The sequence below is a fragment of the Neobacillus cucumis genome, assembly GCF_002860255.1.
GTDB lineage: Bacteria > Bacillota > Bacilli > Bacillales > Cytobacillaceae > Neobacillus > Neobacillus cucumis_A.
This window is the reverse complement of the sequence record NZ_PGVE01000072.1, coordinates 57672-115342: the sequence shown is the minus strand read 5'-3', so window position 1 is coordinate 115342 and position 57671 is coordinate 57672. Positions and strand designations below refer to the sequence as shown.

55 protein-coding genes, 2 pseudogenes and 3 riboswitches (1 of these 60 only partly in view) are annotated in these 57671 nt (G+C 38.3%); of the genes and pseudogenes, 16 read left to right on the top strand and 41 right to left on the bottom strand.

From position 1 onward, the window contains the following. The 3 genes from CVD27_RS20030 to CVD27_RS20020 form a co-directional block, all read right to left on the bottom strand. A protein-coding gene (locus CVD27_RS20030) for a DUF2399 domain-containing protein (protein ID WP_101649794.1) crosses the window boundary here: on the bottom strand, positions 1-968 show its 5' portion. Its footprint begins 358 nt before the window's first position; only the first 968 of its 1326 coding nucleotides appear in the window; its start codon is at positions 966-968; its stop codon lies beyond the left edge, outside the window. Positions 969-1208: 240 nt separating this feature from the next. Continuing rightward, positions 1209-1388, bottom strand: a complete 180-nt coding sequence (locus CVD27_RS20025) for a hypothetical protein (protein ID WP_101649792.1) — start codon at positions 1386-1388, stop codon at positions 1209-1211. Positions 1389-1494: 106 nt separating this feature from the next. Next, positions 1495-1929 carry a MarR family winged helix-turn-helix transcriptional regulator gene (locus CVD27_RS20020; protein WP_101649790.1) on the bottom strand — a complete coding sequence of 145 codons (435 nt, stop codon included), beginning with the start codon at positions 1927-1929 and terminating at the stop codon, positions 1495-1497. Between the two features lie 162 nt (positions 1930-2091). Here CVD27_RS20020 and CVD27_RS20015 point away from each other — a divergent pair, with 162 nt between their 5' ends. Then, entirely contained in the window at positions 2092-3603 is a 1512-nt protein-coding gene (locus CVD27_RS20015; protein ID WP_257984438.1) for an MDR family MFS transporter, read from the top strand. A gap of 47 nt (positions 3604-3650) precedes the next feature. Here the strand turns inward: CVD27_RS20015 and CVD27_RS20010 are convergent, their stop codons facing one another. The 4 genes from CVD27_RS20010 to CVD27_RS19995 all read right to left on the bottom strand — a co-directional run bounded on the left by CVD27_RS20010 (position 3651) and on the right by CVD27_RS19995 (position 6876). Continuing rightward, the gene (locus tag CVD27_RS20010) at positions 3651-4019 is read right to left on the bottom strand and encodes a gamma-glutamylcyclotransferase family protein (RefSeq protein WP_257984437.1); all 369 of its coding nucleotides are present in this window, start codon (positions 4017-4019) and stop codon (positions 3651-3653) included. A 229-nt stretch (positions 4020-4248) separates the two neighbouring features. Next, positions 4249-5616 carry a dipeptidase gene (locus CVD27_RS20005; RefSeq protein ID WP_101649786.1) on the bottom strand — a complete coding sequence of 456 codons (1368 nt, stop codon included), beginning with the start codon at positions 5614-5616 and terminating at the stop codon, positions 4249-4251. A 148-nt stretch (positions 5617-5764) separates the two neighbouring features. Next, entirely contained in the window at positions 5765-6046 is a 282-nt protein-coding gene (locus CVD27_RS20000) for a hypothetical protein (protein WP_101649784.1), read from the bottom strand. Positions 6047-6174: 128 nt separating this feature from the next. After that, positions 6175-6876, bottom strand: a complete 702-nt coding sequence (locus tag CVD27_RS19995) for a YoaK family protein (RefSeq protein ID WP_101649782.1) — start codon at positions 6874-6876, stop codon at positions 6175-6177. Positions 6877-7387: 511 nt separating this feature from the next. Between CVD27_RS19995 and CVD27_RS19990 the strand changes: the two genes are divergently transcribed. Then, the gene (locus tag CVD27_RS19990) at positions 7388-9214 is read left to right on the top strand and encodes an APC family permease (protein WP_101649781.1); all 1827 of its coding nucleotides are present in this window, start codon (positions 7388-7390) and stop codon (positions 9212-9214) included. 119 nt (positions 9215-9333) lie between these two features. Here CVD27_RS19990 and CVD27_RS19985 read toward each other — a convergent pair whose 3' ends face one another. Both CVD27_RS19985 and CVD27_RS19980 read right to left on the bottom strand, forming a co-directional pair. After that, positions 9334-10092, bottom strand: coding sequence for a hypothetical protein (locus tag CVD27_RS19985; protein ID WP_180960371.1), 759 nt, complete (start codon positions 10090-10092; stop codon positions 9334-9336). A gap of 150 nt (positions 10093-10242) precedes the next feature. Further along, positions 10243-10833: a thermonuclease family protein gene (locus tag CVD27_RS19980; protein ID WP_101649862.1), complete on the bottom strand. Its 591-nt coding sequence runs from the start codon at positions 10831-10833 to the stop codon at positions 10243-10245. Positions 10834-11213: 380 nt separating this feature from the next. On the opposite strand from CVD27_RS19980, the gene CVD27_RS19975 reads away from it, so the two are divergent. Together CVD27_RS19975 and CVD27_RS19970 are read left to right on the top strand one after the other, a co-directional pair. Beyond that, positions 11214-11654, top strand: a complete 441-nt coding sequence (locus tag CVD27_RS19975) for a cell wall hydrolase (protein WP_101649779.1) — start codon at positions 11214-11216, stop codon at positions 11652-11654. Between the two features lie 463 nt (positions 11655-12117). Further along, on the top strand, positions 12118-12834 hold the full coding sequence (locus CVD27_RS19970; protein WP_101649778.1) for a CAP domain-containing protein: 717 nt from the start codon (positions 12118-12120) through the stop codon (positions 12832-12834). A gap of 88 nt (positions 12835-12922) precedes the next feature. Here the strand turns inward: CVD27_RS19970 and CVD27_RS19965 are convergent, their stop codons facing one another. From CVD27_RS19965 to CVD27_RS19865, 22 genes are all read right to left on the bottom strand, one after another. Continuing rightward, the gene (locus CVD27_RS19965) at positions 12923-13840 is read right to left on the bottom strand and encodes a VOC family protein (RefSeq protein ID WP_101649777.1); all 918 of its coding nucleotides are present in this window, start codon (positions 13838-13840) and stop codon (positions 12923-12925) included. Positions 13841-13958: 118 nt separating this feature from the next. Next, entirely contained in the window at positions 13959-14483 is a 525-nt protein-coding gene (locus CVD27_RS19960) for a hypothetical protein (RefSeq protein WP_101649776.1), read from the bottom strand. 17 nt (positions 14484-14500) lie between these two features. Next, on the bottom strand, positions 14501-14956 hold the full coding sequence (locus CVD27_RS19955; protein WP_101649775.1) for a hypothetical protein: 456 nt from the start codon (positions 14954-14956) through the stop codon (positions 14501-14503). A 9-nt stretch (positions 14957-14965) separates the two neighbouring features. Further along, the gene (locus CVD27_RS19950; protein WP_101649774.1) at positions 14966-15487 is read right to left on the bottom strand and encodes a CBO0543 family protein; all 522 of its coding nucleotides are present in this window, start codon (positions 15485-15487) and stop codon (positions 14966-14968) included. Between the two features lie 267 nt (positions 15488-15754). Next, positions 15755-16921: a formate-dependent phosphoribosylglycinamide formyltransferase gene (gene purT, locus CVD27_RS19945; protein ID WP_101649769.1), complete on the bottom strand. Its 1167-nt coding sequence runs from the start codon at positions 16919-16921 to the stop codon at positions 15755-15757. Between the two features lie 375 nt (positions 16922-17296). Continuing rightward, the gene (gene helD / locus CVD27_RS19940) at positions 17297-19603 is read right to left on the bottom strand and encodes an RNA polymerase recycling motor HelD (protein WP_101649767.1); all 2307 of its coding nucleotides are present in this window, start codon (positions 19601-19603) and stop codon (positions 17297-17299) included. Positions 19604-19790: 187 nt separating this feature from the next. Next, positions 19791-19964 (bottom strand): hypothetical protein, encoded by a 174-nt coding sequence (locus tag CVD27_RS28295; protein WP_180960370.1) that lies wholly within the window; start codon positions 19962-19964, stop codon positions 19791-19793. Positions 19965-19996: 32 nt separating this feature from the next. After that, positions 19997-20866, bottom strand: coding sequence for a formyltetrahydrofolate deformylase (purU, locus tag CVD27_RS19935; protein WP_101649764.1), 870 nt, complete (start codon positions 20864-20866; stop codon positions 19997-19999). Positions 20867-20933: 67 nt separating this feature from the next. After that, positions 20934-22334, bottom strand: coding sequence for a dihydrolipoyl dehydrogenase (gene lpdA / locus CVD27_RS19930; RefSeq protein WP_101649762.1), 1401 nt, complete (start codon positions 22332-22334; stop codon positions 20934-20936). A gap of 106 nt (positions 22335-22440) precedes the next feature. Continuing rightward, on the bottom strand, positions 22441-22746 hold the full coding sequence (locus CVD27_RS19925; protein ID WP_101649760.1) for an iron-sulfur cluster biosynthesis family protein: 306 nt from the start codon (positions 22744-22746) through the stop codon (positions 22441-22443). 35 nt (positions 22747-22781) lie between these two features. Then, positions 22782-23660, bottom strand: a complete 879-nt coding sequence (gene lipA, locus CVD27_RS19920) for a lipoyl synthase (protein WP_101649758.1) — start codon at positions 23658-23660, stop codon at positions 22782-22784. A gap of 84 nt (positions 23661-23744) precedes the next feature. Further along, on the bottom strand, positions 23745-25235 hold the full coding sequence (gene gcvPB / locus CVD27_RS19915; protein ID WP_101649756.1) for an aminomethyl-transferring glycine dehydrogenase subunit GcvPB: 1491 nt from the start codon (positions 25233-25235) through the stop codon (positions 23745-23747). Next, positions 25222-26580 carry an aminomethyl-transferring glycine dehydrogenase subunit GcvPA gene (gene gcvPA / locus CVD27_RS19910; protein WP_101649754.1) on the bottom strand — a complete coding sequence of 453 codons (1359 nt, stop codon included), beginning with the start codon at positions 26578-26580 and terminating at the stop codon, positions 25222-25224. Before gcvPA ends, gcvPB begins: the two co-directional genes overlap by 14 nt. A 1-nt stretch (position 26581) precedes the next feature. After that, on the bottom strand, positions 26582-26977 hold the full coding sequence (gene gcvH, locus CVD27_RS19905) for a glycine cleavage system protein GcvH (RefSeq protein WP_101649752.1): 396 nt from the start codon (positions 26975-26977) through the stop codon (positions 26582-26584). A 62-nt stretch (positions 26978-27039) separates the two neighbouring features. Then, complete coding sequence (gene gcvT / locus CVD27_RS19900) at positions 27040-28152, bottom strand: glycine cleavage system aminomethyltransferase GcvT (protein WP_101649750.1); 1113 nt, start codon at positions 28150-28152, stop codon at positions 27040-27042. 11 nt (positions 28153-28163) lie between these two features. Next, positions 28164-29045, bottom strand: a complete 882-nt coding sequence (gene sdaAA / locus CVD27_RS19895; RefSeq protein WP_101649748.1) for an L-serine ammonia-lyase, iron-sulfur-dependent, subunit alpha — start codon at positions 29043-29045, stop codon at positions 28164-28166. Continuing rightward, the gene (locus CVD27_RS19890; RefSeq protein WP_101649746.1) at positions 29045-29557 is read right to left on the bottom strand and encodes a serine dehydratase beta chain; all 513 of its coding nucleotides are present in this window, start codon (positions 29555-29557) and stop codon (positions 29045-29047) included. The genes sdaAA and CVD27_RS19890 overlap by 1 nt, the downstream gene beginning before the upstream one ends. A gap of 15 nt (positions 29558-29572) precedes the next feature. Then, complete coding sequence (gene glyA / locus CVD27_RS19885; RefSeq protein WP_101649744.1) at positions 29573-30823, bottom strand: serine hydroxymethyltransferase; 1251 nt, start codon at positions 30821-30823, stop codon at positions 29573-29575. 237 nt (positions 30824-31060) lie between these two features. Continuing rightward, positions 31061-31164: riboswitch (glycine riboswitch) on the bottom strand. A 120-nt stretch (positions 31165-31284) separates the two neighbouring features. Continuing rightward, the gene (locus tag CVD27_RS19880; protein WP_101649742.1) at positions 31285-32673 is read right to left on the bottom strand and encodes an amino acid permease; all 1389 of its coding nucleotides are present in this window, start codon (positions 32671-32673) and stop codon (positions 31285-31287) included. 481 nt (positions 32674-33154) lie between these two features. Further along, positions 33155-33211, bottom strand: a riboswitch (glycine riboswitch). Between the two features lie 3 nt (positions 33212-33214). After that, positions 33215-33317, bottom strand: a riboswitch (glycine riboswitch). A gap of 205 nt (positions 33318-33522) precedes the next feature. Next, on the bottom strand, positions 33523-35454 hold the full coding sequence (locus tag CVD27_RS19875) for a fructose-1,6-bisphosphatase (RefSeq protein ID WP_101649740.1): 1932 nt from the start codon (positions 35452-35454) through the stop codon (positions 33523-33525). Positions 35455-35770: 316 nt separating this feature from the next. Then, positions 35771-36274: a CBO0543 family protein gene (locus CVD27_RS19870; protein ID WP_101649738.1), complete on the bottom strand. Its 504-nt coding sequence runs from the start codon at positions 36272-36274 to the stop codon at positions 35771-35773. A 691-nt stretch (positions 36275-36965) separates the two neighbouring features. Continuing rightward, positions 36966-37841 carry a LysR family transcriptional regulator gene (locus CVD27_RS19865; RefSeq protein WP_101649735.1) on the bottom strand — a complete coding sequence of 292 codons (876 nt, stop codon included), beginning with the start codon at positions 37839-37841 and terminating at the stop codon, positions 36966-36968. 157 nt (positions 37842-37998) lie between these two features. Between CVD27_RS19865 and CVD27_RS19860 the strand changes: the two genes are divergently transcribed. Then, the gene (locus tag CVD27_RS19860; protein WP_101649734.1) at positions 37999-39024 is read left to right on the top strand and encodes a YeiH family protein; all 1026 of its coding nucleotides are present in this window, start codon (positions 37999-38001) and stop codon (positions 39022-39024) included. Between the two features lie 146 nt (positions 39025-39170). Here the strand turns inward: CVD27_RS19860 and CVD27_RS28850 are convergent, their stop codons facing one another. Further along, the gene (locus CVD27_RS28850) at positions 39171-39299 is read right to left on the bottom strand and encodes a hypothetical protein (RefSeq protein ID WP_257984436.1); all 129 of its coding nucleotides are present in this window, start codon (positions 39297-39299) and stop codon (positions 39171-39173) included. A gap of 223 nt (positions 39300-39522) precedes the next feature. Between CVD27_RS28850 and CVD27_RS19855 the strand changes: the two genes are divergently transcribed. After that, entirely contained in the window at positions 39523-39825 is a 303-nt protein-coding gene (locus tag CVD27_RS19855) for a hypothetical protein (RefSeq protein WP_101649732.1), read from the top strand. A 55-nt stretch (positions 39826-39880) separates the two neighbouring features. On the opposite strand, the gene CVD27_RS28290 is transcribed toward CVD27_RS19855, so the two are convergent. From CVD27_RS28290 to CVD27_RS19840, 4 genes are all read right to left on the bottom strand, one after another. Next, complete coding sequence (locus CVD27_RS28290; RefSeq protein ID WP_180960369.1) at positions 39881-40042, bottom strand: hypothetical protein; 162 nt, start codon at positions 40040-40042, stop codon at positions 39881-39883. Positions 40043-40072: 30 nt separating this feature from the next. Then, positions 40073-41221: a Ger(x)C family spore germination protein gene (locus CVD27_RS19850; RefSeq protein WP_180960368.1), complete on the bottom strand. Its 1149-nt coding sequence runs from the start codon at positions 41219-41221 to the stop codon at positions 40073-40075. A 198-nt stretch (positions 41222-41419) separates the two neighbouring features. Beyond that, positions 41420-42973, bottom strand: coding sequence for a spore germination protein (locus CVD27_RS19845; protein ID WP_257984444.1), 1554 nt, complete (start codon positions 42971-42973; stop codon positions 41420-41422). Positions 42974-43009: 36 nt separating this feature from the next. Beyond that, a complete protein-coding gene (locus tag CVD27_RS19840; RefSeq protein ID WP_101649726.1) occupies positions 43010-44101 on the bottom strand; it encodes a GerAB/ArcD/ProY family transporter in 1092 nt (363 codons plus the stop codon). Between the two features lie 231 nt (positions 44102-44332). On the opposite strand from CVD27_RS19840, the pseudogene CVD27_RS19835 reads away from it, so the two are divergent. The 3 genes and pseudogenes from CVD27_RS19835 to CVD27_RS19825 all read left to right on the top strand — a co-directional run. Next, positions 44333-44479 (top strand): annotated as a pseudogene (locus CVD27_RS19835) (EamA family transporter); the annotation flags it as partial. Between the two features lie 61 nt (positions 44480-44540). After that, entirely contained in the window at positions 44541-44969 is a 429-nt protein-coding gene (locus CVD27_RS19830; RefSeq protein ID WP_101649860.1) for a hypothetical protein, read from the top strand. Between the two features lie 217 nt (positions 44970-45186). Further along, positions 45187-45984: an HAD family hydrolase gene (locus CVD27_RS19825; protein WP_101649724.1), complete on the top strand. Its 798-nt coding sequence runs from the start codon at positions 45187-45189 to the stop codon at positions 45982-45984. Positions 45985-46083: 99 nt separating this feature from the next. Here CVD27_RS19825 and CVD27_RS19820 read toward each other — a convergent pair. Then, positions 46084-46845: pseudogene (locus CVD27_RS19820) on the bottom strand (putative protein N(5)-glutamine methyltransferase); the annotation flags it as partial. Between the two features lie 250 nt (positions 46846-47095). On the opposite strand from CVD27_RS19820, the gene CVD27_RS19815 reads away from it, so the two are divergent. From CVD27_RS19815 to CVD27_RS19800, 5 genes are all read left to right on the top strand, one after another. Beyond that, a complete protein-coding gene (locus CVD27_RS19815; RefSeq protein ID WP_101649721.1) occupies positions 47096-48166 on the top strand; it encodes an AI-2E family transporter in 1071 nt (356 codons plus the stop codon). 164 nt (positions 48167-48330) lie between these two features. Then, the gene (locus CVD27_RS28285) at positions 48331-48483 is read left to right on the top strand and encodes a hypothetical protein (protein ID WP_180960367.1); all 153 of its coding nucleotides are present in this window, start codon (positions 48331-48333) and stop codon (positions 48481-48483) included. 366 nt (positions 48484-48849) lie between these two features. After that, positions 48850-49911, top strand: a complete 1062-nt coding sequence (locus CVD27_RS19810) for a glycosyltransferase (protein WP_101649719.1) — start codon at positions 48850-48852, stop codon at positions 49909-49911. After that, entirely contained in the window at positions 49911-51191 is a 1281-nt protein-coding gene (locus tag CVD27_RS19805) for a hypothetical protein (RefSeq protein ID WP_101649717.1), read from the top strand. Before CVD27_RS19810 ends, CVD27_RS19805 begins: the two co-directional genes overlap by 1 nt. Continuing rightward, positions 51188-52201 (top strand): NAD-dependent epimerase, encoded by a 1014-nt coding sequence (locus CVD27_RS19800; protein WP_101649715.1) that lies wholly within the window; start codon positions 51188-51190, stop codon positions 52199-52201. Before CVD27_RS19805 ends, CVD27_RS19800 begins: the two co-directional genes overlap by 4 nt. Positions 52202-52256: 55 nt before the next feature. Here CVD27_RS19800 and CVD27_RS19795 read toward each other — a convergent pair whose 3' ends face one another. Continuing rightward, positions 52257-52655: a hypothetical protein gene (locus tag CVD27_RS19795; RefSeq protein WP_101649714.1), complete on the bottom strand. Its 399-nt coding sequence runs from the start codon at positions 52653-52655 to the stop codon at positions 52257-52259. A 126-nt stretch (positions 52656-52781) separates the two neighbouring features. Further along, positions 52782-53627, bottom strand: coding sequence for an STAS domain-containing protein (locus CVD27_RS19790; RefSeq protein WP_101649712.1), 846 nt, complete (start codon positions 53625-53627; stop codon positions 52782-52784). Between the two features lie 589 nt (positions 53628-54216). Between CVD27_RS19790 and CVD27_RS19785 the strand changes: the two genes are divergently transcribed. Continuing rightward, positions 54217-54972 carry a TraR/DksA C4-type zinc finger protein gene (locus tag CVD27_RS19785; RefSeq protein WP_101649710.1) on the top strand — a complete coding sequence of 252 codons (756 nt, stop codon included), beginning with the start codon at positions 54217-54219 and terminating at the stop codon, positions 54970-54972. 36 nt (positions 54973-55008) lie between these two features. Here CVD27_RS19785 and CVD27_RS19780 read toward each other — a convergent pair whose 3' ends face one another. Together CVD27_RS19780 and CVD27_RS19775 are read right to left on the bottom strand one after the other, a co-directional pair. Beyond that, on the bottom strand, positions 55009-55770 hold the full coding sequence (locus CVD27_RS19780; RefSeq protein ID WP_101649709.1) for an SDR family NAD(P)-dependent oxidoreductase: 762 nt from the start codon (positions 55768-55770) through the stop codon (positions 55009-55011). Positions 55771-55866: 96 nt separating this feature from the next. After that, positions 55867-56634: a YhfC family intramembrane metalloprotease gene (locus tag CVD27_RS19775; protein WP_101649706.1), complete on the bottom strand. Its 768-nt coding sequence runs from the start codon at positions 56632-56634 to the stop codon at positions 55867-55869. 201 nt (positions 56635-56835) lie between these two features. Between CVD27_RS19775 and CVD27_RS19770 the strand changes: the two genes are divergently transcribed. Further along, complete coding sequence (locus CVD27_RS19770) at positions 56836-57462, top strand: metal-dependent hydrolase (protein ID WP_101649704.1); 627 nt, start codon at positions 56836-56838, stop codon at positions 57460-57462. The last annotated feature ends 209 nt before the right edge of the window (positions 57463-57671 follow it).

Below are 57671 nucleotides of genomic sequence, written 5' to 3'. Positions count from 1 at the left end.
AATCTAGTTAAAATAGCTCTATTCTCCACTAGCCATAAAATCTTAGCAGAGGATGTATAATCTTCCTGCGCAATCGCTAAATCCGTTAGAGCATGGACTGGCCCATACTTATATTCTGAGTAGCTTCCCGAAATGAGTCCTGAAAAAAATAATGGTGTAATTTTCCCTAAGCTAACCAAGCCAATATTTGATGCAGGACATTCAATGATTTCTTCCAATTGTGTTAAAAAGTCATCCTTGTAAGAATCGAATTTTTTAGAACCACCAATTTCCTGATAATAATGTGCACCAATTTCTTTCCAATCAAATTCCGATTTTTTCAATGACAATTGCAGCAGAGCTGCCAAGAAATGAAGAAACATTAATTTCTTATTTAACACCCATTTTTCTGTCAAAAAGGTAGACTCCAATAGAACTGCATTTTCTTTACTCAATTGGATAGAAATAAACTCATATAACTTTAATAAAGGTTTGCTATTGATTGAAAAATCTGAGACCGAAGAAGTTTCAACTATTGATACAAGTCGATTTTTCCAATCGTCAATCTCATTCTCCAGATTTTTCTGTGTCTGAATTTGTAAGGCTTGTTGTAAACGATACAACCGGTAACCCATTCGGTAATGAATTGTATCGACCGATCTCCCATCTTTCATAAACCTTATTTCTTTGACAATCCATCCTTCGCTTAACCACTCTAAAATATCTGATTCAGAATAATCACTTTGGTCAATTTTTTTCCGAGGGGTAATAGGAAAGTGCTGTAGGTGGTCCACTCGTTCAGGGGCACCATCTGAAAATGAATCCAGGGAACAAGTAAGTACACCTACCTGCTTAATTCGTGTAGACAAACGTTTTATAATTGGAATATCTTTAATGGAGTTAGTCTCTGTATCTAAGTGCGTTAGCTCTAATACTTCCCCTTTTTTTAAAAAGTAGGTTTGAAGAAATGATAATAAATTGTGATTCAAGCGATTCAGTCCTCTATTAATTACTCTTTTATCATTATTGTAACAAATATCATCTATAAGAGTTATGGAAAAAGATAGGTTTGTAATGATTTGGCAATGAGGAAAAAATGCCTAATCTCGATTGGTAAGGGCTATTAAGCATATGAGAATTACATGAGAAACAAAAGGGACCAATCTGATAACAGATTGGACCCTTTTGTTCATATTTTAACTATCAATGCATTTATCCACCATCATTAACTACCCTTTATAATATAATAAAGCAATTAGGAAAATAATTAATCCAATTAAGAAAATTGGACCAAGACTTGTACTGTATACAAAGTAGATTTTAATATGAAGAATGGCATGAACAATAAGAATGATTAATAAGATACAAAGCAGAAAAATGGTTAACTGTACATTTTTATTTCGCTTCAAATCACATGCTCCCTTCTAGACACTTGCAGGGACACTAGATGTACCAACTTCCATTTATTTCTTATATACATATTTTAGGTTAAATTGAATTATTCCTGCATTGATATCATGTCTCCTCTTTCAAATGCTCAACCATTCGCCCAAGTAAATCGCTTAGAACCAATATTTCCTGATCATTATAAATATGATACGTCTGGGCATTAAAATCATTTCGTAACGATTTTAATTGCTCATAAACACGAATTCCTTCCTCAGTTATTTTCACACGAGTTCGTCTTTTATCTTCAGGATCTTGAAAAATAGTAACTAAATTTGATTGCTGCAGACGATGAATCATTCCGGTCATATTTTGTTTCGTCACCAGCATTTCTTCTTTTAGTTCACCAATGGAAATTTCACCTCTATTAATAATTGTTCTAAGAATAACCCACTGCTGGATGCTATTAAGTCCAACATCGGTAACCATCTTGGCTCCATATCTGCTTAAGAGATTGGATAGTCTAAAAATATCTAACGTAATGTTTGTTTTTACTTCTTCCATACAAACCTCCGCCTTCGTCAATTATTGACTATCTTAAAGAAGTAGATACAATTAGTCAAGTTGTTGACTAATTTGGAAGGATAACTTAAACTAATTTAGTCAACATCTTGACAAATAAAAGGAATTTTTTTCATTATTTTTAAAAAATGAAGGAGACAAAACATGCCAAACACAACTACTAATCGTAAAATGGTAACTGTTGCAATGCTGGTTGCAATTCTATTAGTCGCCATTGATGTCACGGTTGTCAGTACGGCCATGCCGCGGATTGTCAGTGATCTCAGCGGGTTAAAATTAATCAGCTGGGTATTTGCGATCTATACTCTGACCACTTCTGTAACAACACCCATTTACGGTAAATTAGCTGACTTATTCGGCCGAAAAAAAATCTTTATCATTGGAGTCATTTTGTTTGTGGCGGGCTCCATGTTGTCAGGTGCAGCTCACACAATGACTCAATTAATCTGGTTTCGCGCCTTTCAAGGAATTGGTGCAGGTGCGGTTATGCCGCTAACCTTTACCATTATTGGTGATCTCTACCCTGGTGAACAACGTGCCAAAATGCAGGGAGTATTTAGTGCGGTTTGGGGAATCGCCGGTCTCCTTGGTCCATTAGTAGGAGGATTCTTTGTCGACCAAATCAGCTGGCGTTGGATTTTCTATATTAATTTGCCGGTCGGTTTAGTCTCACTAGTGTTAATCACTGTCTTCTTCAAAGAAACCGTTGAATTGAAAAAGGACCGTAAAATTGATTATTTTGGAGCCATTACGTTTACCATTGGAATTTCAACTCTATTATATGCGCTACTAAATGCTGGTCCTGGGCAGAAATATGCATGGAATTCGACAGCCATTTATATTCTTTTTGCTGTTTCGGTGATCTTTATTGTGCTGTTTGGCTATATTGAAACCAAAGTGAAGGAACCAATGCTTCCGCCATCATTATTTAAGATTCCAGTTATCCTCGTTTCCAATCTCATCGGTTTCCTAGCAAGCTCAGTCCTAATAGGAGTTAATGTTTATTTACCTATGTGGATTCAGACGATTCTTGGACACAGTGCGACGAGCTCAGGACTTACACTGATGCCAATGTCGATCGCCTGGCCTTTGGGTGCCACTTTTGCCGGTCGGTATATGTATAAAATTGGCTCTAAATTAACCGCTATCCTTGGTGCGGTTTTGATTGCCCTCGGTGGAACATGGCTGCTGGCTGTGGAACTTGACTCACCGTATTGGTATTTTGTCGGGGTTATGATTGTCATTGGTCTTGGCATGGGTTACGCTACCACTCCAACAACCGTTCTCGTTCAATCGGCGGTTGGCTGGCAAATGCGTGGTGCGGCAACCGCATCAAACACCTTTACTAGATCCATTGGCCAAACGGTCGGGGTTGCTGTCTTTGGAACGATTTTTAACAACTCCCTGATTACTTATGGAAAAGAACATACGGGTGGAGGATGGAGCGGAGGAAGCAATATTAGTAATGTCTTAAGCTCTGATACCATTAATAAGCTGCCTGCTAACGTCATTACGATGATTCATGAGGCGCTCGCCCATGGTATGCACTTAGTGTTCATTCTCGTGTTCTTTATCGTGGTCGCTAATCTCATCGCTACTTTCTTCCTTCCTTCACACAAGAAGGTCATGGAGCATCAAAAGCAAGTTCAACATTAAACGTAAAGCCGCCCTTCTTGGCGGCTTTCTTTGTACGCTTACTAGGATCAGGATCTGTAAAGCTTCCAATCACCTGATTCGATAGGATTTTTCAACAGTGTTTCCTGATGTTCGGCAATAAAATAAAGATAGGTTTCTATTTTACCAGTATCATAAAAAACAACTTGCTTTTTTCGGTTGTATAAATTGTTTCTATCATTCGGACGGTAATCTTCTAATTCATCCAGTCTATGAAGCTGCTCTTCAGATATAAGGTAGATTTCACCATAGACTTTATCGTTTATTGATTCCTTTAGTGCAGGGTATCCGAGACCTGTGTCAAAAAGGCGGCCATTCGTCCATGCTTGAGGGGCGATTAGTGTGGCTTCCTTCAGTAAAAAATGATTAGTTTCATTCTTTCTTAAGGTTCCGTACACGAAAACATAAATATCGTTCAGAGGATTTCACTCCTTTTGATCAATTCCTTCTCCATCCTAGGATTATATTAAGCTCCAACACTTTTATCGGCGCTTTTTATTGATTTATCAGCACTTTTCAGTGACTTATCAGCGGAAAATAAAATTTATCAGCATAATCCCATTTATCAACGGATTTCATCTCATTAAAACGCCTGTCATCACCCCACAGGTGGTGACAGGCACCATTTTACTTATTAAGACGTTCGAAAAAGGAACAAATGGTTAGAATGCCTTTATCAAAGTTTTCTAAGTTAAAATGTTCATTCGGTGCATGAAGGTTTTCATCTGGCAAACCAAAGCCCATTAAAACAACCGGCGCATTTAGGGATTGGTTGAAATCCGATACAATTGGAATCGAACCACCTTCTCTTTTGTAAACAGGTGCTTTCCCATAGACGTTTTCATACGCTTCGGCCGCTTTTTGGATCATTGGACTGTCGATCGGTGTTAAAAAAGGATTGCCTGTATCTTGTAGCGACACATTCACCGTGCATCCTTTTGGTGTATGCTCTTCCAGATGCTTTTTGATCAATCCTTGAATCGTTTCAGGATTTTGATTGTGGACTAAGCGGCAGGTGATTTTGGCATGTGCTTCGTTCGGAATGACCGTTTTTGTCCCTTCGCCCTGAAATCCTCCCCAAAGACCGTTTATTTCTAATGTAGGCCGGGAACTGATTCTCTCCGGGTAAGGGAAACTGTGTTCTCCACCCGTAAAATCTGTTAATCCTAACGATTTTTTTAGTTTTTCTTCATCAAAGCCCAAGGCTTTTATTTGTTCCTTTTCAAATTCCGTCAATTCCACGACATCATCATAAAAATGGTCCACATTTACTTTACCGTTTTCATCATGAAGAGTAGAAAGCAGCTGTACTAATAGATGGTTGGCGTTTTGAACTCCTCCGCCAAACATGCCTGAATGCAAATCAGAATTAGCGGTTTTAAGGGAAAATTCCAGTGCACATAGACCTCTTAGAGAATAGGTGATGGCTGGAACACCTCTGTCCCACATATCCGAATCAGAAATAATAACCACATCACAGGATAATTTCTCTTTGTTTTCGGATAAAAATGGCGGAAGATGTGGACTTCCGATTTCTTCTTCTCCTTCGATGCAGAATTTAACGTTGACCGGTAATTTATCTTCTAATTTCAATAATGTTTCAACTGCTTTGATATGTAAGAATGTCTGCCCTTTGTCGTCGGTTGCGCCTCTGGCAAAGATCTTTTCATCACGGATCGTTGGTTCAAACGGAGGCGTTTCCCATAAATGAACTGGATCAACGGGCTGTACGTCATAATGACCGTATACTAAAACTGTTGGGGCGTTTTCTTGATGAAGCCAGTCCGCATAGATAATTGGATGACCTTTTGTCTGGATGATTTCCACATGTTCCATTCCAATGTTTTTTAATTTATTGGCAATCCAGGAGGCTGCTTGTTGAATGTCCTCTTTATGCTCAGATAAGGAACTGATGCTTGGAATGCGGAGCAGTTCTTTTAATTCCTCAACATTCTCATTGTGATTAGTTGATAATACTTCGGATAAATTACTCATGTTATCACCTTTTCAAATTTATTTCCTATTGTTATTTTATACAAAAATTGAACGGTACCACAACCAATGTACCGTTCAAATTGACATATATTATTACTATTGCATATTTCGATTTATTTATAAAAAATAATCCAACCATAGCATTGGATTATTTTCTTAGTAGTTTTTCAATTTCCGTTTCTACATTAAAAAGCCGTTTGTTTAAGGCATCTGTTTTATCATCTGTATATTGAATCATTTTTTCTGTGTGATCACCGATACTTTGGATCAAATTCTTTTGTAGTTTTTCTTGTCCGTTTTTTACTTCCTTTACGTATAGGTGCAATTTCAATTGACCTGATTCTAACTTTTGTTGACCAGTTTCTAAATTTTCCAGACGAGTGTTCATTTTTTGTAATTCATTGAGGATTAGTTTAAAGCTCTCTTCCATTTGAACTTCCCCCAGTTTAGTGATTATATTTATATTATTTACCTTATTTCCGAACATACTTTCTTATATCTATTATAACAAACGTTCCAAAACCTGTCATGCCCAATCAAAAATTTTCCATTTATCTTTTATCTTATTTTTGACCTAAGGTTTTCACTCAAATAACCTCTATCCCGGTGATAAAGAATAATAGCAATCACTAAAATTCCTCCAGCTATATAAATAGATGGATTTCCAAAATAAGTGGTAGAAAAGGTTCCTGTCAGCGCACCAAATATAAAAGAAAGAATAATCACAAAAAATTCTTTAAATTGTTTCCTTGCTTCAAGATCATTTTCCTTTATTGCCATGTAGGCGGCTTGTGTCGCCGTTCGAAGGTTACCTGTTGTCATCGTTGAATTGTAGGCCCACTTGTCCAGCTTATTGAACGTAGAAATTTGTAAAGAGGAGACAAAGGCAATACATACGGTAACCACTATGTTAGGTACACTTTTAGGCAACAGACCTACAGTTATCAATACCAGACATTCCAAAATCAGAATGGACCTTCGATAGCTATGCAATACTTCTCTTATTTGAGGAATTTTCACCATTTCTGAAACCAACACGCCCATTATGAATGCCAAGATAGGCGGAATAAAATGCAAAACGCCTCTCCATTCCTTATTTGCTGCTTTTACAGAGAGCAGTACCATATTTCCCGTTTGTGCATTAGCAAACACCCCATCACGACTGATAAAGGTGTAAGCATCTAAAAAACCGCCTACGATGGCTAACAAAACACCCAAATAGATGGAGTTGGACGATAACGAAGGAATTCTATATTTCATTAATTTCACCTTATTCTTTTACAAAAGTGCTTTGTTAATCTTTCAAAGAAAGCAGGATTAAACCCCATTTTTTTAAGATAGGGTTATCTACTTGGGAAATTTCTATTCAATCCTCTTAAGCAAAAACCACACACTTATTTTTACAATTGCGCATTCTTATGTAAGATAACAGAAGGAAACTTATTTAAATAATATAAATCATTCTTTCTAGGTTATATTGGTAAATAAATTTCATATTAATTAAAAATCAAACCTAAAATCGTTTATTCATCCAGAAGTGGGTGAATCCTTCGTTCAAAGGAATCTCTATAGTTCGAACCGATACCAACCTCATAAGCGTTCAGGGAGGCGTTTATTTGCTCTGTGTCGTAATTTTAGGAACAGTAAGTAAAAGCTTAGTGTTCTTTTTTGCGTTTGCTTTTGATCAATGATTTTCAAAAAGTCTTTGCGGGTATGATAATCCTATACTTAATAGATAGCAGTTCCATTGCTTAAATTATGGGGGTACTTTATGCGTTATTCAATATTTAAACGGGCCTTAATTGGGAAACCGCTAAAAACAAGTGAATTAGGCGAACAACGATTAGGAAAATTAAAAGCACTTGCCATACTGTCATCAGATGCTCTATCTTCCGTGGCATACGGTCCGGAGCAAGTTATCATTGTGTTATCCACCTTAGGTCTAATTGCTCTCTGGTATTCCATACCGATTGGTGTAGGTGTCCTCATCCTTTTAGCTGCACTAATTTTATCCTATCGTCAAATTATCTACGCTTATCCTCATGGCGGGGGTGCTTATGTTGTTTCGAAGAGTAACTTGGGGAAAAATGCAGGACTTGTAGCAGGCGGTTCGTTATTAGTCGATTATATCTTAACAGTAGCCGTAAGTGTTTCAGCCGGAACCGATGCGATTACATCCGCTTTTCCTCTCTTACATCCCTATAATGTCGTAATCGCTTCCTTTTTAGTTATTGTGATTACGATTTTGAATCTCAGAGGGATTACGGAATCAGCTAATGTCCTTGCCTATCCGGTTTACTTATTTGTCTTGGCTTTACTTCTTCTGATTGGAGTGGGTCTATGGCAAATGGTTAGCGGACAGATTCCTTTCCATCTACATACACCAATAGGAACAGCTGTTCCCGGTATAAGTCTATTTTTTCTATTGCGCGCCTTTTCATCAGGCTGCTCGGCTCTAACAGGAGTGGAAGCTGTTTCAAATGCTGTTCCGAATTTCAAGGAACCTGAAGCTAAAAATGCAGTCCATACTTTAATGATCATGGGATTCATTTTAGCGGTTCTATTTTCGGGAACGATGTTTCTAGCTTATTGGCTTGGAATTTCTCCTAAAGCAGAGGAAACGGTTGTTTCCCAAATGGCCTCTCATATTTTTGGGAGAAACTTTCTTTATTATTTTATCCAGGGAACAACAGCTCTGATTTTGGTACTTGCTGCGAACACAGGATTCTCTGCTTTTCCGATGTTAGCGGTTAACTTTGCCACAGACAAGTATATACCGCGAATGTTCCTAAACCGCGGCGATCGACTTGGCTATTCAAATGGAATTCTTACTCTAAGTGTGGCATCCATTTTATTGATTATCATCTTTAGAGGGGCAACCGAACAACTGATTCCTCTTTACGCAGTAGGTGTGTTTATCCCTTTCACACTGTCGCAAACAGGTATGATTGTGAAATGGATTAGAGAGAAACCTTCTGGTTGGCTGCCGAAAATGACCATTAATCTAATTGGCGCACTGATTACTTTAACGGTTGTAATTATTTTCTTTGTCACAAAATTTTCTCAAGTCTGGTATATTCTCATCTTCTTACCGCTGATCGTCTTTATTTGCCATCGAATTAAAAGGCATTATGATGCCGTTGGTGAACAACTGAGGATTACAACGGGTGATGGGGCTCTTCCGTTAGAGGGTAACATTGTCATTGTCCCGGTTGCTGGGATTTCTAAGGTTGTAGAAAACTCATTAAACTATGCGAAGTTAATTGGTGACTCCGTCATTGCTGTTTATGTGGCTTTTGACCGTGAGAGTGAAAAACAAATGGAGGATCAATGGAAGGAATGGCAGCCAGATATTCGTCTTGTGACTTTGTATACCTCCTACAGAAGTTTATTACGACCGATTGCACGATTTATCGAAATCGTGGAGGAAAAGGCAAATGAACAAAAGTACACACTTACAGTATTGATTCCTCAATTTATTACAAAAAAAAGATGGCACGATTTCTTGCATAATCAATCAAGCTTATTATTACGACTCTACCTCATTTATCAAAAAAATGTGATTGTTTCAACTGTACCATTCCGATTAAAAAAATAGTTAAAAAAATACTAGGGATTCCAAAAGTTATTTTTGGAATCCCCTTTAATTAGGTTCAAAATTACTTTACTAGCGTATAGGATGGGATTAGTAATATTGATTTTACTTGTTCCTCCCTGTTATAGGATTTCTCTATTTTCTGTTAAACATTCTTCTTCAGGGTGCATGGTAAACTGTTTCCATATTTCATTCCGCGCTTTGCGGAATTGGGCAATTTCGACGTCCGTTCCATTGGTTAATGTAAAAAATATCATACAATAATCAACCCCGTCATTTCCGCGAAAACAAATTTTTTTAACATATGAATAGGCTATTGTTGGATTTTTTTTGTGAATTAATTTGCACCAATTTCCATATTTCACCTCTACCACTGCTTCCGCATCATGACTCCATCCATGGTAAGGTGCACAAAGAAAGTCTTCTTCCATCCTGCTTAAATCTGATATTCGATAACCTTCATTTTCTTGAGCAAGCATAATGAATCCGTAAGAATAGCCAAAATACTCCGCCTTTTTGCTCTCTGACCCTTCAATCGTTTCCACTTCATAAAAAAACTTGATTCCTCTTTTTTCGTCTGGGACTCTACAAAGCTTGATTAAACTTGTATGGCGTATTCCAGTAAATAACTGAAGATAATCCTCATAGCTTAGTTTTTTTTGATATTCTTTAGACAAAAAATTATAGGCAAGTGGAAATGGTAAACTTCCCTGACCGATTGAACCGCAGCCTCGATCACCAATAAAGACTGCTTCACGTAAAATGCTAAAATAGTGGAGAAGGGTGTCTTCAGGGGTGGTTGTCAATTCTGGAGATAATTGGATTTGTTCATGGGTTTTATCATAATAAGGTGTGAAGGACTCCCATGTGTCAAATCTCAAATTTAATGCAGGTAAGCATGATGGTCTAAAATATTTTTGATGGTAAGAAGTTATGTCCATTTGATTTCGTAAAAACACATTCATCACCCATATTTAGTTTATGGGTGACCGTATTTAATGTGAAAGGCCGCCATTTTGTTATTAAATCATTTATGAAGGCGCACACCCATTAAATCCCCATTCTCTTACAAAATTCGGTTTGCTCCAGATGTTTAATTGGCCCCTTTGGGCAAGACGCTCATCCTCCCGATATAAAGAAAGATATTTATAGGGTGGGTTCATGATATATGCCACTCGTGCGAATCCTTCTCTTAACAGTGTTTCTTGAACCGATTGGCCATCGACATATACATAGGCTAATAGCCGGCCATAGGAATCCCTAATGTTCCCCTTCTCATATTCTATTGTTAACGAGCCGCTCATCACCAGTTCTTCATTTCTAAAAAAAGCTTCCTTTGCATAGGGCTGGACACACATCTTCGGCTTTTTTGATTCCGGGGTATCCATTAGTAAATAGCGCACCGTTTCGATTTTCCGCTGTACTCTTACTTTTATGGTATCTCCATCAATGGTATCCACTAATGTGACAGGGATTTGTAAGGATTCGTCTGTAAGTGAGGTGCTATGTAAATCCTGCTGAAGATTGACCCTTGGTGTTAGTTCTTCTTGCTTACTAGGCGAAGGATTTAGAGCTATAAGCGTTGTGGCTGTTACTAGTGTTACTCCTGTTATTTTTTTCACCAAAACAATACCTCCCTATTTATGATTCATCATCCTTGATATATTGGTTAGATGATAAATAGGACAGGTTGTGAATAAGAAAAAATAAGGGTTTTGTGATCAATAATTTTAAATAAGTCTAGTCTTTTCCTATGTAAGAACTTATTCGCCTTTGTTCTGACTGATAAAAGTGGGTCTCAACCCCTAAAGGAGATCTTCCCCCCCGTGGTTCCGACTAATAAAAGTGGCCGAACTTCAGTTTCATTTGTCTTAATCCCAGTAATGAAGGACACCTGTTCACTTTCATGTACTCTTAAGAAGTAAATGAAAAGTAATTTTATTTGAAATACGTCAACATCAATGTTGGCTTTTTTTCATACAATTATTTTGGAGGTGAAATCATGCCACGAGCAAATTACCGAACTTCAGACGTAAGTTTAATGGCAAGGATGATGCGAGCAGAAGCCGAAGGTGAAGGAAAGCTTGGAATGTTATATGTTGGAAATGTCATTGTTAATCGACTTGTAGCAAATTGTTTAGACTTTAAAGGATTAAGAAGCATTAACTCAGTAATTTTTCAAGTACAAGGTGGAAATTTTTCCTTTGAAGCTGTTCAAAAAGGAAATGTTTTTTATCAGAGAGCGAGAACATCAGAAAGAAGATTAGCCAAACAGAATTTGGATTATTGGAGACAACACCCAGGGAAATATGCCCTTTGGTATTTTAATCCACATGCTCCATGCCCTCCCACATGGTACGGTCAACCACAATCCGGCCAATTTAAAAATCATTGTTATTATGAACCAAAAGCTGGAACATGTGACAGTGTTTACCGCGGTTAGAGAAGCAACAAACAGCCTCTAAAATAATCCAATCAATATATATCGATAAGAAAGCAAAAAAGAAGCTGAAAAAAATATACTTCAGCTTCTTCTTTTTGCCCGGCCTCTTATTTGACCACATGCACCGAAATCCCAATTGACCTCAAATATTTCTGGTACTTGTTTACTCCTCTGTAAGCTTTGATACCCTTCTGAAATATATGTAAAAAAACTCTGGTTTTCTAAACTTTGTCAACCCCTAATTTAACTGGAAATTTTCCCATTTTTTCAAAATAGTAGGTTTACCTATTAATCTAATGAAAAAGAAACGAAAGTAGCAACAGATAAGGTTTCTAACGTAGTTTTATATAATAGGAATCTCCTGTGTTGCTTTGACTGTAAAATCATCCCAGAAATATGACAAAAATTATATGTTAGGATAAGCATGTGTTCGCTAGTCATATTTAAGACAGGAGGATCTTACATGTTATTAAGTAAAACCATTCTTACTTTAGCCGCTTCGGGTGCCTTATTCGGAGCAAATCCAACACTAAACCAAGCTCATTCATCTACTGCGCCTGTACAGCAGAAAACCTATACGACCCAAGGAACCAATGTAAATTCCGATGAGATTAACAGAATGGTAGAAGCATATTTAAGTAAAATGGAATCGAATTCTCAATCTAACGTTAACCAAACACAGCCTGCTCAACCAACCCAGGAGCCAACAAAAGCTGTTACTCAGCCTGAGCAATCCGTAAACACAAAGCCAGTACAGCAGTCAACCGCTGGTACAACCAATACCACACAAACAAGCAGCACATTAAGTGCTTTTGAACAAAAAGTGGTTGATTTAACGAATCAAGAACGAGCTAAAAATGGCCTGCCAGCCCTTAAAGCAGATACAACACTGAGTAAAATGGCACACGAAAAAGCCCGTGATATGTCGGCAAACAACTATTTTAGCCACACAAGTCCGACTTACGGATCACCTTTTGATATGATGAAAAAATTTGGCATCACCTATAGCTATGCTGGTGAAAATATCGCCATGGGACAGCAAACGCCGCAGGAAGTGGTCAATGCATGGATGAATAGTGAGGGGCACCGCAAAAACATTCTCAGCCCGAACTTCAACTATATAGGCGTTGGCTATGTCGCTCAAGGAAATTATTGGGTACAGGATTTTATTGGTAAATAAAATAGTCCTTAAGACAGCCTAGCTAACTAGTCTAGGCTGTTTTTTTCTATTATATAACTTGTCGACGTTTCATAAACCAGTGAACCAGTTATGATCCCTTGTATGCTTTCTGTAATTCCACAAGATCAAATTTCTTCATATTCATAAATGCTTTCGTTACACGTGCAAGCTGCTCAGGTGTGCCCTTGCTCATCATCTCGTCCATCTCAGTTGGCACAATCTGCCAGGATAGACCAAACTTATCTTTCAGCCAGCCACATTGCTCGGCTTCAGGAACTGCCGTAAGGTTTTCCCAGTAGTAATCAATCTCTTCTTGTGTGTCACAGGACACCATAAAGGAGATGGCCTCATTAAAACCGAATTGATGCTCATGCGCGCTATCCATTCCGGAAAACCACTGATTTTCAAACATGAAATCCGAGAACATGATTGTTCCTTCTTTGTCAGGTTCCATGCCTTTGGGAAAGCGGGCGATAAGTCCCTGCTTTGCGTTCTTAAATATTGATAAATAAAAATTAATCGCTTCTTCTGCCTTACCGCATTTATCACCGACAAACATAAATGATGGCACGATGGCCGGCCGCTCTTCACCTTCGGGATTGGTAAGGATTAACTGCCAAGACAAACCATATTTATCCTGAATCCAGCCATACCTTTTACTGAACGGATACTGATCCAGCGGCATTAACGCTGTGCCGCCCTCGGACAATTTGTTCCATACCTCATTTATTTTTTCGCTCGCATCTTTTTCTCGCGATGGGTCAAAATTAACGATGAAAGATATCGACGGATTGATCTTGAAATAAGGTCCTGCGCTGATTGCCATAAACTTCTGCCCCCATAGCTCAAAAGAGACGATATCGCTGTCGCCTGAGGGCGTGTTGTGAATTGTTTTTACATTTGTAATTTTTGAGTCTGGAAATATGGAAGCGTAAAACTCGGCTGCTTCCTTTGCCTCCTTGTCATACCATAAATGCGGAACAATTTTTTGCTTTATTTTTGACATACTTAAACCTCCCTACTTACTAGAGACCAAAATTCAAATGGAAAGAAATTCGTTATCATTCCCATTTTATTTTACCTCTTCTCTATTACTTTTCTATAGAAAACTCTTCAAATGATAATTATGTGTTTTTATGCTGAAGTTTGAATTCTACCTTTTTCTTATGGTGGAAAAGAAGAAACTCATAATAGGATAGGAATAAAGAAATAACTAGCAAATAGGTGGGGAAAGAATAAACCAATTTCCAACCGTGATAGGTAAAGATATGCAATCTTACAATGACAAATTCAAAACAAATCGCAATGAGGGACCAAATTAAAATATAAAGGACCATCTTCATTCTCTTCGGTCGTAACCATTCATAGAAATACACACAGAGATACCCAAACGGAACATAGACCCCGCTTAAAAGAATATCAAACACCTCATACCTCTCCGAATCATTAATTCGATAAACATCATAAGGCGATATGGCAGCAATGCTATGGTCAATAATGTTTGGAATGGCCAAACTTAATAGGACAATTAAGTAAGAAACTTCAGCAGGCATTCTTTTAGGCAGCCTCACCAAAAAAATACTCACAACCAGAACAATAATAATAAACCATTCATTTTGATCAAAGTGTTTCGGTAAGTATAAAAACATGGGTACCAAAACTCCTCTTACATAAATTTTTTCCTGAAATGCATCCATAAAAAATAAGAAATGAGTAGAATAAAGGACTTTTCAATAAAAGAAAAGACAATATTCCAGTTTACCTCATGAAGAACCCCCAGTTTAAGCAAAACATATTCATCCAGCATTAAAATTAATATTTCCACGAAAAGAACGGTATAAATGGCTACTTTTCGATTAGTTCTTAACAAAGCCTCAAAAAAGAGCACGATCAAAAGGGGTAAAAGTATTAATCGATCAAAGGCATATGCCCAAAAATCCCCTAAATTCGTCGATACTTTTAACCAGGTTAAATTCACGTAGATGATCCAAGATAACGGGTGCATGAGCAGCCAGACGACAAGCCATATAAAAATAATTTCAAAAATATGCAATTTTTTTGGTGTAACACAATAAGATATGAGAATTAATAAAGTGATGGATGAAATGATGGATATAGTCATAAGCTCCCCTTATTTCAACAAGTTATGGGATAAATCAAAAATATTCCATAAAATACTGAGCCACATAATTGAAAATGCCCAAGCTAACAGTGGTTTCGTATGATGGATCCACAGAATCACAAACATAACAAGATCAAAAATCATTGACCACCACATATTCCATCCGTAGTAGTGCTTAATTCCTTTATAGTGAAGATTAATGTACTCCATAGTTAAGTAAATGAGAACCCAAAAAAGGATCCATAAGATCTGCTTACCTTTTTCCATAGGAAATTTTCCTAGATAAATCAAAATCGTAGAGGGGTAAATGACGAACATGACAAGGAAATTGATGACTAAATGTCCAAATAATATCTTCTCTCCAAGGACAGTTTCTTGATATTCCCACATTCGATGGTCATGAAATAAGGTGTTCTTCAAAAGGTCCCCACCGATAAAAAATAGGATGGTAGGGTAATATCTCCTCCAATTTTTCCAATCTCCCCATCTTATAGTTGCAAGTAAAAATAACCCCGCTTGTAAAAGATGCATTTTGTAACCACCCAACAATTTTTCTATATTGTTATCATTATTTCTAAAGAGAAAGAGATTAATCAAAGAAGATTAAAATAGAATGCATGTACCGCATCATTTTCGATGGTGATACTTATTTTATAAAGATGTTTATAAAGATGTCTACCTAGAAAAATTAAAGGGACCACACGTTTAAACTAGTGTGGTCCCAGGAATACGATTTTTTGTTTGCATCCTTTAAGTCTCCTTTTTCAAGTTGTATTTCTTCGGCGTCGTAAATCGCACTTATTCGTGAGTAACCATCATCTTGCTGGCCGCTAAAGCGGCACGCTTCCTTGCCTCTTCGACTGATTCTCCGCTGCTTAACACGACTGCCATCCGGCGTCCCACTTTTGTAGCCGGTTTTCCAAAAACCCTAACCTGTGTATCGGGGATAGATAAGCTTTCAGGGATTCCTGCTATTTGGTAGGTATTGCTTTCTTTCGTTGCTTTAATTGTATGACTTGCACCAGGTTTCAATAGCTGAACAGTTGGAATCGGGCAGCCTAAAATCGCTCTAATATGTAAAGCAAATTCGGATAGGTCCTGCGTTACCATTGTAACCATCCCGGTATCATGAGGCCGTGGTGACACTTCACTAAAATAAACACCTTGTGAAGAGAGAAATAATTCAACTCCAAAAAGTCCATACCCTCCAAGAGCATCGGTGATTTTTTTGGCGATATCTTGCGCTTCAATGATTTGTTCGGTTGACATGACATGCGGCTGCCAGGATTCAATATAGTCACCATCTTTTTGGACATGTCCGATTGGAGCACAGTAGGTGGTTCCTGAAATGGAACGGACGGTTAGCAGGGTAATTTCCGATTCAAAATGGATAAATTCCTCCACAATCACTCGAGTTTTTTTTGCCCTTCCTCCTGAGATAGCCTCGTTCCAAGACCATTCTATATCCTCGATTGAGCGGCAAACGGTTTGCCCTTTTCCAGATGAACTCATGATGGGTTTAATCACGCATGGAGTCCCGATTTCGTTTACAGCAACCCTTAATTCCTCTAAGGTGTTCGCAAAAGCATATTTCGCTGTAGGCAGACCGAGCCCTTCACTTGCCAAGCGTCGAATTCCTTCCCTATCCATGGTCAAGTTCACGGCTTTAGCCGTTGGTACAATGCGGAATCCTTCTTTTTCAAGGTCGATTAAGGTTTCTGTAGCGATCGCCTCAATTTCAGGAACGACCAAATCCGGCTTCTCTTGTTCTATTACACTAAGAAGTTCTTCTCCATTTAGCATGTCCACCACATAGGAACGATGGGCTACCTGCATTGCCGGAGCGTTTTTATATCGGTCTACAGCTATGGTCTCAAGTCCTAAACGCTGAGCCTCGATGATCGTCTCTTTTCCAAGCTCACCTGAACCGAGTAACATTACTTTTTTGGTCTGGATACCAAACATCTAATACAACCCCTTATCGTTTGTCTTTTGATAATATTACCCCATATTTTCATATGATTCAAGCAACATTTTTGATTAAAACACGAACGTTATTTTATATTTATTCTATTTTATTCGCCTTTTATTTTGTAAGCGTAACCTTTAATCAAAACTTGCATTAACATGTTTGGGTACATGGTATGTACTCTACTTCCTTTTTTGATTTACAGTCTTCACTAAGCTCTATTAACTACCCTGCTGTTTCTTATTTTTTGTATTCAGGCGTCCATGAGATTTTTTAATTATTCAAAGCATCATTAAAATAGCCAAGCCACCTTTTTTCAACCAAGCAAAAAGCATCGCAAAATTGCGATGCCATTAGTCAATCATCTTCTATTACATATCGAAATGAATCAAATCTGCCTTATTTAATAAAAAGTTCGTCGGATTTTCTCCATATAAATACAATCGGTGCATCGGCCTTGTCATCGATACATACAACAATTTGATGTCTAGGTCTACTTGAGAAAATGGTTCTTCCAAGCATACTATCAAAACGCAATCAAACTCCAGCCCTTTAGATAAATAAGAAGGTACAATCACGATATGCCCCTTCTTCATTTCTTCTTTTTCTTCTAATAACTGTATCGGAAGATCACTATTTTCAAAAAGCTGATGGATTCTTTGACACTCCTTCTCGGTCCGTCCTATTATTGCAATGGAGTGAAGTTCTTCCTTTTTAAAAGAAGCAATATCCTCTTCCAGCTGAAGCCTGACCTCTTCCAGATTCATAGGGTCAATCGTCGTAAAACGTGGTTTTTGTCCATGCCGAATCACAGGTTCGACCTTTGGCAGGTCTTGGTCAATCAACAGGAGGATGTCATTGGCCAAATTCATGATTTCTACGGTTGTTCGGTAGCTTTTTTGCAGCGCTTGGTAATTTGCATTAGGGAAGATTTCTTTCACTACCGGTGTCCAGCTATTCAAGCCGCGATAGGAATGAATCCCTTGCGCTAAATCTCCTACGATCGTAAACAAGTCGGTTTCAAAGCCTTCCTTTAAGGCGGCAAATTGAAAATAGCTATAATCCTGTGCTTCATCGATAAAAATACTGCGCATTTTATATTTATCTTCGATGCCTTCGAGCTTTGCCTTCATAAAAAAGATTGGGGCTAAATCTTCCAGTTCGTAAGCCCCACGCTCAAAAATTCTCCGGCAATACTTACTTAGAACCCTGCATTCTTGATCCGTAAGCGTAGTAGAATGCTTTTTGAGCAAATCAGGAGATGACATTAATTCTTTATAAAGGGTAAAAATATCCTTCATACCAAAGGGAGCCATATATTTCCTTACAGCGGCCTTTGCCTCCTGCTCGACCCTGTTTTGCCTTTGTTCTTTCATCTCCATCAAGGAAATCACTTTTTGCTTTCTTTTTTCTGGTTTCAGCTTGGTGTTAAAAAGGGCCTTCTCCATTGCTTCTTCATATTTCTTATTAAGATTCGATAACATAATCGATTTCTTCTTTTTTAGATCATCTTCTAATAAATTTTTTATTTTTCCAAGTCTCTTGTAGATTGGTAAGTAGGTATATTCTTTTAAAAATAGTTTTTTAAGTTTTAGTCCTTTCATTAAAACGGATTTTTCAACGACAAAATCCTTTTGTGGGGCAAGGCTCTCTTCCAATTCATTGATAAATCGATGAATTACTTCCTTAAATTCGAGTGAACCCTTAAAGCTGGAAACCCATTGAATCGATTGATTGGTTTGTTTCTCGTTCAGGAGCTTAATGAGCTTGGAATTAGGTGAAAATAGTTTTATTTTTGAACCTAAGCAGCTTCTCATAAAATCAATATAGGTGGTTTGATTAATTTTGTTGACACCTAATTCCGGTAAGACGGCCGAAATATAATCAATAAACAGTCGGTTGGGTGCGAGAATCATTAATTTTTCTGGAGGGAATCTATACCCAAAGGAATAGAGAAAGTAGGATATTCTATGGAGTGCAATGGTTGTTTTCCCGCTTCCGGCAGCCCCTTGGACGATGATTGGGTGTGTTAGAGATGCTCGGATCACTTCATTTTGTTCATTTTGAATGGTCGCAACGATTTCTGTTAAGCGATTGTCTGCTTTCCCCGATAAAGATTTCTGCAATAGTTCATCGTGGGTGGTTAAATCGATGTCTCTGATTTCTTTTAATAGCCCATCGATGATTTCATACTGCCTTTTTAATGATAAGTAACCGGTTTGTGTCTCCCCGTAGGCTTCATATGACACCTCTCCCAGCCGGCCGTCATAGTAGACATTGGCAATGGGTGAACGCCAATCCACGATAATCGGCTGCTGCGAGACACGATCAAACAAGGAAACTTTGCCAATGTATAACACTTCTTGGCTTTTCGTATTATTACTCGTAAAGTCGATCCTGGAAAAATAGGGTTTACCTATCACGCTTTCTAACCTTTTCAGTTCAGTTTCAGCCAATTCCAGATAATTTGCGTTTGCAAGAAGATCCGTGTAGCTCGTACTACTATCCTTCGAATTCAGCTCGGCAAACGATTGTTTCATATTTTCAACGACTAGTTCTTTATTCTCCTTCGAAATGTCTAAAACGGTTCGTATGTACTCCTTTGTAAACTCTAAGCGCTCCACTTCTGCTTGGTAATCTTTATGGTCGCGGACAGATACTTGATCTTTGGCACTCATCCTTTTCACACCTCACCTCTCTATGCCATTTGGAAAGCATGGGATATTAAGATTAAACTATGTCTTTTGTACTCGTCAAGGTTTTGTCAGAATTTTTTTACGCATAGCAAAAACCCGGGTTGTTTTCACTAAAACCCGGGGTCTGCACGATATTGATAAATCCATAGAGGACATAAATAATGAATGACTAATTATGAATCACGTTATATAGGGAATTAATTAAAATCCCAACGGCAAAAAGCAGGAGCACGATATGCATGTAGTTTACCGTATTCTTTCGTTTACTTTGTATAAAAATCCATATCCAAAGAATTGCTAAGATGAAATGAATAATGCTTAGTATATGTTCATTTCCTGCCAATACCCTCATCTCCTATCATCTACCGTTTAAACTCATGTAAAAACAATCGTTTTATTACCATGGACAAGAACTTTATCTTCCACATGCCAGGAAACCGCTTCGGCGAGAACCCTTTTTTCCACATGACGTCCGGCTGTCTTTAAATCTTCCACTGTATAGCGATGATTAATCCGTTGGACATCTTGTTCAATAATGGGTCCTTCATCCAGATCATTTGTTACGTAGTGGGCAGTTGCCCCGATCAACTTTACACCGCGATTAAACGCTCGTACATAAGGATTCGCCCCAACAAATGCCGGTAAAAACGAGTGATGGATGTTAATAATTTGATTAGGAAAATGGGATATAAAATAGGGAGAAAGAATTTGCATATACCTTGCCAGAACAATAAAATCTACATTTCCATCCAAGAGTTCTAATGCTTTCTGTTCGGACTTCTCTTTCGTTTCATGAGACATGGGGATATGATAAAAAGGGATCCCATACCCGTCAACGACTTCTTTTAAATCGGGATGATTACTGATGACCAAAGGAATATCCACCGGTATTTCCTTGGATTTCCAGCGCCAAAGCAGCTCATTGAGACAATGGTCTGCTTTGGAAACAAAGATGGCCATTCGCTTTCTTTTTTCATTACTGCTCAGCTGCCAATCCAACGTATTGTCCCGTCCCATTATATGTAAATCCTGTTCTAGTTTTTCAAATGAAGCATCCACTTCTTCCATTTCAAACTCGATCCGCATAAAAAATACACCTGAGTTTGGATCTGTGGTATGTTGGTCAAAATGGACAATATTCACTTTGTGTTCTAATAAAAAATTCGTAACTTTTGAGATAATACCTGGCTTTTCCGGACAAGAAATTAATAGTTTCACACGGTTCCGTTTTTCTTTTGTCAACATGGCTCCCACCATCCTTAGGCCTATGATTTATGTGAAAAGTAACACGATCATTCTTAAAGTTTTCGTCTTAGGCATGAATTGCTTTTCCATCTACAGCTAGTGCTGCTTCTCCAATCGCTTCGGCTAATGTTGGGTGTGGATGGATCATATGAGCAATATCCATTGAAGTTGCATTCAAGACTTGGGCTAATCCAAACTCTGTAATCATATCCGTTACATGGGGTCCCACCATATGGGCTCCTAACATTTTATTCGTTCCTTCTTCCACAACAAGTTTGACAAATCCGTCTGATTCACCAAAAACGAGTGCCTTTCCGATTGCCCGGAATGAGAATTTACCGGTTTTCACTTGAAATCCTTTCTCCTTCGCTTCCTCTTCTGTGAGTCCCACACTTGCTACTTCTGGAGAGCAGTATACACATTTTGGAACTTGCGTTGGATCAAGCACTTTAGGATTTTCTCCTGCCATATGTTCTATAGCTATGATTCCCTCATGTGAGGCGACATGGGCCAGCTGCAATCCCCCAATAACATCGCCAATTGCGTATATGTTTGGTTCAATTGTTTGATAGAATTCATTTGTTTTAATAAAAATCCCGTTCATTTCAATGGCTGTTTTATCAAGCCCAATCCCTTCTATATTTGGAAGCCTGCCTACAGAAACTAAAAGTTTGTCTGCAGAAAATGATACTTCTTTCCCTTTATGCTCCGCCTTGATCGAAACACCATCGCCTTTTTCAAGCGTTTCTGGGAGCACCTTTGCCCCTGTGACGATTTTCACGCCTTTTTTCTTTAATAAGCGCTGAATTTCCTTTGAAACATCTTTATCCTCAGTTGGTAAAATACGATCAGCATATTCAATCACTGTAACCTGGATGTCAAAGTCTACTAGCATGGATGCCCATTCGATTCCGATTACACCGCCGCCAACGATGATCATTGATTTTGGTAGCGTTTCCATTTCTAAGGCTTCATCTGATGTCATGACATACTTTTCATCCGCCTCCAAGCCATGAAATGTTCTTGGGCGGGAACCTGTTGCAATTAAAATATTCCGCGGACTTACAATGATTTCCCCTTCCTGCTTGTTTAATTGAACTAACACATCCTTCGTCTCCAAGATGCTTCCTTTCCCCTCATAAATATCGATTTTTCCTTTTTGCATTAAGTGTTGGATTCCTTTATAGAGTCGGTCCTGAATTTCTTCTTTCCGAGCTTGTACCCTTGTAAAATCAAGTCCAACTTCTGGGGCAATGACACCATATCGATTGGCATTTTTTGTTTGTGCATATAATTCTGCACTTCTTAATAAGGCCTTGGTTGGAATACATCCGGCATGAAGGCATGTTCCACCAATTTTCCCTTTTTCAACTACCGCCACTTTTAAGCCTAATTGTGATGCGCGGATCGCAGCAACGTAGCCTCCCGGTCCCCCGCCGATAATCACAATGTCATATTCTTTTGTCATTTTCATTTCTCCCTTTCATAATACCTATATTACCTACAGGAAAACTTTGATTTATAGTGATAAAACAGGTGATACTCCTAGGACACTAACATGAACCAGGTTCCTATTAATCTATTTCGATTGCACATGCACTTGAGACATAGCTGTCTCCGACTAAAAAACCATGGTCGTCTTGATAATCAATGACGGTTTCTTCATCTAAATAACGCTTTGTAAAGCGATCCAATCGGAGCTGCAGCCCTTCTATCTCTATGTATATATCGTTTCGACGCGGCTCATCAAAAAGAATCGAAAACTTAACTGTCATCCCGCATCCGCCAGCTACTTCCGCATCAATCCGAGGAATTCCCTCTTCCTTCCCAGCTAATTCTTTTAGCTTGTTTATGGCTGCTTCTGACATTTTTAATATCATCGGACCTCACCTCTCCTAACGCCTCATTTCCTTAATTACGCATTTGCCTTTGCTGCATGGACCTGTTCATCGGCATGATACGAGGAGCGAACAAGCGGGCCGGCTTCGCAGTGACTAAATCCTTTTGACATCGCTATTGCTTTTAGTTCCTCAAACTCTCGCGGACTCCAATATTTTTGAACTTTTAAATGATGTTTGGTAGGTTGTAAATATTGGCCGATCGTCATAATATCAACATGGTTCCCACGCAGGTCATCCATTGTTTCAATAATTTCTTCTTTTGTTTCACCAAGACCAATCATTATGCTTGATTTTGTTGGAATCGCAGCATTTAGTTCCTTTGCGCGACGCAAAAACTCAAGGGAACGTTCGTAGGTAGCCCGTGCACGAACTTTGGCTGATAAACGTTTTACCGTCTCAATATTGTGATTTAAAATGTCTGGCTTCGCATCCATTAATGTTTTTAAGTTGTCATATTCACCATTCATATCGGAAGGAAGAACTTCAATACTGCAAAATGGATTCCGACGTCTGACGGCTCTGACTGTTTCTGCAAAAACTCCGGCTCCTCCATCCTTTAAATCATCGCGGGCCACAGCCGTAATCACGACATGCTTTAACCCCATCTGTTCCACAGATTCAGCGACGCGCTCCGGCTCTTCCCAATCAAGCTCTGTCGGCAGCCCCGTTTGAACCGCACAGAATCTGCAGGCGCGTGTACATATACTTCCTAAAATCATAAAGGTTGCTGTTTTTCGTGATGCCCAGCATTCATGAATGTTCGGGCATTTTGCTTCTTCACAGACGGTGTGAAGCTTTTTTTCACGCATCATCGTTTTTAAACCTGTATACTGTTCGTTCGTATTTAATTTAATCTTAAGCCATTCTGGTTTACGTACATACTCGGTGGCCATCTAATTCACTCCTATGAACGGATCGTCCTTTTAACTTGAAAACCATCTGTACAGCGTATCCGCTGCACAGATGGAGGTTTCATTTTATGCGTTTACTGTTTCTTTTTCTTTCACTGCTGATTCCTCTTTTATATAACGCAAAATCGGCTGTCGGGCTGCCTGCACTTCATCCAAGCGGCCAATCACCGTTGTATGTGGTGCCTCTAATACGATCCCTGGGTTTTCCTCGACCTCTTTGGCAATTTGAATCATCACATCAGCAAAGGCATCCATGGTCTCCTTTGACTCTGTTTCCGTCGGTTCGATCATCAAACACTCCTCCACATTGAGCGGGAAATAGATGGTCGGCGGATGATAACCAAAATCAAGCAGACGTTTGGCCATGTCAAGTGTTCTTACGCCAAGCTTTTTCTGTCTGGATCCAGATAACACAAATTCGTGCTTGCAAATTTGTGAATACGGTGCCTCAAAATATGGCTCAAGCTTTTTGCGAAGATAGTTCGCATGGAGAACGGCCCCTTCCGATACTTGACGTAACCCCTCAGGTCCCATGGTGCGGATATAGGTGTACGCACGCAATAGAATTCCAAAATTCCCATAATACCCTTTCACCCGGCCGATTGAGAGGGGCTGGTTATAGTCTAACTGATATTGATTCTTTTCTTTGACCACTCGTGGAACTGGTAAAAATGGAATCAGCTTTTCTTTCACACCGACTGGACCAGCACCCGGGCCGCCGCCGCCATGAGGTGTCGTAAATGTTTTATGAAGATTTAAATGCACGATGTCAAAGCCCATTTTTCCGGGAGTTGTTTTTCCTAAAATGGCATTGGCATTCGCACCGTCATAGTACAATAAACCGCCTGCTTCATGGACAACATGAGCAATTTCAACAATTTCCTTTTCAAACAGTCCGAGCGTATTCGGATTGGTAAGCATTAGGGCTGCAGTGTTATGATCCACATGTTTCTTTAATTCCTCCAGGTCGACTAACCCATGCTCATTGGATGGAATCGTTATGGTTTCATAACCGGCAACCGATGCACTTGCAGGGTTTGTTCCATGTGCGGAGTCCGGAACAAGAACTTTTGTTCTCACTTCCCCTTTTTGTTTATGGTAGGCTTTGACCATCATTAACCCTGTCCATTCACCTTGTGCTCCTGCTGAAGGCTGCAGGGTCACTGCATCCATTCCTGTAATAACAGCTAGTTCTTCCTGTAATTCATATAAAACTTCTAATGCGCCCTGTACGGTTTCAGTTGGCTGGTATGGATGAATACGGCTAAACCCTTCCAAACGGGCTACATCTTCATTAATTTTCGGGTTGTACTTCATTGTACAAGAACCAAGCGGATAGAAACCGTTATCGATCCCATGGTTTTTATTCGAAAGTGCTGTATAATGGCGGACAAGCTGCAGCTCTGATACTTCTGGGAGTTCTGCCGGAATATCACGAATCATATGCTTCGGAAATTTATCCTTTAACTCCACTTTAGGAACATCACTTTCCGGAAGGCTTGAAGCAACTCGTCCTTGACGACTAATTTCAAAGATCAGATCATTATATTCCACCATTTACAACCGCCTCCAATACCTCGATAAATTGGTCTATTTCTTCTTTCGTCCTCTGCTCGGTCACCGCGATCAGCATTTGATTTTCAAAACCATAATCACTGTCTAAGTTCAACCCTCCGATGATTCCCGCCTCCAGCAGTTTTGCGTTGACCTCTTTGACAGGGAGAGGAAGCTGCACCACAAATTCATTGAAAACAGGTGCTTGGTTGGTCACGATAAAGCCTTTCTGTTGCAGGCGTTTTGCCATGTAATCAGCTTTTTCAATATTTAGCTGGGCCATTTCGCGAATGCCCTGCTTCCCAAGTGCACTCATACAAACAGCAGAAGCAAGTGCATTTAATGCCTGATTGGAGCAAATATTGGATGATGCTTTATCACGGCGAATATGTTGTTCGCGTGCTTGAAGGGTTAAGACAAAGCCACGCTGTCCTTTCTCATCTGTCGTCTGCCCGACAATCCGTCCAGGGATTTTACGCATCCATTTCTTACTTACGGCAAAATAACCACAGTGCGGGCCGCCGAAGGACATCGGAATTCCTAATGGCTGCATATCCCCAATCACAATGTCCGCTCCTAGCTTACCGGGAGCCTCAAGAAGCGCCAGCGCCAGCGGATTGGCACTTACGATGAAAAGTGCACCGTTCGCTGCGGCCATTTTCTTCACTTCTGCCAGATCTTCAATCGAACCGAAGAAATTAGGATATTGAACGATCACAGCGGCTGTCCCCTTATCCATTTGTTCCTGTAATTTTTCTAGGTCAGTAACATCAGCTGCGAGATTCACCTCTTCCACTGCATACCCTTGACCACTTGCCACCGTATTTAAGATGGCGCGTGATTCAGGATGTACGGCCTTTGATACAAGCACTTTTGAACGTCTTGTAGATGCAACCGCGAGTGATGCCGCTTCTGCAAGTGATGTAAACCCATCGTACATGGAAGAATTGGCAACATCCATCCCTGTCAGCTCACATACCATTGTTTGAAATTCAAAAATCGCCTGTAATTCACCTTGGCTGATTTCCGGCTGGTAGGGTGTATAGGCTGTATAAAATTCAGAACGTGAAATCATGTGGTTGACCACACTTGGTATGTAGTGATCATAAGTTCCTGCCCCTAGAAAGGTTGGGTATTGATTCGCATTTTTATTTAAGGAAGCAAGACGATTCATTTTTTTCAGTAAAAGTACTTCAGGGTCCGCCTTTGGTATATTTAGCTCGCCTTGCAATTGAATCTCAGCTGGAATATCTACAAACAATTCATCGATAGAAGATATATTTAAAAAAGCGAGCATTTCCTCTTGATCTTGTTTCGTATCAGGGAGATATCTGTAAGTAGTTGTCATTCTATTCCTCTCCTTCATTGATAAATGCTTGATACTCATCTTCTTTTAAAAGAGATTCTAATTCTTCTGGACTTGACATTTCTACTTCTACTAACCAGCCTTTGCTGAATGGATAGGCATTAATCGTTTCTGGAGCATCTTCCAACTCCTCATTAATCCGAACAACTGTACCTGAAACTGGAGCATAAATTTCAGAAACAGCTTTAACCGATTCAATGGTTCCCATGGATTCATCTGCTGTTACCTCATCATCCACTTGCGGACTTTCTACAAATACGATATCTCCTAACTGTTTTTGGGCATAATCAGAAATGCCAATTCGCACTCGATTTCCGTCTAATTGTAAAACCCACTCATGTTCCTTGCTATAAAGTAAATTTGCTGTTGCGTTTGTCATTGTTTTTCTTCCTTTCAGCTATTAATTTGAGTTTGATCATCCTGAGAGACCCTATTACCCTATTAACCTTTTTTATAAAAAGGTGTTTTCACAACTATGGCGTCAATCATTTTATTGCGGATTTCCACTTTTAACTTTGTCCCTACCTCAGCCTGTTTCGCAGAAATTAGGGCCAGACCAATGCTTTTCTTTAATGAAGGTGATTGGGTGCCCGATGTCACCACACCAATTTCCTCTCCAGCTTCAGAAAATACTTTATAACCATGACGCGGAATGCCCCGCCCTGTGACTTCAATACCTACTAATTTTCGTTTTAATCCTGCTTCCTTTTGGGCTAATAGGGCAGCTTTTCCGATAAAGTCACTTTCTTTTTTCAGTTTTACGGCGAAGCCGATTCCTGCTTCAAGCGGACTAATATCACTTAACAATTCTTGACCATAGAGTGCTAGACGTGCTTCTAAGCGGAGCGTATCACGTGCTCCAAGTCCACATGGCTTTAGGCCTTCTTCCCTGCCTGTTTCTAAAAGTTTTTCCCAAAGTGCTTCCGCTTGCTCCGCAGCTAAATAGAGCTCAAAACCATCTTCGCCTGTATAACCGGTACGGGATACGAGGACATCGGTTACACTGTCAAGAACCACATGTTGAACAAATTTGAATGATTCTATTTTTGATAGATCGATTCCCGTTAACTTTTGCAAGATTCCTTCCGCTTTTGGACCTTGAATGGCCAGCTGGGCGGTTTCATTCGAAATATTTTGGAGCGTCATTTCTCCTTTTACATGCTGCTGCATCCAGTTAAAATCTTTCTCAATGTTTGCGGCATTAATGACGAGTAAATATTTTTCATGATCTAATTTGTAGACTAATAGATCATCGACTGTGCCGCCGTCTGGATAGCACATGGCCGTATATTGTGCTTGATTGATGCTAAGCTTAGTCACATCGTTGGTGACAATAGAGTTGATGTAGCTCTCTGCCTCTCTCCCCTCAACAAGCACTTCACCCATATGAGAGACATCAAAGAGTCCTGCTTTTGTTCGGACCGCCTCATGCTCATCTAAAATGCTCGAAAACTGGACTGGAAGTGCCCAACCGCCAAAATCAATCACCTTGGCACCATATTTTCCGTACGCTTCGAAAAGTGGCGTTTGTTTTAATGCTGTTTCCGTACTCATCTTGCTCCCCCCTATGATTTCCTGCAAAATAGTCGTTCTTTTATTTGTTTTCCTGTTTCCGTCGTTGCTAGGCCGCCAAGTGCGGTTTCGCGGAGTGTCCGAGGCATATCTTTTCCGATCCTATACATGGCTTCAATGACCTCATCACAAGGGATTCGGCTTTCAATCCCGGCAAGGGACATGTCAGCTGCTGAAAATGCGATGGAGGTTCCGATCACATTCCGCTTTATGCAAGGTACTTCTACAAGTCCTGCTACTGGGTCACAAACCAAACCCAACAGTGACTTCATCGCAATGGCAGTGGCATTTACCGCTTGCTGTGGTGTACCCCCTTTTAGCTCAACAATCGTTCCTGCGGCCATAGCCGTTGCTGAACCTACCTCAGCCTGGCACCCTCCGGCTGCTCCCGAAATAAAGGAACGGTTCGCAATGACATAGCCAAGCATGCTTGCCGTAAACAACCCCATGACTAAATCTTTAAAAGGTGTTCCATCATTTTTATGAAGGGAAAACAATACCCCAGGCAAAATGCCGGCTGCTCCAGCAGTTGGCGTTGCTACAATGACACCCATTCGGGCATTGTTCTCTGAGGTTGCTAAGGAATAAGCCATTGCATTACTGATATATTTCCCTGACAGAGCCTTATCTTGATTCATGTAATCATACATCTTCACGGCATCACCGCCGGAAAGACCGCTTGGGGCGGCTGAAGCATCATTTATACCGCTGGCGACAGCTTCTTTCATTTTGATCAACCGCTCTTCCATCATGCTAATAATGGTTGCTTGATCTTTTCCTGATCTTTTTACTTCCATCATCAACATCATTTCACCAATGTTTTTTTGTTCTCTTTCACAAGCATCGATCAGCTCTCTCATTGTTTGAATTTCCATCATTTTGCCCCCATAAGTCGTTTCCTTTTAGGTTGATAATGACGAGCAAGAGCTGTAAAATCATCGCCTGCACTCAAACGGATATCGACCATTTCTTCGTCAATCATAAAGATCTTGGATAAGCCGCCACCGAGTGACACGCCGCCCACTTTCACCACATGTTCCTCCCATTTTGCTGTGACGATGGTTATATTTGGATGGTCATAATACTTACAGTCTTCTGCAAATTCGAACCTGTATCGCAACCCATCCTTTTTAGCCCACTCCAATGAATTTTTTATTCTTGGATCATCCGTCTCCATCCCCAGTAGTCCGCCAAGAAGGGCTTTATCTGTTCCATGGCCTTGATACGTTTCAGCAAAAGAATCATAAAAGACAATCTTTGCTTCCTGCGGACGATCTCCCAGCAATTCGTAAATAAATTTTCCGATCGACACGACACCCGCTGTATGAGAACTCGACGGTCCTACCATGATTGGGCCGATAATGTCAAAACAACTTTGAAATTCCATCCCCATGCCCCTTTCTTACACAGTAACTGCCTGTTCAAATAACGGAAAAGCGCTACAAATCGTTTTCGTTGTTTCCTTTGCCTTCTCAAGTACGACTTTGTCCCCTTTACTCTTCAGAACAGCTGCAATGACTTTCCCGATTTGTACCATTTCGTCCTGCTTCATGCCCCGTGTCGTTAAAGCCGCTGTTCCCATCCGGATCCCGCTCGTCACAAACGGCTTTTCCGGGTCAAAAGGAATTGTATTTTTATTTACGGTAATGCCCGCTTCTTCTAATAATTTTTCAGCTTCTTTTCCAGTTAGGTTCCACGGACGTAAATCTAAAAGAACAATATGGTTATCCGTTCCACCAGAAACAAGGGCTGCCCCTTCCTTTTTCAATGTCTCGCCAAGTGTGGCTGCATTTTCAATCACTTGTTTCGCATATTCCTTAAAGCTTGGCTGTAATGCTTCTTTGAAAGCAACCGCCTTTGCTGCAATGATGTGCATGTGCGGGCCGCCTTGTATCCCAGGGAACACTGATTTATTAATCGCTTTTATGATCTCTTCATCATTTGTTAAAATAATTCCGCTGCGCGGGCCTCTTAACGTTTTATGCGTCGTGCTTGTTACGACATCGGCATATGGAACCGGCGATGGATGAACTCCAGCTGCAACAAGCCCTGCAATATGCGCCATATCTACCATCAATTTTGCGCCAACTTGATCGGCAATTTGTCTAAAACGCCCGAAATCGATCTTTCTAGGGTAAGCACTTGCCCCTGCAATAATCAATTTCGGTTTTTCCTTTTTCGCGATTGTCTCGAGTTCATCATAGTCAATCAATTGAGTATCCTCTCTTACACCATAGGACACAATTTCAAACCATTTTCCTGATACACTTACAGGGCTTCCGTGGGTTAAGTGCCCACCTTGCGCGAGGTTCATCCCCATCACTTTATCACCAGGCTGAAGCAGTGCGAAAAATACGGCAAAATTTGCTTGTGCCCCTGAGTGCGGCTGGACATTTGCATATTTAGCGCCAAACAGCTGTGTCAAGCGATCAATCGCTGTTTGTTCTGCCACATCGACCACTTCACATCCTCCATAGTAGCGCTTCCCTGGATAGCCTTCCGCATATTTATTCGTCATCACACTTCCCATTGCTTCTAACACATCTTGGCTTACGAAGTTTTCAGAGGCAATCAACTCCAATGTTTGAAGCTGGCGATACTGCTCTCTCCTTATGGCTTCAAAAATGGTTGAATCATTTTGTTGTAATCCCATTCCTACTCCTCCTCGAAATGTGGCTCAAGCTACCCTTCGGTGTGTCAAAATGGGACTGATCTGCTTTTGCATTCCAAGTTTTTTAGCGAAACAAGGCTTTTTTTGCACGCAAAAAAGGACAGCAGAAGGGTAGCTTAAAGCTTCTTTTTCCCTTCTCTGTCCTTTTACCTGAGAGTTTAGTTCCGTTTCGAACCTTCCCCTTTGGTGGCATATCTTGATACGCGCTCTCCAGAGTTGCGTCCAGTTGTAGTTCCATCTACCTGAGAGATTTATTCCAAGGGTTTTTTTGGAACTTGCTCCTTCGGTGGCGTTTTAAACGTGCTCTCTCCCACAACTGTCATCCGCTCTATTTTTTTGTTATTTTCAGAATAGTTGTTAAAGTAATTCAAGTCAAGCGTTTTTTATTTTTTTTTGAAAACGATAACATCATTGGAAAATAAGTCTGTCCTTGTAGCTGCTGATTAATTTTCTGGTATAGTTTCCTGGTTCACTTGATCAACCTGGTTTGTATTCATACTCCTTATCTTATAAATACCAATGAGCAAAATAAACCAGACCGGAGTGACAAATAAGGCAATCCTAGTATCTTCCGCAAGAGCAAGCACGACAAGAACGAAAGCTAGGAAAGCAAGGATCAGGTAATTGGAAAATGGATAAAGCGGCAATTTAAACTGATTAACTTTTGCCAGATCCGGTCTTGTTTTACGATATTTTAAATGGCTGATGACAGTAATTCCCCAAATAAAGATGAAACATACTGTAGATATACTTGTAATGAGTGTAAATACTCCTTCTGGCATAACATAGTTCAAAATAACAGCAATAAGAATCACCACAGTTGAAAAAAACAAGGCATTTGAAGGTACTTTTCGTGAAGTAAGTTTTACAAATGATTCAGGAGCATTCTTATCTTTGGCTAATGAATATACCATCCGGCTTGTACTAAAGACGGCGCTGTTACATGCGGAAGCCGCGGATGTAAGGACGACAAAATTGACAATACCGGCTGCAGCTGCGATTCCAACGGCTACGAAGACTTGGACAAATGGGCTTTTCGCTGGATTGATGGCGTTCCAAGGATAAATACTCATAATGACTACTAGTGCACCAAGGTAGAAAAGAAATACTCGAATGGGGATATTATTGATTGCCTTTGGAATCACTTTTTCCGGATCCTTGGTTTCACCTGCTGTAAGTCCCACAAGTTCAATTCCTACAAAGGCAAACACAACCATCTGGAAGGAAAGTATAAATCCATTCATTCCATTCGGGAACATGCCCCCATGTTTCCATAAATTCGTGAAACCAGAAGGTCCTGAATTCGTAGAGAAGCCTTTAAGAATCATGAAAATACCAACAAAAATCAGGGCTATAATCGCGATGACTTTAATTAAGGCAAACCAAAATTCCATTTCACCAAAAAGTTTAACGGTCGTAAGGTTCATAATTAATAAAATAACCAGGGCAATTAATCCTGGCATCCATTGAGGCACACTAGGAAACCAATATTGGGTATAGAGACCAACGGCTGTTAAGTCTGCCATAGCAATGGAAATCCAGCAGAACCAGTACGTCCAGCCAGTGATAAAGGCTGCCATATTACCTAGATAGTCTCTTACGAAGTCAACAAAAGAATGATAGTTTATATTGGTTAGGAGAAGTTCGCCAAGTGCGCGCATGATTAAAAAGCAAATGGCCCCCGTAATCATATAAGCAAATAAAATCGATGGTCCTGCTAAGTGAATCGATTTTCCTGCACCAAGAAATAATCCCGTTCCGATGGCTCCACCAATAGCGATTAGTTGTACGTGCCTGTTTTTAAGGCCTCTTTCCAATTTTTGTTCCTGCATTCGATTTCCCCCTCTACTTTTCTAGGATGTTTACAATTTTTTGTCGATTTAAATCTATTTTTTAATAAGCTCTATTAAATTGGTCTGTTGAATTCCGCTCCAGGCGCTCAGCAAACCCGCGGGCGTGCCGGGGAGCCTCCTCGGCCCCGTAATCCCGCAGGAGTCGAGCGCCTTCCGCTCCAATCAACAGAGTATAAAAAACAACAATGTCGTTTTGAAGAGCCTTTTAAAAAAAATTAAATCGATTTGATTTGATTGCATATTACTATCCTAATAAAAGTTTAAAATAGTAGTACCGGTTCATTCGGCTTTAGAAAAAAGCGCTTACAATTCAATTTTGATAGGACCAGCAGAATCTAAAGTGACCACAAAGCGACTCATTCCTTTCTAGATTTCATAGCAAATCCTCCTTTTTTCCGTTTGTGCTATCTTTCCCAAATAAAAAAAAGACAGGGGAAAGATAGATTTTCTCTACTCTTTCCTCTGTCCTTTTACCTGAGAGTTTAACTCCTTTGGTGGCTCATGGCTCTCTCCAGAGACGCGTCCTATTATGGTCCTTTTACCTGAGAGATTGATACCCATTTGTATGGGGACTTGCTCCTTCGGTGCCAAACAATTCGTTTGGTCTCTCCCACAATATTCATCCGCTATCATACAATTAATTTTCATACTACTCTACAGAATGGATGATGTCAATAAAATATTCAGAATTTATTAATTATTTTGAAAAATTATTCTGCAATAGGGAAAAGTGTTACATTTTCCCAAACTCTATTTATATAATGTAAAAATCCATCCTTTTCAATCAAAAGGATGGATTTTTTATGTGCTTTATTTATAAACTCTTTGTTACTTCATATAAAGATATTCCCTTAACCGATTCAAAATGGAAATTTCCTGTAATAGTTCTTTACCAATATTCGTTTCTCTTACCGTTTTTCTGACCAGTTCTTTATCCACTACTCTTTTTACCGATAAGACATCTGTCCCGCTACATAATACATCTTCTTTTGAATGAAACTGTTTATGTGCAGCCAATTGCATACCGTAGGAATTATATAGCAACGTGTATCCTGCTATACCCGTGACAGATTGATATGGTTTGGAGAAACCTCCGTCGATGACAATCATTTTTCCATTGGCTTTGATCGGATCCTCTCCCTCAATTTCTTTCACTGGGGTATGGCCGTTTATAATATGACCCTGTTCAGGATCGAGATCAAATTCAGCAAGGATTTTTTTGCAAATTTCATCCTTCTCACGTAAATAATAGTAAGGATTCTTTCTCTCTTTATGGGTTTCCTTATCCTTAATAAAGTACCTTTCAAAAGTGGTCATCTCTCTTTTTCCAAATAGAGAGGAATATTCACCAGTCCATAAATACCACACCATATCTGTTGCAAGGTCATCTGTCTTTTCGGGATGCTCAAAAGCATATCGTAAATAATTTTCAAATTTGTCCAGTAATTCACGGCCTGCATAGGTCTTATTTTCAATCACCATTTTTTCGTAATTTCCTTCTTCATCTAAAGGAATACACCCATGAATCAACAGGTTTCCGTTGTATTTCAAATAAAGGCTGCCTTTTTTCATCAGGAATTTCATATGTCTTGCCAGCTTTTCGGAATGCTGAACGGAAAACAGCAATTTTTCTATTACCTGTTTTTCCTCCTCTAATAATAGATCGGGCTGTTTTGGATTTACCGTTGCAAAGCAACTATTTTCTAGAGGGTAGGCTTTCCCATGTAACCTGATTTCGTTCTTGTCAAAATCAATTTTCTCAAGTAAAAGTCTTTCTGACATGTTAAAATACGGACGCCTTTTGATGATTGGGCTTTCCAGTTTGAATTGTATCATGGCTATCGCTTGATGAATTTTCGTAATTTGGAGTCGTTCATGATCGGATAGCTTTTTATCGGAATGGACCTTTGGTCTAAACGCTGGATTGTCTTCATAGTACTTCTCCGCTAGATTCAGTAATGGTCTCAGATTGATTCCATATACGTCTTCAATAATATCTAAATTGTCGTATCTTGCACAAATACGAATAATATTAGCGAGACATACCTTTGAACCAGCGAAGGCGCCCAGCCATAGAACATCATGGTTTCCCCACTGAATATCAACCGAATGATAATTAATCAGCGTATCCATTATTTTATCAGGCTCGGGTCCCCGATCATAAATATCACCCACAACATGAAGATGGTCGACTACTAATCTCTGAGTCGTATTGGCAAGTCCTATGATCAGCTTATCGGCCTGTCCTAAAGAAATAATCTGTTGGACAATTTTTGAATAATAATCATTTTTATTGGTAGAATCATTTTTTTTATAGAGCAACTCTTCTATGATATATACAAACTGATTCGGCAAGGCTTTACGTAACTTAGAGCGCGTGTATTTGGAGGAGGCATAAGAAATGAGCTTAATCATTCGCTCAATGATTTCTGTATACCATTGATTTAATTCTAGTTCATTATAAAAATGATTTTTTATTAGCTGTAGTTTTTCTTCTGGGTAATAAATTAATGTGGCAAATTCATTCCTTTGGTTTTCCGATAGGATATATTGGAACAGGTCATTGATTTTCTCTTTAACCTTCCCAGAACCATTTCTTAATACATGTTGAAAGGCTTGATACTCTCCATGTAGATCACTGACAAAATGTTCAGTCCCCTTCGGTAGATTCAGGATGGCTTCGAGATTAATAATTTCTGTTACTACTTTTTCTGCACTATCATACTTGTGGGCTAGTAAATCTAGATATTTCGTGTTCAAAAATATGTATCCCCTTTCAAAGCTGACTGTGTATTCTCCCTTTTAAAACTATTATAAGGAAAAAATAATATATTTTATATATCATTATACATATTTTATCAGGCTAACTGTATTAATCAATTTGAAAACCTTACATTTTTAGGCAAAAAAAAAGCAGGAGATGAATCCTGTTTTGTCATTCGTGATTTTGGTATATTAACTTGATGGCTCTTGTTGAAGAAATGCACCCTATAATTTAAAGACAATAAAAAAAGGGTTGCTTGTAGCAACCTTTAAGTTTTAAAAACAGGAATGACAGTAAAATTTATCTTTCAGGTCAATTTTGATAACTTTCTTGTTCATTTATATTTTGCTTACCTTTAAACCGATCTAATATTTTTATTAAACCAACAAAGCCTCTTATCATAAATAAAGTAAAACTACAACTGGCAAAAGTATGGAAAGGTGACCATTTATGCCATTTAAATAATCTGGTGTTCCTCTCCATAAACCATTGACCAATACTCATAGGAACACTAAAAATCAAACTTTTTAATAAAATTTTACCGAAATTATCATTGTACGATATTTTCACCCAGATAACACTTAAAATCGGAAAGAACAATATATCATAAATAAGATTCGTTTTAAAAATTTTTGGAAAAGGCCGAACAGGATATTCAATTTTTTTTGTTCCAACAACATAAGCATCAATGAGAGTCGCAAGTACTCCTTTTGAGAAAAAAATAACAAGATTTTCTCTCATTTTTGAACCCTTAAATAAAAAGGGTAATGAAACCATACACAAAGCTGTAAGTAGATTTAACAACTTTTTCTCCAAATAAGGTCATCCTTCCAAATATTAATATACATTTATTACAATTTCCTATTGAACTAAGTATTATCCTTTAAACATTAATGCCTTTATCTTTAATTAAATAAAAATACCAATCGATTATTTTTAACGGGTTCTCTTGATGGGGAGTTTTGTCAGTATTTCGTTTTATCTCGGTAACTTAATCCACTCCAAAAATAACATTATTTTAAAAAGAAAAGAGCATTTTTGGATGCTCTTTTCCATTCATCTATTTTCTTGAATGTTGATTTCACTGTGTTTGAAAAATAAAAGTTAAAATTCCGTTTAAATTGGGAAATATAGGTATTTCCTTAAAAATAAAGGAAGCTTTTCCGTTTATATTACCCAAATCTTAGGATTTTGTCTTTTTTAGAGCAGTTAATCGGAATATCTCCGCTAATTTCTGCTTCTTAAGCTTCCTCTTTATACATTAGCCGGAAATTCTCCGACTATGAATTCTCACACCTACACGAATCAACAATGAATTATAACAGAGCCTTAAACTGAAAATTAGACAATTTTAACAGTAGTTTTAGACAATAAAATCGCACCTCAATTAGCAAGAACATAAATCATTGTACATTATTTTCTAATACTTAAACCAACGGTTTTTTTTGCAGAAAAACCTTAAGAACCCTCTTTTATTTTTTTTGCATAAATCTATAAACTAAAACCATCACTCATTTATTATTAATTTTTTAAAAACCTCGCTTGCTTTTGTTTGAAATGTAACATTTGGAGTTACTAACGAGAAATTTCTTGTGATTGGAAAGCCCTCTATATCGAGTACCATTAATTTTCCAAGCTCTAACTCCTTTCTTATAGCTGAGTGAGAAAGTAATGAAATCCCCAGACCGGCTTCAATGGATTCCTTAATGACCTGTGTACTCCCAAATTCCATTATCTTTTTTGGAGTAAAACCCAACTGTTTAAAACCCTTTTCCTGCATTTCCTTTGTCCCAGAACCTTCTTCCCGGACTAGCCACGTCTCCTCAATCAACTCTAAAGGATCTATTTCTTTTTTTGCTAATAAGGGATGGTTGGAGGGCACTATGATTGATAAGCGGTCAAGTGCAAATGGTTTTATGTTTACTTTATTATTTTTCATTTCACCTTCAATAATCCCGACATCTATTTGTTGTTGCATCATTAAATCAATAATATCATTTGTATTTCTTATTATGATGTTAGGTTTTAGTAATGGATAAACATTAAGTAATTTGGCGATTTTGTGAGGAAGAATGTACTCCCCATATGTAAAGCTAGAACCAATCGTAAGAGTTCCACTTGCAGTATGTTTTAAATCATCCAATAAATTTTCCATTCGCGTATATAAACTTAAAATTTCTTTTGCGTGATGATAAACAATGTCTCCGGCTTTATTAAGTCTGACATATTTATTCGTTCTTTCTAACAATTTTGTATCCAACGTTCGTTCTAGTGTCTGAATATAATTACTCACGGCTGGTTGTGTCATATGAAGAATTTCAGCGGCACGAGTGAAGTTACGCTGTTCTGCAACGATAATAAAAACAGTTAAGGATTGATCCACTATGATTCCCCCTATTTTTATAACTAAAGAATGATGGACAAGTTTCAAGTGAAAGTATAATAAGCAAATACTTATTGTAATCATTATTATAATTTATTTTACTTATAATTGAAACGAACATATGATTAATTCATGATCAATTAAAGGAGATCTTACAATGACAAACACAGCAATCACACAGCAGCAGAACTCATCTACCATTGGGCGCTTGCTTGGGGGTATTGCGTTTACCTTTATTATGGCATTAATTGGTTATGAATTATCAAAAGTCCCCGGACTAGATCATGTTGGGCAGCTTGCCTGTGCAATTATTATAGCTGTCATCTATCGACAAATATGGGGATACCCTGAAAAACTTCGTACAGGTATTCAATTTTCTGCAAAAAAATTGTTAAGACTTGCCATCATTCTCTTTGGATTAAAACTCAATATGGATGTGGTGTTTCATCAGGGGTTAGTTTTGCTGGCAAGAGATATCGGAACGATTGTCTTTTCGATCCTTGTTACCCTATTACTTGCAAAATGGCTTAAAGCAGATGCTTCATTATCTATGTTACTTGGAATAGGCACGGGAGTCTGTGGGGCAGCGGCCATTGCAGCCGTGTCACCCATTTTGAAAGCTAAGGAGGAAGATACCGCAATGGGTGCTGGGATTATTGCCTTAGTTGGAACCTTTTTTGCTATTGCCTATACGATTATTAGACCTTTTATTCCTTTAACAGACATGCAATACGGAATTTGGTCAGGTGTAGGACTTCACGAGATTGCCCATGTCGCCCTAGCTGGAGCCCCAGCAGGACCGGATGCCCTTGCTATAGCACTGTTAGCAAAACTTGGTCGTGTCTTCTTACTTGTTCCACTCAGTTTTATTCTCATGTATTGGATGAAACGTAAAGGAACTGTTGAATCTGATTCTGAAGAAAAAATTGAATTTCCCTGGTTTCTTATTGGTTTTATTATCACGAGCTTATTTGGAAGTTATGTGATTGGACATACGATGATCTTATCAGCAAGTGTCATGAACGGCATTTCTTTTGTCACTTCCTTTCTATTGACCATGGCAATGATTGGCTTGGGTTTGAATGTTAGCCTCACGGATCTTAGAACAAAAGGATTAAGACCACTTCTTGCCATGGTGATTACTTCTCTTCTTCTCTCGGTTTTCACATTTTTCACGATGTAACTATTATATTTAAGCGGTATTCTCGACTGAATTGCGATTGACTTTTGTAGAATTTCCTGAATGAACGTCAGTTCATGCACCTTTAATTTAATAAGTAAAGGCTGCTGTTTGGCAGCCAACTGTTTAAAGGAGCGTCCCCTTCGTTTTTATTGTTTTTTTAATTCAGTAACAATCTCATTAATGCGTTTTTCCACTTCATAAAGGTTCTTCTGCATCCGATCACGTCGAGCGGTCAAGACCTGCAATTCTTGTTTTAATTCCTCTATTTTGCTCATGTTTTTCCCTCCGGATTATAATATACCATTAGTATGCTAGCAGAAAAACCAATTTTTTTCACTGAGATAATCCAAAAAAATTCTACTTTTTTATTTTTCTTATTATAATCATTTAAAATTCATAGAATAATTCGTTCCATTTCACTTAGTTCCTTATGTTTTGATGAATTTTTTTAAATGATTTTAACTCACCATATTATACTAATATTCGTGGAGTGATTAAATGATAAATCGTGTTAAAGAGAAATTGGAAATTGCCCTAGAAGATTGGGAGTGGATGAAGAAAGCCTCAGAGGATGAAAGCGAGGAATGTGCAGAGAGGTTTGAGAGGCATTTTTATGAGTTTATTGACGAGTTAAAGAATTGGTTTCAGCATTTAGAACAACCACCATCTACTATTGAAGAAGCAGAAAATCTTATCGAAATTAAGGAATTAATTGAACGATTACCAGCACCGCTTGAACTCAACTTTTATACAGAACTTGAGCTTATTATTGAAGGAGAAGATCAAGTCCGTTACGATTAATCAACTCCCTGGGACATGGTGTACATCTAACTTTCCAATGTCCCGGGGAAGGAAATCAAATAAAAGATTTCATAATCACCGCAATACTTAAGACAAATCCGATGACAAAAAGAATAGAAAAGACAACCAATTCTTTTATTTCTTTGTTTCTGATTAAGAGAGGTACTTCCCAAGCAAGAAGTGAAGCAAAAATAAGAATGATTAAACCTATCTTCATCATGTTTTATTCCTTTTTTCAAATAATTATTTACTTAGTTAAACCAATTCTTCTTACAGAAACATGTGAATTTATTGAAACATCTAAATGTGGAAATTCTTGCTCCCATTTATTTTTATAATGTGAATTCCATTCCTTTGGATATTTTTTGTATATCTCTTGACCAAACCCAAAAATATCTGACTGATACTGTTTTTGGGCAATATCTACTGATAACCGAATTCTTTCATTAATCTTTTTTTCAATATTTTTTTGTAAAAATTCGAGTACTTTTTGCTCGGTTAAATTCAATTTAGAGTAATTTTCTATGATCGTCATTTCACCGTTCACTATTAATGTGACTATTACTTCTCCCTTTCTATGCGCTGGAATAATTTTTGCCTCGGTTCTTTCAATATCCAAACTAACCTTTCCACCGCCATTTTCTTCAGGGATCTTAATTGTTATTACTCCTTCCTGTATTTCGTTTCGAAGCCATAAAACTCCCCGAATTTCCTCTTCATCCATCCAACCTGCCAGTTTATCATTTTTAAATACAGCTGCTCCTTTAATTGCTTGTATCTTTTTTGATTTATTTTTTAATTCTCTAGATTCTAATGAAAATTTTGGTGCAATAGGTTCTAAACCGTCAGTAAGAAGCATGTTATAAAAATCCATTACAGTAATTTTTAGACCTATACCAAGCTTCGCAAGTTCTTTCGTTTCTTCTGATGAAACACTCTCAAAATTTGGTGTACTTTTAATGATATTGAATGCTTTTCCCTTAGTGAACATGATAAAACTGTTGATCCGTGGTTCTTGGTACCTTGTATGGAAATCAATAATATGATAAACACCCTTTTTAGCTAACTCACTTCCTATTAATAACACCCTGCTTTGCGAAAAGAAAATACGTCTCGACATTTTGACTTGTATATTTCGGTAAGCCTCCGAAACGGTTGAACCAGTGTCTGAAATGACGAAGGTACCTTTTCCATTGCTGCCTCCACCACTTGCTCCAGTTGGACCTAACTTTGATGGAACGGCTACTTGAAGAGATAGTAGAATTCGATCCCCTTTCAAAAGGTCTAAACCAATAGCAGTAATAATACCAACATCATTAATTTCAATACGATTCCAACAACCAGTAAGCATAATAATGGTCATACTTAAGAGTAGCAGCCGTCTAATTGCTTTCATTAGTACCCATCCTGTCATATGATAAGGCTCTTTTCGTAAACTTAGTTGCTTCTGGACTTTAATAAGGGCCATTTACTAAGATTCTAGGCAATTTTCGCAAAATTTCTTACGAAAAGATGCCACGAAGCATATAGTTATACGGTTGATGAACCTATACGAAGACAACAATTTTTGCGAAAATAGCCTCTGATAAACAAGCTAGTATTTACGATTTCTTGGGCCTAACCTCTTTAGATTTCTTTTTCCAGTTTGTTCCGGTCGTTCATTCATTTTCCACCAAGGGGCTCTAATAAATATATCTTTAAGGTTATTAAAGGTAAATGGAGCTATAGGAGCCAAATAAGGTATACCAAATGACCGAAGTTGAACCAGATGAGCCACAATAAAGAAAACTCCAAGCAAGATGCCATAAAACCCAAGATTTGCGGCTAGAAACATCATAATAAAACGCAGGAGTCGAATAGCTCCGGTAAAGGCGTAATTAGGAAACATAAACGAGGCAATACCCGTTGTTGATACTACAATGACTAATGGAGCTGATACAATTCCTGCTTCTACCGCTGCCTGTCCAATCACCAACGCACCAACAATACTAACTGTTGACCCAATTGGTCTTGGCAATCGCAAACCAGCTTCGCGTAATGCTTCAAAGGTTATTTCCATTAACAGGACTTCTACGACCGCAGGGAATGGCACCTTTTCTCTTGAAGCCGCAACACTGAACAAAAGGTTTGTTGGCATCAATTCATGATGAAAGGTTGTGACAGCAATATATATTGCTGGAAACATCAAAGCAATCAATAAAAATAAATACCGAATGAACCTAATAAACGATGTCATGATAAATCTTCCATAATAGTCCTCTGGGGAATTCATCATCTGAAAAAATGTGACAGGAACTATGAGAACAAAAGGACTATTATCCACGATAATCCCAACTCGGCCTTCGAGTAGATTTCCTACTACTCGGTCCGGCCGCTCCGTCTGCACAATTTGCGGAAACACGGAATATGGATGATCCTCGATCAATTCCAATATATACCCACTGTCCTCAATAGCATCAATCTTAATCTGGTTTAACCGGCTTCGTACCTCTTCTACGATGGAAAATTGTGCAATACTATCAAGATAGGTAATGCACACTTCTGTTTGAGATAGATTTCCTATCTTCATATATTCAAATTTCAATTTCGTTGTTTTTAATCGTCTTCGAATCATGCTTACATTCGTCCGAATATTTTCAGTGAAGCCTTCTCTTGGTCCTAAAACAACTGCTTCTGTTAAAGGTTCTTCCACTGACCGCTGCTCCCATGATTGTTGACTTAAAAAAAGCGCTTTTTGACAACCGTTAATTAATACAACCGTTCCTCCTGATAAAATTTGATCAATCACTTGCTCGAACGTTGTCCCTTCTACTATTTGAGCTGAGCTAAGAACTGCTTTTATGTCATCCATTGTAGGTTTTGATTGCTGCAGCAGTTTCTCGTTTTGTTTTACCAAAGGATTGATCACGTGTAATTCGATTCTTTCCATATCGACCAAACCATCAAGGAATAAAATGATAACAGAGGTAGTAGAATTTATTCCTAGTTCCCGATAAGCAAAATCTGCCGCCCCTTCAAAAAGCTGCTTAATCTGATTAAAATCTTCATGTAAAATTCCAGTTAATACACCCATATCCTTTTTGTCTACTATTTGGGATTTATTCTGTTTATGATTGGCAGACATTATTTTTTTTAACCCTGTTAACATTCTCAATCCTAACCACCTCCTCGATAAGGAATCTTTTTATGTTCCCTTTTTTTTTATAAATGCGATGAAAAGTAGTATGACAGGTATGATTATTTGCAAAATGGTATGAACATATGGAACATAAAACTTGAATCCAAATTCTAAATGTTCCACATAACTGGATGCACTTATTAGAGATAAGGGGGGAATGATTGTACCAAGTGCAAGCACTACAGAACGAGTCTGCTTTAATTTGAATAATTGAGATATTCCCACGGCGGCTCCGAGTGTAAACCCTCCCATCTTAAAAAAAACACCAGTAACCATCATTAAAATAACTAGAGCATCAAAGCGTTCAAGGAAATCTGCAATAGAAACCATTTGAGTAGCCGCAAGCAGGGTAAATAGATCCCTACTGTAAATTTCAGGCCCTAATACAGAGATCATCATAATCGAATTAACAATTAAAAGGAGACCACCAACTAGAATGCTGAGCATTCCTATCTTTCTTTGACGTCCATTTTTATTTAGAAAAGGAAATAGCATCAAGATGACCATGGTTTCTCCAAATGGGAAATTTATTGCTGTTGGAATGGCACTTTTCAATAATGGCTTTAGGCCATTCCCTAATATAGGAGTTAGATTTTTAAGATTAAATTCTGTAATACTAAATAATAAAATCCAAATCAGAATGAGAGCAAAAATATAAATAGGAAAAACGATTTCGGCCATTCTGCCTAAGGTCTCAACTCCCCCTCGTAAGCAATAAATCATCAATACCATAAAGCTTCCGATTACGACAATAATGGGGGTTTCACTTAATATGGTCGTAACAATAAGATCACCTAATTCTCTGCATGCCCTGGCAGCGGAATAGGTAAAATGGAAAATATAAAGCAGGCCTACTGGATAGGAAAGATACTTTCCGATAATTTTTGGCAGCATCTGAACCAATGTATCACCTGGATAATAGGTGGATAGTTGACTAAACACAGCCATTAAAACGAGACCGCCTACTATACCGATTAGTATAAATAACCATGCATCTTGTTTTACTTCGGCCCCTAATCCTAAAATGATAGCCGTCCCTAAAACATATCCCGTCATTAAATAAAAAAGCTGGAGGGAACTAATTTTTTCTTTATTCATCGGTATCTCCCTACTACGGTATAAAAGCCTTTTTGCAATCCAGTACCTAACTTATCTTTCAAAAAATTCCTTTTTGACATAATATTTTCTAGGAGAAGATAAATTATACACTCCACCTTAGTAAGCAGAGGTGACCTTACTGGTTTCTCGGTAACATATAAGGATTTTATCCATTAAAAAACTGTAGATTCTGCTATAATAGAACACAGATGATTATAAGTAAGATTACTAAGTGGAGGATTATTTTTCTTCTTTCAACCCGTGGTCGGAGCATTACTCGGATGGCTTATACTAGGTGAAAACATAGGTGTACCCTTTTGGATAGGCTCCATTCTCATTCTCATTGGTGTTTTATTCGTTATCATTGAGAAAAAATAGTATTTCTTACTAATAAAGTGACTTTGAATGAAAATTCTATGGAAGGGTATTGATCAATAAGATGCTTTATATATGGGATATTGAGGAGATCATTAAAGCTACATTGCAAGAGCACAAATTAGATATAAATTATGAATTGAATAATAAACTGCCTGCGCCTATGAGTTATAACGTCTCGACAAATACCATTAAGTTTAACTATCTGCAAATAAATGGATACATTGCTAATATTAATTTTAAAATTAAAGAGACCGATGAAGACTGTGTTAAAATTATTCTTTTTCATCAACTCGGCTATTATTTAGATTTTAAGAAAAACAAACACGATTTAAGGACTTTAAAGTATGGTGAGGATTTTGAAAAAGAACAGCTTCTAGCTGAAATAGAAAGGAATTCCTGGGAATACGGCCGAACCTTGGTTCCTGAGAGACTAAAAAAATCATATGATAAAGTACGTTCCATAGATAAAATGCTGCTAAAAAACTATTAAACGAATTTAGCATTCATTCATGTAGAAAAATTCCTGCCTCTTGGTCAAAAAGCAGGAATTTTTGCATTTTATTAAAATGGCCTCGTTCCTTAAACCGTGTTCTAACGGTTTTTTACATACGTCATACTAATCTTTATTTAATTCGTACACTGAGTTTACAAGGCTTTAATATTCAGATGATATGATGGGTTTACCAACGAATGAGGAGGCATTATATATGAATGTGCGTGCAATATTTATTGATATGGATGGTACACTACTAAAAGCCACAAACACCATTTCACACAGAAATATGGAAGCCATTAATAAGCTCATGAATCAAGGTGTCAAGGTTTTTCTAGCTACCGGACGACACTATGAAGTAACCGCCCCTTATCATAAAGAAATAGGATTAAGTACTCCAATGATCTGTTTGAATGGTGCTGCTATTCACGATGCAGAGACAGGAAGAGCCCTCCAAATGAAAACTGTCCAACTGAACGAAGAACGATTCCACCATCTGACCGCCGAACATCCTTGTAATGTTATGATCCATACAGCAAATGGGCTTTATTGTAAGGAAACAAATGAAGAAATCGATTATTGGACAAAAGTTGGGCAAATTCCGCCACGGTATATTGGAGATTTAAGACTCGCAAATTATCAAGATGTTCTTAAATATAGTGTTCGAACAGGTGCACCCAGTCCGAACCTTTCCGCTTTGTTTAAAAAGGAAGCGGAAGTCATCGATTGGATTGACGGGTTTGAAATGGTTGCTCCTAATGTTTCCAAATGGTCTGCTATAAAAAGCTTAATTACTGAATACCGGATCAGTCCAAATGAAGTCGTAGCTATTGGCGACGGACCCAATGATCTAGAGATGCTTAGGTCTGTCGGAACTGGTGTAGCAATGAGGAACGCTAGTGATGAGGTTAAAGCAGCTGCTGATTTTATTACAGGACATCACGAAAATGATGGATTAGCTGAGTTTATAGAACGATATCTGCTAAAATCATATGCATCCTATGCAATTTAGGATTTTTTGTCATACAAAAATGACAGGTGAGATCTATTTTGTTAGATTCTTACCTGTCATTTTTATATCATCCGTTTTTCTGAAAAGATTATTTTTGCCAGAATTTGTTCCAATAATAACTGTTGCATCCCATTCTTCATCTCTGGCTAATTTGGTAGTTAGTCCAGCATTCGCAAAGATTTCAAGAGTTTGAGCTGCCTGTATTTCGCTCGTTTCTACCAATAAATGCCCTCCAGGAGCAAGCCAAATAGGCGCCTCTTCCGCTGCTTTTCGCTGAAGGTCCAGCCCGTCCTTTCCTCCGTCAAGTGCCACTTTTGGTTCATATAAGCGTGCCTCCTGTGGAAGCAGCTTTATTTTATCAGTAGGAACGTAAGGTACATTAGCTACTATGATGTTCACACGACCTCTCAACGAAGGGGGCAATGCCCTATATAAGTCACCTTGATAAACGTGACCACCAATGTTTGTTAGGTTGCGGGAAGCACATTTTACTGCGACAGGATCAATATCCACGGAATGTAATACAATCTTATTTATGTCGGTTGCAATGGCAGCCCCAACAGCACCAGACCCGCAGCATAAATCCACTACAATATCATCTATGTGCGTCAATGCTTCTGCCTGCTTAACCAGGAACTCCGTACGTTGACGTGGTACAAAAACTCCCCGTTCTACCTCTATTCGCAGCCCACAAAATTTTGTACATCCAAGAACGTATTCAAGCGGTAGGCCACTGGCTCGTATTTCTACCATTTTCATTAAATCCTCCATACTGCCAGCCTCTGAGAGAAGCAACTGGGTTTCTTCTTCAGCAAAAACGCAGCCTTCGCTCCGTAGTCTATCAATTATACTTTTTTCCATTTTATTATTTAAAGAGAAAGTAATGTTCTGTATTATTTATCTCACCCATTCTGCAAATTTTTACGATTTTTATCATCTATATTCTAGAACTAAGACAAAAATCCTTCTGCAACAAACTGTACCAGTTCCCTTTGTCGGTTGAAAATATACGTTTATGTAGGAGAGAAATAGGATAGTTAAATAGAGAAACTAATTTAGCAGCGAATAAATTCCTTACTTATTAGAAATAAATTCTTCTAGGGTGGATGGTATGTGGATAAAGAGACCTTTTTTTAAATATGCAACAGGTATCCTGTTAATTCTATTAATCATTTTCTTATTTGGGAAAATTGATTACTTTGTTTGGCCCTTTCAAAAATTAATTGCTACTATATTTTTTCCGATTCTCCTTTCCGGAATAATTTATTATATAATGAGGCCATTTGTAACCTTTTTTTCCAATTATTTCAGCAAAAATATGAGTATATTGATTGTTTATTTACTATTCATCGGGGCTGGATATCTTTTTGTTCATTTTACTGGTACACCCATTGCACAACAAGTCCAGCAACTTTCGGACCAATTTCCAAATAAAGTTGAAAAGATATCAAATGTGTCCCATAACTTGGTTAAGCATAATAGCTTTGGAAACAGTTCGATAAGAATGATTGAAAAAAAAGCAAATTCTCTCTCAAACTCCTTTTTTAATCATGTCGAACAAAATATAACGAATATCATATCAATTATCACTAGTATTGCAACGGTGCTTGCAGTTGTTCCGTTTATTGTTTTTTATTTTTTACGTGATAGCGAGAAACTGAAGCCCGCTCTCTTGAAAAATCTACCTGTGGAACACGTAGAAGAGGGTAATTTAATTCTTGTAGATATAGATAAGACTCTATCCGCTTATATAATCGGACAATGTATTATCGCAATATCCGATGGTATCATGCTGTATATTGGATTTTGCCTTATCGGCCTGAATAATAGTCTAGTGCTTGCTATTTTCGCCATGTGTATGACGATGGTACCCTTTATTGGCCCCGTAATCGGAATGGTCCCGGCCTTCCTTTTCGCACTTCTACAAAGTCCATTGATGGTTTTGAAAGTCGTTTTAGTCGGAGTCGTTGCACAACAAATAGATGGAAATTTTGTTACACCAAGAGTTATGGGAAAGAAACTGAATCTTCATCCATTAACTGTCATTTTCATTTTGTTAATTTCAGGGGCTATTTATGGATTTATAGGAATCATTATCGCCATTCCACTCTACTCGGTTGTTAAAGTAACCCTTAAAAATGTTATTCGTTTTTATAAGCTAAGGAAAATGGAGAACAGGTAATAATCACGGGGACGGTTCTCCTGCTTCTTAGGAAGCAGGAGAACCGTCCCCGTGTGTATTACCTATGACCGATGGACTAATTTACATAAATTCCGAAAAAGTCTCGACCTATAAACATATAATTGAATAAATAATATATCTTCCTATAAAGTGAGGATCAGACCATGTGCGAAATAAAACTTCTTTTATCGAAAGAAATTGGCCGTCTAATTGATGATATTTATAAATGTAACAACGAAACGTTAAGGGAACAGATTTTAATGGACATCATTTTATTAAATGACGCTATTATGCAATACAACGATGAGGTCTTTTAGTTTATTCGTTTTAGGGGTCAAATTGAATTCTAGATGACATGATGATCCCCCATCCCACGGGGACCCTTCCTCTTTTCCTAAGAGCCTTGTAAATTCCTCATTCATCCATCCACCTTCATTATGTGGGGTCAGGTAATAAACCTGGCCCTCACCAGTTACCTCCTGCAGTGGCAAATCCTTTATTTAAAAGGTAATTTTTATCCCTCTCTTCTTTAATAGTTACGAATTATTAGTAGGATAAAAAAGCTGTTAGATACTTCTAAGGTATTTTTTTGCTATTTGTCCGAACCTCTTTTTCATTTGTGAATAAGTTAATATAGAAAATTTTATTATTTCCCTATACCTTTTCGAAAGGAGCTATTTTTTTTGTCAACAGTTATGCATTTAAATTTAAGAGTTGATCCGACTCAATATATACCACAAATTCGTGAAGTTCCGGGCTATGACTATATTCATTTGGTACGACATCCAAAGTACATGACCGACCTTTCGCTGCTAAATGAAAAAGTTTATTATCTAAATGAAATTTATTCGAAAAGACAATTTGTAAAAAACAATCATATCTCTCTCTTACACGCCCATCATGGACAACTAGGTATATTATTACTTCCTTTTAAGGACAAAACGAACCTTCCACTAGTAACCAGTATTCGTGGCAGAGATGCCACTTTAGCCAATCAGCCAGTAGGCTATTTAGAAAACATGAAGATGCTTTTTGAGCAAGGAGATATGTTTTTTCCAGTATGTCAATATTTAGCCGATCGAATTATGGACTGGGGCTGCCCTTCGGAGAAAATTAGAGTGCTATACGGAGGAATTGATCTAAGCCGATACCATTATCGACCGCCAAGTCTTGGAGACTCACAAAACATTTTATCTGTAGGCAGATTAGTAGAAAAAAAAGGCCATCATATTTTAATGCAGGCCTTTCAAAAAATTAAAGACAAATTCCCTCATGCTACACTTACCATTATCGGTAGAGGAGAACTTCAAGAATCCCTTACTTCTTTGTCCGAAAAACTAAATTTAGGAGATTCCTTCCGTTTATTAAATCATCTTCCAAAGGAGAAAGTTCGAGAACATATGGCCTCTGCAGATTTATTTTGCGCGGCCAGTATCGTATCATCAGCAGGAGATGTGGAAGGGATTCCTAATACCCTAAAAGAGGCCATGGCAACAGGAGTACCTGTCATCTCCACTAATCATGCAGGCATCCCTGAATTGGTTACCCATCATCAAGAGGGGTTCTTAGTGCAAGAAAACAATGTTGATGAACTTGCTGAAGCCCTTGAGTTTATGCTGACCCACAGGGAGTTATGGGAAGAGTACTCCATTGCAGCGCGTCAAAAAGTCGAGAAAAACTTTGATGCTACTCAACAGCTATTATTGCAGGCAAAATATTATGATGAATTGTTGGGGGGATCATAATGGGGAATTTTAAATCCATTAAGGTTACCAAAGGGTTAAAAACCTTAGAGATTGATAATCCTGCTAACTATCCTTTAGTAGGAATGGGGGCAAAAGGTGCCGTCTTTAAACTTTCTGAAGACAAATGTGTAAAAATATACATCGATCCGCTTGAAGCAGAGATGGAGGCCAAAGCTCTTACAGTTGGAAAACATTTGTCCTTTTTACCCAAAGTATATGAAACAGGATCAAACTATGTCGTCATGGAATATTTTAATGCGCCAACGTTAAAAGAATACCTAAAGAATTGCACCTACCTCCCTGAATCTATCGCAAGAAAGCTTCTTAATATTTTGTTTAACTTAAAAAAGGCAAAGTTTACCACGGTAGATGCCCCTCTTAGCCACATTTTCGTCCTTGATAATGAAGAGCTCAAAGTCGTTGACCATGTTAATGCCTTCACCAAAATGTATCCTGTTCCTCTTAAACTACTAAGAGATTTAGAGATCATCCTATTAAAAGACTCATTCTTAGCGCAAGTAAAAAAGTTAGCACCGCGTGCATACGAAGCTTGGGGGAAATATTTTTACAAAAACAGATTGGACTATAAAAATATCCCCGTAACCTCAGGCGGCTCTGGAGAAAGTGTAAGGGTAGACAGTTCAGTTACACAACAATTAATTGGTAAAGGCCATCAGGGTGCCGTATATCGGGTAGCAGAAGATAAATGTGTTAAGATTTACGGAAAACAAGAGCATGCCAATCAGGAAAAAAAGGTTTTACTAACTTACAAAAACTTGTCCTTTATACCAAAGGTTTTTGAAACAGGACCGAATTATGTAGTGATGGAATATCTTCTCGGACCTGATTTAAACACCTTTCTTAAGCATCAATCTAAATTATCGGAAGACGTGACAAGACAATTACTTGATATTTTAACTAATCAAAAAAAATCAGGATTTAAGCAAATTGATGCCCCACTAAGACATATTATAATAACCAATAATGGATTTAAAATGGTTGACCATGTCTATGCCTTCACAAATGAACAAAAAAGACCTCTTGAGTTATTTCAAAACCTTCGTGAAAGAGGCTTCTTAGAGTCTTTCCTTGAACAGGTAAAGGAAATGGATCCTGATCTACATGCGGAGTGGACGAGCACCCCCATTCCTCTTGGGAAAGAAGAAATAGTTGAAGAGGAACAAGTAAGTAAAAAGATTAAGAAAATGGACGAGCATAGGAAAAGAAATAAGAATCGAAAAAAAGAGGACGGCCGTAAAGGTCATGATCGCAGAAAATGAATATTTTAGTCACTGGAGCAGCAGGTTTTATTGGATTTCATCTTTCTAAACGTTTGTTAGCACAAAATTACCATGTAATTGGTATCGATAACCTTAATGAATATTACGACGTTCTTTTAAAGAAAGAACGGTTAAAGTTACTAGACGAACACCCTAATTTTGAATTCTATAAAATCGATTTAGCAGAGGAAGAGTCATTAAAAACATTATTTCAAAACCACTCCATAGAGATTGTCATTAATTTAGCTGCTCAAGCAGGAGTCCGCTATAGTCTTACAAATCCACATTCCTATATTCATTCCAACCTGCTGGGATATACAAATATTTTAGAAGCATGCCGGCACTATCATGTAAAACACTTAATCTATGCCTCATCAAGCTCGGTTTATGGAGCAAATTCAAACATTCCCTTCTCAACGAGTGACTCTGTTGATCATCCTGTGAGTTTGTATGCAGCCACTAAAAAAGCAAATGAATTAATGGCTCATACTTACAGTCATCTATATAATATTCCAACTACAGGTCTTCGTTTCTTTACGGTATATGGACCGTGGGGACGGCCTGATATGGCTTATTATACTTTCACTAAAGATATTTTCGAGGGAAATACAATAAAAGTATTTAATAATGGGGACATGCGCAGAGATTTTACTTTTATTGATGATATTGTGGAAGGAATCATTCAATTATTGGATCATCCGCCAGAGTACAATCATGACTGGGATAAGAAGAATCCCGATCCTAGCTCTAGCTATGCTCCCTATAAAATTTATAATATTGGCAATAACAATCCTGTAAAGTTAATGGATTTTATTCAAATATTAGAGAAACACATTGGGAAAACAGCGAAAGTAGAATTCTTACCAATGCAGCCTGGAGATGTGAAAGAAACCTATGCAGATATTTCCGATTTACATCAGGATATCGGGTTCTATCCACGAACATCCATTGAAGCTGGTTTAGGTCAGTTTGTAAATTGGTTCAAACAATATTATCAAAAGGAAAAATAATCACGGGGACGGTTCTCCTGCTTCCAAAGAAGCAGGAGAACCGTCCCCATGTGTATTAGGATTTAAATTTGTTTATTAATTGTTTAAACTTTGGGGAGATTCCTTTCAGTAATGGTTTATATTGTTTAGTTGTTTCGACAAGCATATCTACTGTTTCCATAAGCAATACGACATCCACTTTGTTAAGTAGATTTACGATTTGTTGTTCTACTTGATTTTGAGGAGTCAGAGCACTGTGCTCCGCTTCCTTTCTCCGAGAGCCAAGGATCCAATCATCAAACTGATTTGTCTTGCGATTGAAATAGGGTGGCTCTTTTTGTTCCGGAATTTCTTGTGAATGACTTTCGTCCTTTATGTTTCCTTCTCCTTGCTTATTGGTTCCAAACATAAATCCAGAAAACCGATTCGATTCCTTATTGGGTTTCTTTTTAAATCTATTCTCATCGTCCCGCAATCGCACCCTTCTTCCCTTCATACCCTTTTAGATAATTTATGATTGGTAGTGTGACAAGGTGTGGACAACATAATAAAAAATTAAATCAGAAAAATTTAATAGCTAATCGACAAACACGCAACCATGTCATCCTCTGAAGGCAGCCAATGAAGTTAGTGCATGGCGCAGAGTAGAATAGGTTGAAACATCCTTGAATTCGAGTCCTAGCTGTACAGCCGTTTGTGCTATCTCGGGTCTTACTCCTGAAAGGGTAGAGGTCACCCCAATTAATCTCAATGCTTCTATCATAAGGAAGATTTGATGGGCTACCATGGTATCAATCATTAGAAAGCCTGATAAATCAATAACAAGATCATTTACTCCTAGATTGACACACTGGTTCAAAGTATTTTCAAGCATTAACTTAGCCCGTCTCGTATCTATATCGCCTACAAGAGGAAGTAACGCTACCTCTTTGTTAAGAGCAATAACCGGGGAACTTAACTCCTGTATAAGTTCCTGTTGAGCACGTAGTTTTTGATGTGAATAGTATTGATGTTCTTCAACAAAACCTAACACAACTTTATCAAATGCTTTTATCATCACTCGATTCCAGCTATCTATCACTTCTTTGGAAAACTCATCCTCATGTAAAGAAACAAAATCCTGAATATAATCAAGATACTGTTCCCGCACCCTAAAAAATTCTCTTAACATATAATGGAGTGGTGTGTTTAAATGCTGTTGATCCTGAGCAATAGAAAGGATCCATTTTTGGAATTCCTCCAAGAACTCTGTTTCCTCCCTAATAAAAACGTCACAAAGATGTAAATGGAAATCATAGTTTTGTTTTTTTAAAGTATTGGTAACATTAGGGTCATCAGAGGCATATACTCCTGACGAGTCACTTTTATCAAGAGAATTATACCATTCCTCTGTAAGATTTCTTGCTTTAGCTAATAAAAATGAGTATAATTCTTTATTTCTATGCATTGAGAATCCCCCCTCCTTTATGTATATTCTACTAAAATTTTAACTTATCTTATTACATATGTCTTGCTGCATACACTTTCTAACTAAATTAAACTCCCCCCATTAAAGGAACACCTTCAACTCAAACAAGCTTATTCTTGTATATCGTCGTCACTTTTGTATTCTAAAATGTCCCCAAGCTGGCATTCTAGTGCTAGATAAAAAGCATTTCTCATTACAAAGAAATGCTTTATAAAACTAAAACTATTCAATTGCAAAAACCCGGCGTTTTCACTGAAACCCGGGTTCTTGTTGAGATTTAATGATCATTCTACACCTCAATAACCTTTGTTAGGCTTCGTTCTGCCTGCCTTCCTTTCCCCATACAGCTAAATAAATCATAAACCAAAACGGGGCCATTACCGACATTCCTCGGATGAATCCAATCATAAAATTGAACATAGTCATTACCTCCTCATGAGTCGAAAGGATTTCTCTAGTAAAATACCCTTTTTTCAATAACATAATCATTCATGTTTCTATAAAAAACAAAAAGGGTATTTATTATTTAAGAGATTAATAGAAATGATAAAGGGGGCCGTGGACCATCATGTTGTCTGTAAATCAGCTTGACCGATTAAAAAAGAGGCTTGAGGAAGAAAAACAGGAGATTAAAGGACAAATCAATCGTAACCCCACGCTGGATACGAGCTTGCGGGAAACAGTCGATGAATTATCGACCTATGACAATCATCCTGCTGACATGGGGACAGAATTATTTGAGCGTGAACGCGATTTTGCCTTAAAGAACCACCAGGAAGATGAACTAAAAAAAATAAATACGGCACTGGATGTCATTGAAAAAGGAACCTATGGAAAGTGCGAGGTTTGCGGGGACGAAATTCCTTTCGAGCGGCTGGAAGTTCTTCCTTCCACCTTACATTGTGTAGAACACGCTCGGGAAGCTGCTAGCGGGGATTATCGCCCAGTGGAAGAAGACCTCTTAAAGCCATCCGAGGTTAACTCCTTTAGGCATGAACCGGACGATGGGGTTATCGATACTCAAGACAGCTTTCAGGAAGTGGCCAAGTTTGGAACCTCGGAAACCCCTGCTGACCTCGTTGGGGATTATAACAGCTATAATGAGCTCTATAACCAAGGGATAAATGAAGAGTCTTATGCGGAGGATTACGAAACTTATTCTGCCACAGACATAACTGGCCGACAAAAAACGGTTCTGCCCTCTCGAAAGATGGAAGAATACAAGGAATTGCTTGATAGAAAAGGGATTGAATCCAAAATTGGAGACATACCCTATAAATACAGAGATAGTTATATAGAAAATAAGAAAACAGAGACTAAGTAATTTTTTAGTCTCTGTTTTTTCCTTCTTCCATTCATCTTAAAAATTCATTTTCGACTGTCCGCCATCCACATTGATAGTCGCGCCCACAATCCATGAGGCTTTTTCGGAAGCAAGAAACACCGCTACATTGGCGATTTCCTCGGGAGTGCCAAATCGCCCAGCTGGAATATCTTTTTTCACAAATTCCTTTATCCCTTCCGGATCTGCATCGAGTCGTTTTTTCCAATTTCCCGTTTCATGCAGGATGCTTCCTGGCGCAATACCGTTGACTCTAATTCCATATGGTATAACTTCATCTGCTAACGACTTAGTGAAACTAATCAGTGCGGATTTGGCATTATTATAAGTGACTTTTCCGCCGCTTTCCCTCCCGTAAACGGATGTAATATTGATAATTGAGCCTGTTCCCTGCTTTTTCATATTCTCCACAGCCAGCTTACTTAAATGGACCGCTGAAAAATAATTCAGCTCCATGGCGTGGTAAAACAAATCCATTTCTGTTTCGGACGCGTTCCCGCCATTGCTCCCCCCGGCATTATTAATTAAGATATCTATGTTTCCGTATTGTTCGATAACCGATTGAAACATTTCTTCACGCTCGTCCGCATTGGTAATATCGGCTTGGAAAATAGAGACCCTTTCCCCGATCTCTTGTTTTGTCATTTCCAATGCTTCCATCTGACGCGCTGTAATCAAAACATTTGCGCCCTCCTCCACAAATGCCTTGGCGATCGCTTTGCCAATCCCCTTTGAGCCGCCAGTGATCAATACATTTTTTCCATGCAATTGCAAGTCCATAGTAAAAACTCCTTTTCATGTAAACTATAATTATTGTAGCGTTATTATAAAAAAAAATAAAAGATCCTTACGTCTCCCGTAAGGACCCCTTTGTCGTTATGCTAACAATCTCCTCGCCTTCTTAATGAACCAAAACGAAGTAATGCCCACGATTGCTATATATAATTCCACAACCCATAAGCTTGTAAAATGACCGGTCTGCACGAACACGAGCGGGAAATCAATCGCAGCATGAATGAGAAGGACGTAAATAACATAAATAAATTTCTTTTTTACGACCCCAATCAATACCCATAAGCTAAAAGCAATCTGCATAAATACGGCGAAAAACCGTTCAACACAGCCTAATAAATAAAAGGATATACCATTGTTTAACACGGTATCTTTAATGACAGCAAGCTGTTCCGTTGGGATTTTTCCTGCCATTGTTTTTTCTAGTGTACCTGCATTCATCATAAACGCAAACATGATGGTTGGCACAACCATGGTTAACACTAACAAAATGGCCTCCATGCCGCCCCAGCCGACTCCAAACGAAATTCCCCCTTTGTAATCGTAGAATTTTTTTAACAGCCATGTAAATATAAGAAAGCGACCAAGCTCTTCAAATGTGCCAGCTGCCATCCCCCCATATAGCCCAAACAGCAATGGGTGTTCCGCATAATTTGGAAAAGCCGTAATGACCGCTAGATGAAGAGCTTTTTCCAAAACCTGAGTCATCACCACAAATCCAAACGCGCCTATAATTAACGGCTTTACCGCAATACCCGTCTTCTTTCGATAATATAAAATCAACCCAATGAATAATGCCACTGAAAAAATAATCGGAACAAACATCGAAATGATCTTTGCTGTACTAACCATTCTAACTCCCCCTTGTAAAGCTTCCTCTTTTTATTATCATTCTCAATAATGATAATAATTGATGTTCCAATAACTGTCAATAGAAAACTTTCCATTTCTTTATCATTTCTTAAATATTTTCTAAACAGAACAAATGTTTTGATGTAAAATAGGTATGTCTATTTTTTTTATACATACATGTTTATTTGAGGTGGAATGAAAATGAATGGTACATCACACGCGGTCCTTGGATCAGCAACTGGATTTATAGTTGCTAATGCATTCCAAACCTCTCCGTCTGCGACATTGTTGTTCGTTGGATTAGGAGGGATTTCGGGATTAATCCCTGATTTAGATATTGACGGGAAGCTTCGCGGAAAAATTACTTTGTCACATAAGGTGATTCGACTGTCTGCCCTGATCATTGGAATGTTGATGATCGTATTTAGTTACTTTGAGAAAACAGGGGTAGACAAATGGCTGGGGGGGGGAATCGGATGTTTGATTATAGCTGTTGCCTCTCTCATTAAGCAAAAACATATGTTAACCATTACAGGCTTGGCTGTACTGGCGGGAGGAGTCTCATTAGCGGAACTTTGGTTAATTCTTCTGGGGATCTACATTATCATAGCGTCTTTTAGCTCTCACCGCACTTATACCCATTCGATTTTAGGCGTTGTTTTCTTTGGGGTCATTGCTTCTAATTTTGAGGCTTCACTTGGGATACAGGGTGTTTACTATTCCTGTATTGGCGGTTATATCAGTCATCTGATAGCTGATTTAAAAATACTGCCCTTTAATAAACGGGGTATTAAGCTGTTCTTGCCATTGTCTTCGAAGGAATTATAAATCTGAAAACCCATGATCATATTTCGTCTTTCTTTCATTCAGTATTACTTTTAGAACAAAATGCTGCAAAAAAGGTGTTAATCCTGCAGGATTAACGCCTTAGTTTTTGCAAACACTATTATAAAAAATAGTAATGGATATTTATAAAAATATACCTATTTGTTGTATAGAGGTTACTTCAGATGAAACCATTTAAAGAAAAGAAAAAA

What these genes read in the sequence shown, in the direction of transcription:
- CVD27_RS20020 (WP_101649790.1), bottom strand. Translation starts at nt 1,929, where the DNA reads ATGGAAGAAGTAAAAACAAACATTACGTTAGATATTTTTAGACTATCC.
- CVD27_RS20015 (WP_257984438.1), top strand. Translation starts at nt 2,092, where the DNA reads ATGCCAAACACAACTACTAATCGTAAAATGGTAACTGTTGCAATGCTG.
- CVD27_RS20005 (WP_101649786.1), bottom strand. Translation starts at nt 5,616, where the DNA reads ATGAGTAATTTATCCGAAGTATTATCAACTAATCACAATGAGAATGTT.
- CVD27_RS20000 (WP_101649784.1), bottom strand. Translation starts at nt 6,046, where the DNA reads ATGGAAGAGAGCTTTAAACTAATCCTCAATGAATTACAAAAAATGAAC.
- CVD27_RS19995 (WP_101649782.1), bottom strand. Translation starts at nt 6,876, where the DNA reads ATGAAATATAGAATTCCTTCGTTATCGTCCAACTCCATCTATTTGGGT.
- CVD27_RS19990 (WP_101649781.1), top strand. Translation starts at nt 7,388, where the DNA reads ATGCGTTATTCAATATTTAAACGGGCCTTAATTGGGAAACCGCTAAAA.
- CVD27_RS19975 (WP_101649779.1), top strand. Translation starts at nt 11,214, where the DNA reads ATGCCACGAGCAAATTACCGAACTTCAGACGTAAGTTTAATGGCAAGG.
- CVD27_RS19970 (WP_101649778.1), top strand. Translation starts at nt 12,118, where the DNA reads ATGTTATTAAGTAAAACCATTCTTACTTTAGCCGCTTCGGGTGCCTTA.
- CVD27_RS19965 (WP_101649777.1), bottom strand. Translation starts at nt 13,840, where the DNA reads ATGTCAAAAATAAAGCAAAAAATTGTTCCGCATTTATGGTATGACAAG.
- CVD27_RS19960 (WP_101649776.1), bottom strand. Translation starts at nt 14,483, where the DNA reads ATGTTTTTATACTTACCGAAACACTTTGATCAAAATGAATGGTTTATT.
- CVD27_RS19955 (WP_101649775.1), bottom strand. Translation starts at nt 14,956, where the DNA reads ATGACTATATCCATCATTTCATCCATCACTTTATTAATTCTCATATCT.
- CVD27_RS19950 (WP_101649774.1), bottom strand. Translation starts at nt 15,487, where the DNA reads ATGCATCTTTTACAAGCGGGGTTATTTTTACTTGCAACTATAAGATGG.
- purT (WP_101649769.1), bottom strand. Translation starts at nt 16,921, where the DNA reads ATGTTTGGTATCCAGACCAAAAAAGTAATGTTACTCGGTTCAGGTGAG.
- helD (WP_101649767.1), bottom strand. Translation starts at nt 19,603, where the DNA reads ATGAGTGCCAAAGATCAAGTATCTGTCCGCGACCATAAAGATTACCAA.
- purU (WP_101649764.1), bottom strand. Translation starts at nt 20,866, where the DNA reads ATGTTGACAAAAGAAAAACGGAACCGTGTGAAACTATTAATTTCTTGT.
- lpdA (WP_101649762.1), bottom strand. Translation starts at nt 22,334, where the DNA reads ATGACAAAAGAATATGACATTGTGATTATCGGCGGGGGACCGGGAGGC.
- CVD27_RS19925 (WP_101649760.1), bottom strand. Translation starts at nt 22,746, where the DNA reads ATGATATTAAAAATGTCAGAAGCAGCCATAAACAAGCTAAAAGAATTA.
- lipA (WP_101649758.1), bottom strand. Translation starts at nt 23,660, where the DNA reads ATGGCCACCGAGTATGTACGTAAACCAGAATGGCTTAAGATTAAATTA.
- gcvPB (WP_101649756.1), bottom strand. Translation starts at nt 25,235, where the DNA reads ATGGTGGAATATAATGATCTGATCTTTGAAATTAGTCGTCAAGGACGA.
- gcvPA (WP_101649754.1), bottom strand. Translation starts at nt 26,580, where the DNA reads ATGACAACTACTTACAGATATCTCCCTGATACGAAACAAGATCAAGAG.
- gcvH (WP_101649752.1), bottom strand. Translation starts at nt 26,977, where the DNA reads ATGACAAACGCAACAGCAAATTTACTTTATAGCAAGGAACATGAGTGG.
- gcvT (WP_101649750.1), bottom strand. Translation starts at nt 28,152, where the DNA reads ATGAGTACGGAAACAGCATTAAAACAAACGCCACTTTTCGAAGCGTAC.
- sdaAA (WP_101649748.1), bottom strand. Translation starts at nt 29,045, where the DNA reads ATGGAAATTCAAACAATGAGAGAGCTGATCGATGCTTGTGAAAGAGAA.
- CVD27_RS19890 (WP_101649746.1), bottom strand. Translation starts at nt 29,557, where the DNA reads ATGGAATTTCAAAGTTGTTTTGACATTATCGGCCCAATCATGGTAGGA.
- glyA (WP_101649744.1), bottom strand. Translation starts at nt 30,823, where the DNA reads ATGGGATTACAACAAAATGATTCAACCATTTTTGAAGCCATAAGGAGA.
- CVD27_RS19880 (WP_101649742.1), bottom strand. Translation starts at nt 32,673, where the DNA reads ATGCAGGAACAAAAATTGGAAAGAGGCCTTAAAAACAGGCACGTACAA.
- CVD27_RS19860 (WP_101649734.1), top strand. Translation starts at nt 37,999, where the DNA reads ATGACAAACACAGCAATCACACAGCAGCAGAACTCATCTACCATTGGG.
- CVD27_RS28850 (WP_257984436.1), bottom strand. Translation starts at nt 39,299, where the DNA reads ATGAGCAAAATAGAGGAATTAAAACAAGAATTGCAGGTCTTGACCGCT.
- CVD27_RS19855 (WP_101649732.1), top strand. Translation starts at nt 39,523, where the DNA reads ATGATAAATCGTGTTAAAGAGAAATTGGAAATTGCCCTAGAAGATTGG.
- CVD27_RS28290 (WP_180960369.1), bottom strand. Translation starts at nt 40,042, where the DNA reads ATGAAGATAGGTTTAATCATTCTTATTTTTGCTTCACTTCTTGCTTGG.
- CVD27_RS19850 (WP_180960368.1), bottom strand. Translation starts at nt 41,221, where the DNA reads ATGAAAGCAATTAGACGGCTGCTACTCTTAAGTATGACCATTATTATG.
- CVD27_RS19845 (WP_257984444.1), bottom strand. Translation starts at nt 42,973, where the DNA reads ATGTTAACAGGGTTAAAAAAAATAATGTCTGCCAATCATAAACAGAAT.
- CVD27_RS19840 (WP_101649726.1), bottom strand. Translation starts at nt 44,101, where the DNA reads ATGAATAAAGAAAAAATTAGTTCCCTCCAGCTTTTTTATTTAATGACG.
- CVD27_RS19830 (WP_101649860.1), top strand. Translation starts at nt 44,541, where the DNA reads ATGCTTTATATATGGGATATTGAGGAGATCATTAAAGCTACATTGCAA.
- CVD27_RS19825 (WP_101649724.1), top strand. Translation starts at nt 45,187, where the DNA reads ATGAATGTGCGTGCAATATTTATTGATATGGATGGTACACTACTAAAA.
- CVD27_RS19815 (WP_101649721.1), top strand. Translation starts at nt 47,096, where the DNA reads ATGTGGATAAAGAGACCTTTTTTTAAATATGCAACAGGTATCCTGTTA.
- CVD27_RS28285 (WP_180960367.1), top strand. Translation starts at nt 48,331, where the DNA reads ATGTGCGAAATAAAACTTCTTTTATCGAAAGAAATTGGCCGTCTAATT.
- CVD27_RS19805 (WP_101649717.1), top strand. Translation starts at nt 49,911, where the DNA reads ATGGGGAATTTTAAATCCATTAAGGTTACCAAAGGGTTAAAAACCTTA.
- CVD27_RS19800 (WP_101649715.1), top strand. Translation starts at nt 51,188, where the DNA reads ATGAATATTTTAGTCACTGGAGCAGCAGGTTTTATTGGATTTCATCTT.
- CVD27_RS19790 (WP_101649712.1), bottom strand. Translation starts at nt 53,627, where the DNA reads ATGCATAGAAATAAAGAATTATACTCATTTTTATTAGCTAAAGCAAGA.
- CVD27_RS19785 (WP_101649710.1), top strand. Translation starts at nt 54,217, where the DNA reads ATGTTGTCTGTAAATCAGCTTGACCGATTAAAAAAGAGGCTTGAGGAA.
- CVD27_RS19780 (WP_101649709.1), bottom strand. Translation starts at nt 55,770, where the DNA reads ATGGACTTGCAATTGCATGGAAAAAATGTATTGATCACTGGCGGCTCA.
- CVD27_RS19775 (WP_101649706.1), bottom strand. Translation starts at nt 56,634, where the DNA reads ATGGTTAGTACAGCAAAGATCATTTCGATGTTTGTTCCGATTATTTTT.
- CVD27_RS19770 (WP_101649704.1), top strand. Translation starts at nt 56,836, where the DNA reads ATGAATGGTACATCACACGCGGTCCTTGGATCAGCAACTGGATTTATA.